The sequence below is a fragment of the Streptomyces sp. NPDC002446 genome (genome assembly GCF_053595675.1).
The window spans coordinates 1-55,751 of record NZ_JBSFYC010000049.1 but is presented as its reverse complement, the minus strand read 5'-3'; the positions used below and the strand labels follow the sequence as shown (position 1 = coordinate 55,751).

The following is a 55,751-nucleotide window of genomic DNA, read 5'->3' as shown; positions in this document are numbered from 1 at the left end:
ACCCGGCGGCCTGGCCGAGCAGGTCGCCGACCGCGCTCAGTACGGCATCCGGGCGCTCCTCGTGCAGATAGCCGTGTCCGGCGTCGTCGAGGATCCGGTGCTCGCCGCGGGGTACCGAACCGGCCAGTTGTGCGTGCAGGGCGCGTTTGGCGTGGTTGATCTCGCGCAGCTCGTGCTCGGACCAGAGACCGGCCTGGGTGGCGTCGTGGCCCAGTGCGGTCAGCACGATCAGCGGCACGTCGGGGAGGGCCGGGCCGTTCCGGAGCTCGTCGGCGACCTCGTCGTAGACATTGCCGCTCTCCTGCCACCCGGTCCGCCACGCGGAGAGGTGGTGTTCGACCAGCGGCTCACGAACGGCACCCGGCCAGCTCGCGAAGAGGGGCGCGAGCCGGGCGCGGGCGAGGCCGAGCTGTTCTTCGGTCAGCTCCGGCAGCTCCTGATCGTTCATCTGCGCCAGCTTGTCCCGCAGCTCCTGGGGTGCGTGGTCGTGAAGGTCCTCGTGGAATGGGTCGAGCAGCAGCAGGCCGGCCACCTCGTCCGGGAAGCGCTGCGCGTAGTGGCGTGCGTAGGCCCCGCCCAGGGAGTGGCCGACCAGCAGGAAGGGGCCGGGCACAGCGGCGGTGCGGAGCAGGTCGTGCAGTTCGCCGACGACCTCGGCGGCGGTCCGGGGGAGCCCGGCCGGAGAGCTCCAGCCGGTGCCCGCGCGGTCGTAGAGCACGCTCGTGGTGAGCTCGGCGACCCGGTCATGGGTGTTCAGGTAGTCCAGGCCGACCATCCCCGCTCCCGGCAGGAACACGACGGCCGGGCCGCCGGTGCCGGAGCGGTGCAGCATCAGTTCCCGCTCCCGCCCGATGCCGTACCGGCGTCCCAGGGGAGGCAGGGGAGGCAGGGGAGCGGGGGCGGCTTCGGTCCGGGCGGTGGGCGAGGGCTGCGGCATGGCCGGCTCCTTGAGGTCGGGTGGGGGTGGCCGGCGCCGGAGGTGATCGGCGCCGGAGAAGATCGGTGAACCATTCTCAGGTTTGAGAACGGTATCCGATGTGAGATCGTACGTCCATGGACACGGTCGACCTGCTGCTGCATCCGGTGCGGCTGCGCATCGTGCACGCCATGTACGGCGGGCGGACGCTGACGACCTCCCAGTTGTGCGCCCTCCTGCCCGACGTCTCGAAGGCCACCGTGTACCGGCACGTCGGCCTGCTCGCCGACGGAAACCTCCTCGAAGTGGTCGGCGAACAGCGGGTGCGCGGCGCCGTCGAACGCCGGTACCGGCTGCACCGGGCGCGCGCGGTGATCGACGCCGACACGGCGGCGTCGGTGTCGCCGGCGGACCACCGCCGGGCGTTCGCCGTGGCCATGGCCACCCTGCTGGCCGAATTCAACGCCTACCTCGACCGGGACGGCGCGGACCCCACCGCCGACGATGTGGGCTACCGCCAGCACGCCGTCTGGCTGACCGAGGACGAGCGGGCCGAGATGATCGGCGAACTGCGCAGCGTGCTCCTGCCCCGGATGGGGAACGAGCCCTCACCGGAGCGCACGCGGCACCTCCTCAGCCCGATCCTGTTCCCCGCCGAGCAAACGCCCCCACAGCCCCCCGGGAAGTAGCCGGGCCGTCGACGATGGGAGGAGGCCCCATGGCGGAGATGCGCCGACTGGTCGTCCTGAGGCATGCGAAGTCCGCCTGGCCACCGGACGTGGCCGACCACGAACGGCCGCTCGCCAAGCGCGGACGGCGCGATGCCCCTGCCGCCGGACGCTGGCTGCGGGACGCCGGCTGCGTACCGGACCTGGTCGTCTGCTCGACCGCCGCACGGGCCCGGCAGACCTGGGAACGCGCCGCCGCCCGCCTCACGGCACCGCCCCCGGTCCGTCACGACCCCCGGCTCTACGCCGCGGAAGCCGACGAGCTGCTGGCCGTCGTCCGCGAAACCCCGGACAGCGTGCGCACCTTGCTGCTGGTCGGCCACAACCCCGCGGCCCAGGACCTCGTACTGCTGCTCGCCGAAGAGGGCCTCGGCGACGCCCTCGAACGGACCCGGGAGAAGTTCCCGACCTGCGCGGTGGCCGTGCTGACCCAGCGTGGCGCCTGGGCCGCGGCCGCTCCGCGGACGGCGCTGCTCACCGACCTGGCGGTGGCGCGCGGGCAGAAGGGCTGAGCGTCACCGGCCCGCCGGTCCCCGTGCGGTGACGCCGCTCGGCGGCCGTACGAAGCCGTCGTTGCCATTGCGTTGCGGCTTCGTTGTCACGAGCGGTGCGTGTCTGCGCGTGCGCGAGAGTACGCCTGTGCCCGGCAGCAGCGCCCACCCGGCAGCCGGTGCCCCGCACCCGCATCCCGCGCTCCGCATCCCGTGAAGGAGTACGCATGACCCCACTCGGAACCCGCCGCGCAGCCCGTTCCACCCGCACCGCCCTGGTGGCACTGGGCTCGGCAGCCCTCCTGGCCGCCGGCGCCGCCGGCCCACCCGCCGTGGCCGCCGCGCCGCAGGGCCGGCCGGCGCGCCCGTCCGCGGTGCTCGACTGGTACGACACGACCGCCGCGACCGTGGCGGCGAGCGGCGTCACCACCCAGGTCACCAACAGCCGTACCTGGGCGGTCAGTTGGCTGGCCGCCGCGCGATCCGTGCGGAAGGTGCCGGCGGGCGTGGGACGGGACGGCCGAAGCGACTTCCAGGACGCGGCCCTCGCGTCCGCCGTGCACGATTCCCTCGTGGTGCTGGTTCCCTCCCGCACGCGGGAACTGGACGCGGCGCTGCGGACGACGCTGGACCGCATCCCGGACGGGCCGGCCGAGTCGGCAGGGGTGGTGGCCGGGGCCCGGGAGGCCCGGTTGGTACTGGTGTCCCGCAGGGGCGACGGCCTCGACCCGGCCTCGGTGAACGCGCCGTTCACCGTGCCGCCGTCGGCGGCCGGCGTATGGCAGCCGACCCCGCCCGAGTACGCGGCCGCCGCCCAGTACGGCAGCCGGCTCGCCCGGCCGTTCCTGCTCGACGGCGCCGACCAGTACCGGCTGCCCGCGCCGCCCGCCCTGGACTCCGCGCGCTACCGTGCCGATCTGGCCGAGGTACGTGCCTACGGGGCGGCGAACAGCGTCGTCCGCAGCGCGCACCAGACCGAGACCGCCACCTTCTGGCTGGGCTCCTCGCTGACGCTGTACACCGAGCCGCTGCGGGTCGCGCTGTCGCGGTCGTCGCAGTCCCCGGCCGCACGGGCCAGGCTCGTGGCGCTCTTCCACGTGGCGCTGGTGGACACGCAGATCGCCACCTCCGACAGCAAGTACACCTATCAGCGGTGGCGTCCGGTCACGGCGATCCGCTCCGGCGGGATCGACCCCGACCCCCGGTGGACGCCGCTGCACGCCACCCCGGCCCATCCGGACTACCCCAGCGGGCACAACACGTACGCGGGTGCGGCACAGACCGTCCTCTCGGCGCTGGTCGGGCCGCGTACGGCACCCTTCAAGCTGACCAGCCCCACGGCTCCCGGGGTGACCCGCACCTACACGGCGTGGCGCCAGCTCTCCGCGGAGAACGCGGACGCCCGGGTCTTCTCCGGGATCCACACCCGCTCCGCCGACGAGGCGGGGATCGTCCTCGGCGAGCGCGTCGCGGCGCACGCCCTCCGCAACGAGGAGCGGCTCTTCGGCGCGGGGCGGCTCTTCGGGGACGGGTGAGCGAGCGGGACGAGAGGGATGAGAGGGGCGCGCGAGCGACGGGGGCCCAAGGCCCGGCACCCCCGGCCTGGCGGTCTCCGTCGCTAGGGCCTGACCCCTCGCACAGGCCCTAGGAGGCCGAGCCGCGTGCCCGGGCGCACTGTTCGAGCAGCGCACGGGCGGCCCGCGTCTGCGGGTGCCCGCCGCCGAAGGCGCGGTCGCAGGCGAGCACCGCCTCCTGTGCCAGCCGGTGCGCATCGTCCCAACCGAGCCTCTCCGGCTTGGTGTTGGTGCCCACCGTACGGTCCAGGAAGCGCACCACCGGTGCCGGAAACATCCCCACACCCCGTGAGCGGCTCGCGCCCTCGTCCCGCAGCGAGCGCACCGCCGCGGCCGTCACCTCCGCATGGGCGAGCCGGACCAGGGCGGTATCCCGTTCGTGGTCGCCGGCGCGTTCGGCCCGGTCCAGGTAGCAGAGGGCGTCGTCGACCAGCGCGAAGGCCTCGTACCACAGGCGCTGGTGCCCCAGCGCCCGTGCGCGATGCATCTGGGCCAGCATGCGCGAGGGATGGGCCGCTCCCAGGACCCGCCAGCGCAGTCCCGCGGCCGCGTGCAGCAGCCGCTCGCACTCCGCGTAGTGCCGCCGCCCGTACAGGGCGTTCGCCAGGGCGTGCTGGACGTCGGCGATCTGTGTCAGGACGTGGCAGTCGGCCGGGGAGAGCCGGCTGAGGAACGGGCCTTCGGCGTTCTCCCGGAACATCTCGGCAAGGCTCGGGCCGGTACGCCCGGCAAGCGAGAGCCCGCGCCCGCCCGCCTCCGTCTCCGCCCGGGCGAGCACCGGCCGCAGCACCGCCTCCGCCTCCCCGAAGTCCCCGCATTCCACATGGAGTTGACCGAGCGCCAGCCCGTCGGCGAGCTCCGCTCCGGCGGTCGACTCCACGATCCGGACCGCGAACGACAGCCCTTCCGCGTACCGTCCGGACCCGGCGTACGCGTCCCGTACCCGGCGGGCGACGGCGGCCGCCCGCGCCGGTGCGTCGCCTAAGCGCCACAACAGCGCCATCGCATGCGGAGCGAGCAGATCGAGGAGGGCCGGCGACGCGCCGTCGGGGGAGCGCAGCAGGGCATGGTCGAGCAGAGCCGCGGCGTAGGTGCACAGCCGGGTGCGCTCCCCGTCCGTCAGCTCGCCTGCCGACTCCGGCTCCGACTCCGACTCCGACGCCGGTTCCGGCCCCGACGGCGACTGCGGCGGTGCGACGGCTGCGGCGCCCGCCGGTACGCAGGGAACCGGCGGCTCACCGTGCGCCCCGCCGCGCGCACCCGTGACGTTCGGCAGCTTGCGCAGCTCGGCCGCCACCTGTTCCACCGGCAACTCCGGCATCCGGACGGCGGCGACGGCCTCGGGGGACAGGACGGACACCGGAAGCGGCGCATCGGCGAAGCAGGACAGCAGACGGACCAGTGAGAGCCGGGCTCCCTCTCTTGCCGGGCGGGCCTCTCCCCGCTCGTGGATGTGCAGGTCACGGGCGGCCTGGTAGATCCGGGCCCGCTCGTGCGCATCGGCCCGGAAGGACGCCCCGTCGCTCATGAACCCTGTACCCGCATATCGCGTCCCGCCTGGTAGATCCGGGCGTTGCCGTCCGCGCGCGCCTGCAACCGCGGGCCGGCCGCGGGGGTTTCGGCGGGCAGGGCGCCCCTGGCCGCCTCCAGCACCCGCCTGAGCTCGTCGGCGGCCGCCGGATCGTCCCGCAGCACACGCAGCAGCCGCCGCTGCCACTCACCGGCCAGTTCCCGCTCCGTCGCCTCGCCGTCGTCCCCGTCGCGGGCCTCGACGAGTTCGCAGCGCGCCTCCTCCAGCTCCCGGCCGACGGCGTCGGCGTCGGCGGGCCGCACCCGCCGCCACAACGTGACCACACCTTCGCGCGCCTGCCCCCAGGCCTCGGTCACCATCAGTCCGACCAGCGCCGTACCCGCACTGGCAAGCATCGGATCCATCGCTCCACCGCCCCCTCAGACCGTCCCTGCGGACCACTGGACGCGTAGTCTGCTACGCCCGGCGAACCGGCTCAACAAGGCTGCGGGCAACCGGCACCGGCCCGAACGGCGGGGTCCTGCCGCGCCGCGGTCCCCTCAGGGCGAGCCGTTCTCCCGCCCGTCCCCCCAGCCGTGTTCCAGCCGGGCGAACACCTCGTGCAGGGCGCGTCCCGGGTCGTCGTGCCCGCGGACGAGGCGCGGGCTCTCCATGACGAAGTGGGCCAGGGCGGCCGCGCCGATGTCGCCCGCGGGGGCTCCCGTCTCCTCGGCGATGGCGGCGGCCAGGGCCGTCTCGTGCCGCAGCCACATGCGGTGCATGTGGTCCTGCAGTGCGGGGGTCGACTCCACCAGTTGCCGCAAGGCGCGGAAGTCCGGGTCGTCGCCGGGGACGGACAGCCGGGTTCGCGCCACGTGGTCGCGCAGCGCGGTCAGGACGGACTGGCCCGGGGCCCGGTCGCGTACGGCGGCGATCAGGGCGGCCTCGTGGTCCTCGTCCTCGTCGAAGACGAGCGCTTCCTTGCTGGGGAAGTGCTTGAACAGCGTGGTCACCGAGACATCCGCCGCCTCCGCCACGTCCCGGACGCCGACGCTGTCGTAGCCGTGCTCCAGGAAGAGCCGCAGCGCGGCGTCCGCCAGGGCCTGGCGCGTCCGGGCCTTCTTGCGCTCGCGGCGCCCCGCCGTCTCGGTCATGCGGTCCACCCTACCCCCTGCGGTTGACCTGATCCGAAAGTGCATCCGTTGCACTTGTTTATTCGCTGTGCTGACGTTTTCGCCCTTTCCCGCCGGGGCCGGACGGTGTGCCGGACCGCGCTGTCGAAATCAGGTCACCGGCGTTCGGTTGCGCGGCGAGGGGACTGCAGACGCAAATCCGCCGCGGTACGGACCGCACGGAATTCGGCGCGGCTGATTCCGCTCGCCGTGACCGGTGTGCCCGGCAGCCGCACCCCCGGCGACAGGCGCGATGGCACGGACAAATGGCCGGTTTCCCGGTGTGAGCGGACCCGCCGATACGGCTTGGGTGGAGAGGTCCGCAAGCAGGCTGGATGAGGGGGACGGGTGTACGACTACATCATCGTGGGGGCCGGTTCGGCCGGCTGTGTGCTGGCGTCCCGGCTCACTGAGGACGACGACGTCCGCGTTCTGCTCGTCGAGGCGGGACCGGTGGACGATGCCCCGGAAATCCATATTCCGGCGGCGATGGGCAAGCTGTTCCAGACGAAGTACGACTGGCGCTATCTGAGCGAGTGCGAACCGGGACTCGACGGACGCCGTCGCTTTCTGCCGCGGGGCCGGATGCTGGGCGGCTCCTCGTCGATGAACGCGATGGTCTACATCCGCGGCAACCGGCACGACTACGACGCCTGGGCCGCCGCCGGCGCCGAGGAGTGGAGCTGGGACGACGTTCTGCCCTACTTCCTGCGCGCCGAGGACTTCCAGGGGCGCAGATCGCCCTGGCACGGGACCGGCGGACCGCTCACGGTCAGCGAGGGCCGCTCTCGGAACCCCCTGATGGCCGCCTATGTGGCGGCAGCTCAGGAGGCCGGCCACCCCTACACCCCCGACTTCAACGGTCCCGAACAGGACGGCGTCGGCTACTACCACCTCACGCAGCGCGACGGCATGCGCTGCAGCACCGCGGACGCCTACCTGCGGCCGGCCCTGGAGAGGCCGAATCTGGAGGTGCTCACCGGGGCCCAGTGCACCCGCGTCCTGTTCGAGGGCGCTCGCGCGGCCGGTGTGGAGCTGGAGCGGGGCGGCGAGCTGCGCCGGCTGCGCGCCGGACGGGAAGTGGTGCTCTCGGCCGGTGCGTACAACTCCCCGCAGCTGCTCATGCTGTCGGGCATCGGCGTGGCGGACGAACTGGCGGCCCGCGGCATCACGCCCCGGGTGGACCTCCCGGTGGGGGAGAACCTGCAGGACCACCCGCACGTCGGCCTCTCCTACCTGACCGACACCGAAACCCTGCTGACCGCCGAGTCACCGGACAACATGCGCCTGCTGCAGGACGAGGCCCGCGGCCCGCTCACCTCCAACGTGGGGGAGGCCGGGGGGTTCCACCGGAGCCGCGAGGGCCTCGATGCCCCCGACATCCAGGTGCACGCCACCCCCGTGATGTTCCACGAGGAGGGCATCGGCCCCGTCTTCGACCACGCCTTCATGGTCGGCGCGGCCCTGCTCACCCCCACCAGCCGGGGCAAGGTCTCCCTGCGGTCCACCATGCCCAGCGCCCAACCGCACATCCTGCACAACTATCTGGCCACCGAGGAGGACCGCACCACGATGGTGCGGGCGCTGCGGATGCTGCTGGACATCGCCGACCGGCCGAGCCTGCGCAAGCACCGCAGGGCGGACTTCCGCGTCCCCGAATCCCTGACGGACGCCGGCCTGCTGGACTTCGCACGGTGCGAGCTGCAGACCCTGTACCACCCGGCGGGGACCTGTGCCATCGGCCCGGTCGTCGACTCCCGGCTCAGGGTGCACGGGGTGAGCGGGCTGCGGGTGGTGGACGCCTCCGTGATGCCCACCGTGGTGCGGGGCAACACCAACGCGCCCACCATCATGATCGCCGAGAAGGCGGCCGACCTGATGCGCGAGCTGCCGGCACCGGCCTGATCCGTACGGCGGGGACCGACTGTCCGGCGGTGCAACGGAGTTTGACGTGCCGTCGGCGAAATCGCCCTAAGTGGGGCGGAAATACCTTGAGTGCCCTTGCTCAATTCATTACGGCAAGAAACGTACGCAGCTGTGCGGTAAGAGATTCAATTATCCGCTTCCGCCGCCGGACGCCGTGAGTTACTTCACAGTACGAATCCGTCGGCGGGAGTGCGATAAGGGCTTCGTGTGCCTGATCTTTCCTATTCTCCTTCGCGGTATCTGGTTACACTCACGGCCCATGCGAACCGCTACCCCCCACAGCATTCGCACCCGTAAGCAACGCAATCGTCCCGTATTTGTCGACACGTCAGGCAGGCGTCGACGTTTACTGGGACACGCGGCGTTGACCGTAGGGTGCATGTGCACCGGATATCTCGTGATCCTCGCCGTCGTGTTCGGCGGCCTCCAGCAACCGGACGCAAAGCCCGCGCCGGGAAAGGCCGATCCGCTCCCGCGGCACACCGCTCGCCATGAGCCCGGTGTTCCGGCCGGCGCCCATCCCTCGGCGTCGCCCGACCACACCTCCGGACCGGCCGTACCCGTCGGGCACCACACGCCCCGGCCCCCCGTCGACACCAGACCTGCTCCGTGAGAACCCCTCGCACGTGGCATGTCCCCTCGACAGAAAGGGCCCGTTGTGGCGTTGTCAGGGCAGGCGCGGCACGCGCTGCGCCACCCCCCACGCTGGCACTGGATACTCCTGCTGCTGATCCTTCCCATCGTCGCCACCTCACTGCTCTTCGAAGGCTGGACCACCCACGAGGTCGACGGCGCCCGGACGCGGCACGCGTGTACCAGCCCCATACCGAAGTCCGCCGACAACGGGGCCCCCGTACTGCGGGTCACCCCCGGCGGCGCCGAGACCGCGCAGATGCCGCACCGGACCGCCGCGCTCACCTTCGACGGCGGACCCGACCCGGTGTGGACACCCCGGCTGCTCGACCTGCTGCGCACCCAGCACGCGCACGCGACGTTCTTCCTCTACGGAACCCAGGCGGCCCGCCATCCCGAACTGGTGCGCCGCATCCGCGACGAGGGTCACGAGATCGGCTCGTACACCTACACCGGCGGCGACCTGGGCAGCGCCTCGCCGCTCCGCGCCCAGCTGGAACTCTCGCTCACCCAGACCGCCCTGGCGGGAGCCGCGGACGTCAACACCCGGCTGCTGCGGCTGCCGCACACCACCACCGCCGACACCATGTGCGGTGCGGAATGGACCGCGGCGCGACGCGCCTCCGCGCAGGGGTACCTCCTCGTCGCCGCCACGCACCGTTCCCGGAAGCCTCCGCAGGGCGTGGTACGGCAGTTCAGCCACACCGCCCTCGGGTACCAGGAGGCGAAGAACCTGCTGGCCGACCCGGACGTGGGACGGTTCACCACCGTCACCCGCGGGCTCGGCCGGCCCTCGCTCACCACCGCGGCCTCGCTGCCCGAGCACGCCCAGGGCAAGGCGCTGATCTGGACGCAGTCCATCGGGCACGCCTTCGCGCGCTCGATGACCTGGGCGCTGGGGATCGCCGGCGGGCTCGGCGTGCTCCGGCTGGTGCTGCTCGCCTTCCTCGCCCGGGTGCACGTACGACGCCGGCGCAGACACCGGTCCGGCGCGCCCTGGCTGCGCGAGGTGACCGAGCCGGTGACGGTGCTGGTCCCCGCGCACAACGAGGAAGCGGGCATCGAGGCCACGGTGCGCTCACTGCTGGCCTCCACGCACCGGGACCTGCAGATCATCGTCATCGACGACGGGTCGACGGACCGTACCGCGGAGCTCGCCCGGGGTATCGCCGATCCGCGGGTGACGGTGGTCCAGCAGCCCAACTCCGGTAAGCCCGGGGCGCTCAGCACCGGCTTGAGCTACGCGCGTTGCGACATCATCGTCATGATCGACGCCGATACGGTCTTCGAACCGGACGCCCTCCACCGGCTGATCCAGCCGCTCGCCGACCCGACGATCGGCGCGGTCAGCGGAAACACCAAGGTCGGCAACCGGCGCAGCCTGCTCGGCAGATGGCAACACCTCGAGTACGTCCTCGGGTTCAACCTGGACCGGCGGATGTTCGAGGTGCTGGAGTGCATGCCGACGGTGCCCGGCGCCATCGGCGCCTTCCGCCGGGACGCACTGACCGCCATCGGCGGCATCAGCGACGACACCCTCGCCGAGGACACCGACCTCACGATGGCGCTGTGGCGGGTGGGCCGGCGGGTGGTGTACGAGGAGACGGCCATCGCCTGGACCGAAGTGCCCAGCACCTTCAGCCAGTTGTGGCGTCAGCGCTACCGCTGGTGCTACGGCACCCTGCAGTCCATGTGGAAGCACCGCCACGCCGTCCTGGAGTTCGGCCCCGCCGGTCGCTTCGGCCGTCGCGGACTGACGTATCTCGCCCTGTTCCAGATCGTCCTGCCGCTGTTCGCGCCGGTCGTCGACGTCTTCGCCCTGTACGGGGTGTGCTTCGGCGACACCGCGCAGGCGATCGCGGTCTGGCTCGGCTTCCTCGTCGTCCAGCTGATCACCGCCGGGTACGCGCTGCGCCTGGACCGCGAACCGCTCAGTGCCCTGTGGGCGTTGCCGCTGCAGCTGTTCTTCTACCGGCAGCTGCTGTACCTCGTCGTGATCCAGTCCGTGGTCACCGCCCTGCTCGGGACCCGGCTCAAGTGGCACCGCATGCAGCGCACCGGCACCGCCAACCAGCACCTGCTCGACGAGCCCGTGCCGCGCCTGACCGGCCTGTCGTCGAAGTGACCGAGGAGAGTGAGAAATGAGCGACCCGCTGGGCCGGTGGGCCGGCAGCGACCTGGCCGACGCAGGCGGCGCCCCGCCCCCGGGCGAGCCCGGAGCGCCACCCCCCGGGCGCCGGTCCCACCGCTCCCGCCGACGGCGGCCACTGCGGCGGACGGTCATCGCGCTGCTCGTCATGCTGCTGGCCGTACCCGCCGGGACCCTGGCCTGGGCCGACAGCCAGCTCAACAGCGGTGTCGACCTCGGCGCACCGGAAGCGCGCGGGCGGACCGGCAAGGGCACCACCTACCTCCTCGTCGGATCCGACAGCCGCACCGGCCTCACCGACCGGGAGAAGAAGGACCTGCACACCGGATCGGCCGGCGGGCGGCGGACGGACTCGATGATCCTGCTGCACACCGGCTCGGCCGGCACCACGATGGTGAGCCTGCCGCGCGACTCGTGGGTGACCGTCCCGGCCTACACCAGCCCGATGACCGGCAAGCGCCATGGACCCGCGAAGAACAAGCTCAACGCGGCGTTCGCGCTCGGCGGCCCCCGCATGCTGGTCCGCACCATCGAGCACAACACCGGACTGACCATCGACCACTACGTGGAGGTCGGATTCGCGGGCTTCGTCAACCTCGTCGACGCGGTCGGCGGCGTCCCGATGTGCCTCGACCGGGATCTGAAGGACGAGAAGTCCGGCGCCGACCTGAGGAAGGGCTGTCAGACGCTGGACGGCACGACGGCGCTCGCCTTCGTGCGGCAGCGCCACCAGGAGGCCCAGGGCGACCTGGGCCGCACCCGCAACCAGCAGAAGTTCCTGTCCGCCCTCGCCCACCGGGCCGGGACACCGGGCACCCTGCTCAACCCGTTCGCCCTCTTTCCCGCCGTGAACGCGGGCCTGGACACGCTCGTCGTCGACCGCAACACCGGCCTGCTGGACCTCACCTCGCTGTTCCAGGCCCTCCGCGGGGTCACGGCCGGGCGCGGCAAGCAGGTCAACGTACCCGTGGCCGCCGTCGGCATCCCCACCCCCAAGGGCAGCGCCGTGCTCTGGGACGCGGTGCGGGCGGGACGGCTCTTCAGCGAGCTGGGCGACGACCGGCCGGTCAGCCTCAAGGACGGGACGACCCGGTGAGGGGCCCGCTCACGCCTGGGTGAGGGCCTGCCGGAAGCCGAACACCTTGTCCGGGTCGTAGTCGCGCGCGATGGAGCGCAGCCGGTCGACGTTCGGGCCGTAGTAGGCCTGCGGCCAGTCGGGGAGGGCCGGGTCGATGTAGTTCACATAACCGCCGCCCATGCCCTGGGCGCCGAGTCCGGCCACGACCTCGCCGACGCTGCGGGTCGTCTGGGCCTCGGCCGCCGCCGTCGTGGTCGCGTAGATCTGTGCCGTGGCGAAGGCCTTGCGGTGCGGGAAGGCGGTCTGCTGGGCGCCCACATCGGCCACCGCACCACCGAGGGAGTCGATGATCAGCGACATGCCCGTACGGCCGGTCATCACGGCGGTCACAGCGCCCGGGTTCTTGGTGGGCTCGCTGATGATCCGCGACGAGGCGACGAACCTCTCCCGTTCGGAGCTGCCCGAGAAGAAGCGCATGGCCTTGAAGTAGTCGCGCTCCTCGACCGTTCGCCGGATGGGCACGACGGGGTCGCAGCGTGCGAGCAGGTCGTCCAGCAAGGGCTGGCAGGCAGCTCTCGGACCGACGAAGCAGCCGGCCACCCGGCAGCCCGGCGGTTTTCCACCGGAGATGTTGAGGTTCGCCCACAACTCCCGGGGCGCGGCAGTGATCCACGGCTGCCATGCGGTCATCACCCCGGTCACGTTCCCCGAGGGGAAGACGAGCGAGAACACCGTCAGCGTCGCCGGAGCCGGGTCGGTCGCGAAGGTGAACTGCGTGACGACCCCGAAGTTGCCCCCGCCGCCACCGCGCAGGGCCCAGAACAGGTCCGGGGTCTGCGAGGCCGAGACCGTCAGCGTCCTCCCGTCCGCGGTGACCATCTCGGCGGCCACGAGGTGGTCGCAGGTGAGCCCGAACTTGCGTTGCAGTACGCCGATTCCGCCGCCCAGGGTCACTCCGGCGATGCCGACGGTGAAGCAGGAGCCGGCGGGCAGAGCGCGGTTCGCCTGGCCGAGTGCGCTGTAGACGTCGCGCAGTGCGGCGCCGGCGCCGACGGTCGCGGTGCCGTCCGGCTGGACGTCCACGGCTGACATGCGGCGCAGATCGAGGGTGAGTCCGCCGTGCGGTGCGGAGTAGCCGACGTAGGAGTGCCCGCCGCTGCGGGCGGCGAGGGGAACCCGGTGTGCGGCCGCCAGCACTGCCTCGCGGACATCGGCCGTCGACTCGCACTGTGCGACCGCGGCCGGCACCTGGTCGTCATTGAGTGGGTTGAAGAGCTTCCTGGCGTCGTCGAACCCGGGATCCCCGGGGCGCAGCAGCGCTCCCTGCATCCGCTGGGCGAGGCTGGCCCAGTCCACATCGGCCCGGGCACCGTCCGTTCGTGCGGCGGTCCAGGTGGAGGTCTTCTCGTCCGTCCGGGCGTGCGTGCCGACCCGGGGCGCGTGGAAGAGACGGTCCCGCGCCATGATCACCATCTCCCTCTGGGAAGTTCGAGGAAACGGGTGAAGGCCAGTGCGCGCACGTCCGTTGGATACGGACATCTTCACGCTAACACGGTGTGATCACCCCCGCCGCTCCAGCCGAGGCCCTCACGCTCCGTACGCCTCCTGGGGGCAGATCCACAGACACGCCGACTCGAAGGAGTGAATCCGTGCACCCATTGTGACGCCTTCGAATCGCCGGACGGATTGGGCCGAACCTACGGTCGAGTCCTTCGGGGATTTATGTGCATCCACCCAAGGAAAGGCTCCTCGATGGGCTCGAAGGACCAGATAGTCCAGGTGAAGATTCATCCCGCGATCGGCATCGCCCGGGTCGGCAACAGTGACAAGCCGCCCTTCATCGGCCCGGAGTCACCGGACCAACCGCCGCTGCCGCCCGGCTCCTACAAGGACGGCTCGGGGAAGATCATCAAGCAGGCCGCCCGCTTCCGGCTCTACGGCTACAACCAGGAGGGGAAGGTCGTCAGGGAACTCACCCTGGACGACCCGGACGTGACCGAGATCAAGTGGTCGGTGCACCTGGCCAACAAGAAACCCGCCTGGTACGACTTCCACATCCCGCTCGACATTCCCGAGGCCGTCAACCTGAAGCCGGAGCAGCGCGGTCGGCGCAACCCCAAGGTCAAGGGAGCGGCGCGCAAGGACCTCGTCAACGACCCCGGCCGCAAGACCATCCGCGCCTCCCAGCACGAGACCGCCTCGTTCGACGGGAAGGTGATGAAGAAGCCGGTCTCCCTGGGCTCGATCTCCACCCAGAGCGACGGCCGTCTGATGGTCGTCGGCGGAATCGGGAAGTCGGCCTCCTGGGCCGACAAGGAGGAGCCGATCACCGGCGTCGCCAACAACGCCACCTGGTACGACGACGTCTCCGACGGCCCGGTCACGGCGGAGGTCACCATCGACGGCGTCGCGAAGACGGCGTCCCCGGCCTGGGTCGTGGTCGCCCCGCCGCACTACGCACCCGGCGTCAAGACCGTCCGTACCCTCTACGACCTGCTCTACGACGTCTACGTCACCGAACGGACGCTGGACCGCGTCCCGAAGCCTTCGTACCCCGACGACATCGAACCGCTGCTGACGCGCTTCAGTGACCTGCAGTGGGTCAACCACGGCTTCGCCACGCAGTTCGGCTGGAAGGGCCCGCACGACTTCCGCGACCCGGCCATGCGCGACCGGCTCGCCGACCCGGGCGAGTCCAGCCGCGAGCTGCGCCGCCAGGTCTACATCCACATGCGCGACTACGACCGCGACGGGATGTCCCCGCTGCCCTGGCCGTGGCTCTACGGCGACGCCATGTCCAGCAAGCCCAACTCCGTGCGGCAGCACATCATGCTCTCGCCCACCCAGGACCACATGCTGGCCCAGTGGGCCGAAGGCCACTTCACCACCGGCCCGACCCGCAAGGGTTACCCGGACGTGGACAAGGCACCCATCGCCGAACGGCCGCGCCTGCTGGACCGGGGCGCGCTGGAGAACTGCGCCGCCGACGCCTTCCACCCGGGCTGCGAGGTCACCTGGCCGATGCGGCACAAGACCATGTACTCCGAGCCCTTCCGCATCCTGCACCGCGCGCAGGGAAGCACGGAACCCGACTACGGCGACGTCTTCAACCTCCAGGAGATGCTGGGCAAGAACGGCCCCTTGCACGCGCAGGGACCGGGCGACCTCACCCGCTGGATGGCCGCCCCCTGGCAGTGCGACACGGCGAGCTGCCGCTCCGGCTATGAGGTGCTCGCCAACCTCGGCCCCCGCTACAGCCCGTATCTGCCGACGTTCTGGCCCGCCCAGATGCCCAACCACGTGCTCAAGAAGTCCGACTTCACGACCGTCAACACCAAGCCGAAGGGCAAGGACGACAGCGCCAGGCAGAAGGCGTTCGAGAACCGGGCGGTGTGGCTGCGCGGCCTGACCGGCACCACCTTCAACGACCAGCGCCGGCAGATGATCGACAAGTGGTTCCAGTTCGGCATCGTCGAGACGCACGAATACACCGTGGGCGACGGGAAGTTCCCCAAGTACATCCAGGTGGAGTCGGAGCCCGGATACAAGAAGGCCCCCGACCACGCCAACCTCATCAACATCCAGGTACCCGAGGCGGGCGTGCCCCAACTGGCCGCCGTGGCCGGCACCTGGATGGGGAGCATCCCGGCCGAATCCGTCGAGGCGGATCTCGTGCAGCAGGCCGTCCAGGAAGTCATGGCCGCGACCGGCCAGAAGGAGTCGGCGATCGCCGCCGGGTACCTGGAGAAGCTCGACCCCTTCCACGGAGCCCAGTGAGCCCCCTGCCCGCCTACGACGTCGTGGTCGCAGGCGGGGGCCCGGCCGGCTGTGCCGCCGCGCTCGCCCTCGTACGGGCCGGGCGTACGGTCCTGCTCGCGGACGCCGGCACCGGGCCGCCCAAGGCCGGCGAGGCACTGGTGTCCGTGGGCCGGCTGCTCCTGGCCGACCTCGGCGTCGACCGACCGGTCCTCAGCACCGGACACCTGCCCTGCCACGGCAACCTGTCCGCCTGGGGATCGGCCGAACTGCAGGCCGTGGACTCCCTCCACGACCCCTACGGCCACGGCTGGCACCTCGACCGTCCGCTCTTCGACCGCCGGCTGCGTGCCGCGGCCCGCGCGGCGGGCGCCGACGTCGCCGAGCACACCGCCGTACGGCACCCGTGCCGGCAGCCGGACGGCACCTGGCGGCTCGCCCTGCGCGACCGCTGCGGCGACCGGGAGCGTACGGTCCGCTGCCGCTGGATGGTGGACGCCACCGGGCGGGGCGCCGCGATCGCCGTCCGCTCCGGCGCCCGCCGGCGGACGGGCGACCGGCTGACCGCCCGCCACCTCACCCTCGACCCGGCCCCGGAGGCCGGGGAGGACAGCCGTTCCCTGGTCGAGTCCGACCAGGACGGCTGGTGGTACACCGCCCTGCTGCCCTCCCGGCACCGGCTGGTCGCCTACTTCACCGACCCCGACCTGCCCGGCGCCACCTGCGGCACCGAGCGGTTCCGCGAACGGCTGCTGGCCACCCGGCACATCTCCCGCCGGGCCCGCCCGCACGGCCTCGCCACGCTGCGGCCGCCCCGCCGCGCCGCCGCCCACAGCGCCCATCTGGACCGGGTGCACGGCGACGGCTGGACGGCCGCCGGAGACGCGGCGGCCGCCTTCGACCCGCTCAGCTCGCAGGGCATCGTCACCGCCCTCTACACCGGGCTGAGCGCCGGCGAGGCGGTGGACGCCCGGCTCCGCGGCGACCGGGCGGCGCTGGCCGACTACGCGGCGAAGGTCACCACCGCCCGTACCTCCTACCAGCACGGCCACCGTGTCGTGCACGCCCAAGAGACCCGCTGGGCCGACCGACCCTTCTGGGCGCGGCGCCGGCGCGACACCCAACCGATCTCCACCCGATGAAAGGCAAGAACGCACCATGAGCCCAACCGAATCCGGCCACCAGCACATCCACCGCTTCCTGCTGCTGGGCAAGAAGAAGCTCTTCTTCTACCACCTGGCGCTGTACAACCCGCAGTCCGGCCACGACTACCAGGCGGTCTTCAGCTTCAGCATCAAGGACGGCGGCGAGCTGAAGAAGATGTACCTGGACGACCTGGCCAAGCACGAGAGCGAGCGGGTCTTCTACTCGCTGCGCTGTCCGCACCACTTCGAGCTCCCGGAGCTGCAGCAGGGCAAGGAGTTCAGCGTCCACCTGGAGCGGGTGGTGGTGAAGTCGGACGGCAGCCGCGACTTCCAGCAGATGACGACGGCCGAGACCAAGGTGGAGTGCAAGAAGGAAGACGTCCTCTCCTTCCGCAGGCTGGGCAATCTGCCCTACCCCGAGTACCTCACCTACCTGGTGTTCGGCGAGGGCGACGAGGTCCACCTCGCGCACCAGCTCGCGGAGCGCCCGAACTGGGACGAGGCCGTCACCATCTCCCCCTCGAAGCCCATCGACCCGGCGATGCTGAAGAAGGTCCCGACGCTCGTCATCGACTCGATCCAGGACGCCCACGACAAGCTGATCGAGAGCCCGCTGAAGAAGGGGCAGCAGTACCAGGGCAAGCTCAACGGGAACGGCCCGACGGTCGACTTCACCGTCGGCCGCCAGGGCTGGTGGAACCACACCAGCCTCAACAACTGACCCGCTGACCTGCCGGTACGACCGCCGGCCCGGTTCCGCGACGACGGTCGCGGCCCGGGCCGGCGGGAGCCTGCCGGGAGCTCAGGACTCCGCGGCCGCCCGGTGCAGGAGCCGTGCCAGCTCATGCGGCTGGGAGAACATCGGCCAGTGCCCGGTGTCCATCTCCACCAGCCGCCACCGCTCGCTCTTCAGCAGCTCGGTCACGTCGTCGGTGGGCTCGGGACCGTCGAGCAGGCACTTGATGTACGTCGCCGGGAGCTCGCCGAGCGGGCGCGCCAGCACGGCCGGCTCGGTCAGTGTGGCGCCGGGGTGCGGCGTCGCGCCGCGCACGATCCGTGCCACCTGATCGTCGGCAAGGCCCTGGCCTGCGAAGTCCGCCGCGGTCAGGGGTGGCCAGCGGTCCTCGTTGGCGGCCAGCGCCGCCTCCACCCCGGCCCGGCCGTCCGGCCAGCCGGAGACAAACGACTCACCGTCGGACGGGACGGGGGAGTCGACGAACACCACGCGGGCCAGCCGGTCGCCGATCCGCTCGGCGGCCTGACCGACCGGGATGCCCGCGTAGCTGTGCCCCACCAGGACGACATCGCGCAGATCGAGGCGTTCGACCTCGGCGACGATGTCCCGCACATGGGTCTGCTGCCCGGCCGGCACGCTCTGTCTGTCGGCGAGTCCGGAGAGCGTCAAAGGGTGCGTTTCGTGCCCGGACGCACGCAACTCCGGCACCACCTCGTCCCACGCCCACGACCCCAGCCATGCGCCCGCCACCAGCACGAATTCAGCCATGGCCAAAACCTAGCGCAGCGTTCTGGCCGCGCGCAGCCCCAGGGCCCGACCTCAGCGCCTCCGCTCGTACACCGTCACGCGGCGACCCCCGGTCTCGACGGAGCTGACGGCGGTGAAGTGCCGGGCGAGGACCGCGCGTTTGACCGGATCGCCGGGCGACTGCGGAACCCGGGAGGAGCCGGCGCCGCCCGCACTGTCGCTGTCACTGACGACGACGATGCGCCGGTGGGCGAGCATCGCGGCCCGTATGCGCTCCGGTGCGGCCTCGATCCCGTACAGGGTGCCGGAGTCGACCGGGCTCTTCGCCAGCGCGAGGTCGTCGAGTCCGCTGAACGCGCCGGGCGTGACGAGCGCGGCGTCCCGCCGCTGGTGGGGCAGGAACACGACGCCGTCTCCCGGGCGGGCGACCGCCGCGACCCTCTGCGCCGCCACTCGCACGTCGTCCGTCCGGCTCGTCGGGGCGCGCAGCCCCAGCTCCAGGGGCAGCAGCGCCACGAACGCGACCGCCACGACCCCGGCGAGCAGCGTCCCGCGGCGCGCCCGCCCCCAGTTGCGGCCCCGGGCCCGGCCGTACGCCGGTACCGCCCAGGCGACGGCGGTACCGACGAGCAGCGACAGCCCGGTGTAGCTGAAGAGCACATAGCGGTCGACATAGAGCGGCTCGACGAGCCAGGAGGCCAGCAGCAGCCCGAGTTGCGGGACGGCGAGCAGCGGCAGCCCCACCGCGACCGGCGACAGCTCCGCACCCGCGCGGCGCGGTACCCGGGCGCACACCACGCCGACCACCAGCATCGCGGTCACCCCCAGCAGGCTGGCGGCGGACGCGGGCTGTATCCACGACACCTGCACCGCCTGCGGACGGCTGGCGAGTATGAGCGGCAGCGTGCCCGCCACTATCACCACGACGGCCGTCAACCAGCGTGCCGCTAGCGGGCGTTGGCCGCGACGCCAGGCGATGAGCACCGTCCAGCCGTGGGCCGCCACCGCGAACAGCGACAGCCAGTTGAGCAGTCCGGTGACCAGCATGACCGCCGTGTAGGCGCCCCAGCGCCACGCCCAGGCGGCGCGCCACGGGCGGCCGGAGCGCGCGTCCCTCCCGCCGTCCGGGCACACCGCGCCCACCAGGAGCCAGGTCGCCACCGCGACCCCCGCCGTCACCAGCGCGAAGGAACGTCCCTCCTGCGCGTACCGCTGCATCACCGGCAGCAGGGCCAGCACCAGCCCGGCCGAGAGACCGGCCAGCGGCCCGGCGAGCCGGCGACCGGTCGCCGCGGTGGCCGCCACGGCGACGATCAGGCCCAGCACGGAAGGCAGCCGCAGGGCCGCCAGACTCGCTCCGAAGACCTCGAACACGGTATGTATCAGCAGGTAGTAGAGCCAGTGGACGACATCCACCTGCCCGGCCAGGTGCCAGATCTCCGGTATGGACCGCTGGGCCACCTCCCACGTCGCGGCCTCGTCCCGCCAGATCGCGCCCTGACGGGACAGCCCCCACAGACCCAGGGCCAGTGCCAGCAGCGCGGGCGCCCCGACGGCCACCCGGCCCGCGGTCCGGTGTGTGCCGGTGGGGGAGCGGGCGGCCTTCCGCGCGAGGGCGGCGGCGGGTCCGTGATCAAGGTCAAGAGACATGCCCGGACTATACAGTCGATGTATACATGAGAGGCCTGCCCTGCGCGGGTGCGCTCTGCGGCGATGCCCGGACCACGGTGTCCGCTCACCTAGACTCGGCGAATGGCGAAGTACTTCGACGTGCACCCGGTAAATCCTCAGCGGCGCACCATCAGCACCGTGGCCGACAACATCCGCTCCGGCGGCCTCGTCGTCTATCCGACGGACTCCTGTTTCGCGCTGGGATGCCAGCTGGGCAGTCGCGACGGCATCGACCGCATCCGGTCCATCCGCAACCTCGACGACCGTCACCACTTCACCCTCGTGTGCCAGAACTTCGCGCAGCTGGGGCAGTTCGTACAGATCGACAACGACGTGTTCCGCACGATCAAGGCCGCAACGCCGGGCAGCTACACCTTCATCCTCCCGGCGACACGGGAGGTGCCGCGCCAGCTGCTGCATCCGAAGAAGAAGACCGTCGGAGTCCGGATCCCCGACCATGTCGTCGCGCAGGCCCTGCTGGCCGAGCTCGGCGAGCCGCTGCTCTCCAGCACCCTGCTGCTGCCCGACGAGGACGAGCCGATGACCCAGGGCTGGGACATCAAGGAACGGCTCGACCATGTCGTGGACGCGGTGGTCGACTCGGGCCCCTGCGGCACCGAACCGACCACGGTCATCGACTTCTCCGGTGGCGAGCTCGAAATCGTACGCCGGGGTGCCGGCGACACCGCGCGGTTCGAGTAGCCGCACCCACGGCACCCGCTCGCGGCAGGCCCACGCCCTCGCTCCCGCGTTCCCCGAGCGGTCGGCACGCCCTGCGCCTAGCGTGAGAAGTCGGAGAGGAGTGAGTCACCATGAACGATTTCCCGCAAGGCGCGCCGTGCTGGGCGGACGCCATGTTCAAGGACCTCGAAGGCGCCAAGACCTTCTACGGCGAGGTGCTCGGCTGGACCTTCGGCGAGGCCGCCAGCGAATTCGGCAACTACACCCAGGCCTACTCCGGCGGCAAGGCCGTGGCCGCGGTCGTCCCGCCGATGCCGGGCGGCGACGACATGCCGTCCGCCTGGTGTCTGTACTTCGCCTCCCACGACGTGAACGCGACCGCCGAGAAGATCAAGGGCGCGGGCGGCACCCTGCTCATGGAGCCGATGCAGGTCGGCCCCTTCGGCTCGATGGCGCTCGCCAAGGAGCCCAGCGGTGCCGTCTTCGGCGTCTGGCAGGCCGGAGAGCACACCGGCTTCGAGAAGACCGCCGAACCCGGCGCGTACTGCTGGGCCGAGGTCTTCACCCGCGGTCCCGACAAGGCCGACGCCTTTCTGAAGAAGGTCTTCCCGTACTCGGCGCAGAAGATGGAGCCGGGCGACGAGTGCGCGGGCCAGGACATCGACTTCAAGGTCTTCAGCCTCGGCGGCACCGGCAACCCGGTGCTGGGCCGTATGAAGATGGGCGAGGAGTTCCCGCCGGAGGTCCCCTCCTACATCCAGATCTACTTCGGCGTCGCGAACTGCGACGACGCCGTCGCCAAGGCCCAGAAGCTCGGCGGCCGGCTGTACTTCGGCCCGATGGACAGCCCGTTCGGCCGCTTCGCCGCGCTCAGCGACCAGCAGGGCGCCGCCTTCGCGGTGATCGACATGAGCACGACGACCGGCGAGATGCCGCGGATGAGCGACGCCTGAGCGGCGGCTCGTGTCCCCCAGCGCGCCGCGGACGTCAGCCCGTGCGCACGGCGTAGGTGAGCGCGCGTTCGCCCAGCATCTCCTCGACGAGGTCGAGGAGTTCCAGCACGGCCCCGGCGATCTCGTCGGGAGTCTCGCCCGCCATGATGCGCCGGCCGATCTCTCCGTAGACCAGCGAGTGGATCCAGCCGATCTGGCTGGCCATCAGGCGCGGCGTCTGGTCGTCCGGAGCGGCCCCGGTCTCCTCGGCGAGGACGGTGCCGAGCGCCTCGGTCATCTGCCGGCCGAGCTCCTCCAGGCGGGCGGTGAGGGTGGGGGCGGCTCGCATCATCATGAAGACGCGGCCGAAGCCCGCGGTCAGGCCCACCTTGCGGTCACGGCGCCGCAGTTCGTCCCGCAGGTGGTCGAGCACGGCCCGCACGGCGGACTCGCCCGGCCGCCGGGCGCGCACGATGTCGGCGAGCCGCTGCGGGGAGGCCTGGTCCGGCGGCAGGACGAGATCTTCCTTGGCGTCGTAGTAGTTATAGAGGGTGTTGACCGAGACCTCCGCCGCCGCGGCGACCTCGGCGATGGTGACGTGGTCGAAGCCCCGCTCCACGAACAGGCCGATGGCCACCTCGGAGATACGCTGCCGCGTCTGCCGCTTCTTGCGTTCCCGCAGCCCTTCGCCCTTGGTGCCATCGATCATGACCGCAGCTTAGCCGGGTGCGCGGGCAGCCCCTGGGCGGAGTCGCGACGGCGGTCAGCACCGGATCGCCTACCCAGCCCGGCAGCGCTCGGGGGCAGGGCGTCGGGGCCCAGGTCGTGAAAGAGGGCCGTTGGGCCGCACCGTGTTGTCCGTTCGTGCACTCGTGCTGCGGTCCGCGTAGCCTGGTTTCTGGCACCAACCTGATCTCGGCCAACGAGGGAAGGCCACGATGAGTCAGATCATCCGGCACCCTGAGGGGAAGTATCGGCCGCCGAACGAGTCACACCTGCTACGCGGCAGACGACTCTTTTCCCGCATGAGCACTTGCTGGCTGCAGAGATCGCGAATGTTTCGAATTCGCCGGGAGGTGAAACGTCGGGTTCCCCTCGCCCGGCGATGGCACCTGCGGAAGACGCCCGCAACCTTCCTTCGGATATTCGCATTCGTCGGCGCGGCGGCATTCTTATCCTGGCTAGGACTGGCCATCTCTGCCATTGTCGGCCCCGATCCTGGATTTGTCGAGGACATCTGCAAGGATAGGGCTCGGTCATGCGGTGCGCTCATCAGTTTCACCACGCCATTTCTCGCCCTGGCGTTGAGTGCCGCAACATTTCTCACTTTGCGCTATTTCAAGACAATTCGGCGGGTACGTCGGACCGCCGAGAGGAACCCGCGCGATTTGGTTCCCACGGCGGGGACGATAATCGATGAGGTGGTCGGCCGGGAAGAGCTGTGCTCGGTAATAGCGCAGGCCCTTCGCGACCGCCGCAGTCGCCGGCCGTATGTGCTCGTGGGTGGCGTCGGCAGTGGAAAGACGGCGGTGCTCGTGCAGTTGACGCAGGTACTGGCCGAAAAGGGAGCACTTCCCGTCCCCATCCATCTTCGGAGAGCAGACCTGGACAGCAGAGAGCTCAACTTCAGCGAGTTGGCCAAGAAACGGTTCTGCGATCTGGTGGACCCAGGCGTTATATCCAGAGCGCAGGCCGAACGTGTGTGGCGACAACTCTGCATGGACGACAAGGCCGTCATCCTCGCCGACGGACTGGAGGAGGCGTTCTGCGACGACGAGCGGCAGGCGGAACGCGACGGTTTGATTCGCCGGGCCATCGAACGGGCCGAGCAGCAGCGGATTCCGCTGGTGATCGCCTCGCGTCCGCACGCTGCACTCCAAGGCACCCGGGCAGCCGTGATCGATCTCGAACCGCTCAGCGACGAGGCGGCGCTCACTTACCTGGCACAGCAGGACCCCGATGCGGACAACCGGCGACTCGACTGGATCGTGGAGACGGCCGCGGTCGCGGAGTCGCCTCTCTATCTGCAGATCGCACGTCAGCTTCGACAGCACCAGCTCCTGGAACATTTCGAGAGCGCCAAGGAGCGGGACCAGATAGATACCCGGGGCAGTGACCGTTCGGGAATCCGGGTGAGACTCCTGAAAACTTGGGTCAAGGCCCTCGTCGACGGCCATCTGCGCGCCCAGTTCGATATCCCAAAGGAGCAGCGTGAGAGAACCGTAGAGGTGATTTCGGCCATGGCCTGTATTGGCCTGCTCCAGGATAGCCAGGAGGTTAGTTTTGACGAACTGATCAAATGGCGCGTCGACAAGAAAGGGCCTGGGGATCCAGAGATTCGCTACCCGAAGATCCTCGATGAATTGAGGGAACGCGTCAGAGGGCTACCGGAGGGCGGCGCCTCGGAAGCCTGCTGGCGAACCACGCTGTCGCAGTTTGCGGAGCACGGGGAGCAACTCGGTCTGGTTGAGGCATACAGCCGCAAGGTGAGGTTTCCGCACAGCATCCTCCAGGCTTATCTTGGCTCCAGTTTTCTCGACGCCGTTCAGCAGGGTCCCCAACCCGTCCTTGAAACAGCGCTGGCCAACCCGGGTCGTGAACTCCTTATTGCCTTGATCATGCGCTCGCGGCGCAACCCGGACAAACCTCAGCGAGCCACAGTCAACCTGCTCACCAAGGCTGCTGCGGATCGCCAGGACGACAAAGCATTCGATCTGTACGCCGCGGCGCTGGAGATCGATACCGGCACGATCGATGATTCGGCTCATCTGGATATTGCCAAGACGCTCCTGCAGCGCTGGCCGGACCTCAAGAACGGCGACGCGAGAACACTCGGCGAAGCGAAACTGCGGCTCGTGCAGTGCTTCGGCGAGGCGGCCCGCCGTCTGGACGGACCACACAAGGGTGCGGATACCAAAAAATGCGTGAGACCCGCCTACACGGAGTTGATGCGGATCAGCTGGAAAGAGACCGGCTATCCCGTCAGAGTGGCCATAGCCCAGGAGATCGGCTCGGGAGGAGATAGCGCGTTCGATGCGCTGCGGCAGCTTTTCCCTTGGCCGAACAAGAGGGAGGAGCCGGGCCCTGACAATTACGATCCCTGGGAACAGTACAAGAAGGCCATGGCTGACCAGAAGTACGAGGAGAACTTGGAACGCGAGAAGAAGTTGTCCACTTTCGCTGCATCCCAGCCCCAGACCTGCCAACACACGGGGAAACGGACCGCAGTCGAAATATGGCGCGAGTTCGTCACAAGGGCTTGGCTGGTTCCCATGGTTGTGGGTTCTGTAGGAACCGACCGGAGGAGTGTGGCCCGGGAAAGGTTGGATCTCTGGCTGCAGCATTTGGTCCCGGACGCCGCGAATGGAAAGGCCGATCTCCCCATCTCCCTGGAGATCGCTCTCGCCCAAGGATTCAAGGGTGCCGCGAACCGCCGAAGGCGGCACCCCGCGACCTCCAACGAGACCCGCGAGTTCCTCATCGAGCAGGCGGAACGCATGCTCACGCACGCGCGCTACTGGTACTCACAGCTCACGCTCATCCACGCGTTGTGTCTGTGGGAGCTGCCGGACAGCGGCGACGAACTGGCGGGCGCGGAAGGCGGGAGGCGGGCTGGTGCCGAGCCGCTGCAGGCCGTGGAGCGTTGGCTGAGTATGGCCGGCAGCGAACAGGCTCCCGGTGATCGACCCGCGGACGAGTTGACGGCCGAGGGACGAAGGCGCCTGCACCCCTTCGTGGCCGAGGCCGGGGACCTCGCGGCGCTCGCGCTGCAGACCGGGCATCCGGAGCGGTTCATCTGGATCGACGAGACGGGGGCCACTCTCAAGATCGGTTCAAGTCCCGCCGATCCGACCGTCTATCGCAAACACAACCTGTGGATCCCCCCGTCAGGGGGCTGGAGCACACTGCACCCGCGGGCCCAGCAGCTTCTCGCCGACGTCCTCCTGCTGCTCAACCTTACGGAACGGGACGGGCTCCTGATCGATGAGCGGCTGCAGCGGACCAGCCGGACGGAATTGCCGCCCTGCCTGAAGACGGACCGGACGGTTCTCCATCCCGAGCGAACGGTCGGCATGCCGGGTAGGGCCGAGCCCGGAACGTGCTGCCTTCGCGGCTGCAAGTTCGAGCTGTGTCCCTACCCCGCGAAGGGCGAACACCCAGCCGGTGAGCTGCGTGAGCCCTTCTGCAGGCAGCAACAGGCACTGGCGAGGAGTCGTCGGAATGCAGGTTGGCAGGGCATGACCAATCGTGAACTCGGCCGGTTCTGGGGAGCAATGGCGGAGAGAACCCGCACGCCTTCGAAGGCAGAGGCAATAGGTACGGGGCTCCGCATGCGGCCCGGCCACCGCCGCAGGCTCAGACGCCGGTAAATGCAGCGCCACCCCTAGGCTCACCGGCGTCGGCTCACCGGTGAAGCAGATGATCAATGAGGCGCAGGGTTTTGCTGACCACGCGGAACGGCAGCCGCAAATACTTTCCTCCCACGGTCCCGGCTTCGACGGCGTTCACAGCCACGGCGGCGCTTCTGACAATGGTGCGGGTGAGCAGCTTGGTGCCGCGTTCCTCGGCGAAGGTCTCTTGCGAGATTCGGCAGGCGGCGAGCAGTTCCTCGATGTCGTCCGGCTGAAGCGGTGCAGCGCTGTCCGGACCCTGGGCCGCGGCCTTCCTGTGATACGCGGCGAGGAATTCCTTGGCGGTGTCCGCGGTGCCCTCCTTCCTGTCGAGTTCGGCCTGCTGTGCGACGCAGCTCAGCTCCTCCGCGGCGATGAGCCGCTGCAGTCCGCTCGCCACCCACAGGGAGGTGGTGGGAAAGCTGGGGGGCAGGTCGTAGGGGGCTCCGGGTGCTCTGAGGAAGGCCAGCTCGCCCGGCCTACCGTCGGGGAACGGGTCGAATACCCCAGGAGGGGGCTCCTCGGTTCCGGCGATGTCACACAGCCCCGTGCGGAGTTCCTGCTCAAATGGCTCGCCCAGATTGCTGGCCAGCCGCGCCAGCAGACGGGGGGACAGCAGTACGTGAACGAGCCATCCGGCCCCGTCCAGACGTCCCCACATCCAGTCGTTGGCGCGCCATGACCTCTTGTAGAAGGCCCCGAAGTGATGGAGCTGAAGCCCAGTGAGCTTCTCCTCGGCAAGGGTGCGAGGGTCGAGGTTCGTCCTGGTGTTGGCGCTCATCTGGGCGAGCTTCACCACCTGCTGCGCGGCCGGCTCATCCGGGTAGAGGACTCGTTCCGCTGCCTGTAGGTAGAACAGCCGTCGCGCCACGACCGGGGCGGGCTCGTCCGGCGGGTGCGTTTCCAGGGCCGTGTCGGTGAGGTGGTGCAAGATCGCGGTGAGGTCGGCGGCGAGCGCGACGTCAGCCGGCTGAGGTGGGAGGAGGATGTCACGCGCCCGCAGGACGACGTCTGCGAGAGCTCGCCACGCGTCTGCCAGGTCCGACCGTTCGGCGGTCGGAAGCTGGCTGCGTACGGCTGCGAGCCAAGCGGGCGAACTCGCCAGCTCAGAGACTCCGTCCGGCGGCAGAGGCACGTCGGACGTGAGGACCTCCCGGATCTTGGCGGAGAGGTCGGCCGCAGAGCGAGCAGGCATCGCATGGTGCACCTCGCTGACGAGCTGATCCAGAGCCTCGCGGTTCGCGGAGGGCATGTCGAAACCGCCCTTCACCAACCTCAGCACGGTGGCCTTGGCGCCGTCGAGCACTGACCGGCCGAACCATGCCAACTGGTCGAACAGGTTGTCGTCCGTCGCCGCGAGGTCCGCCGGCAGGGCCTCACGGATCGTGGCGGCGGCCGCAGTGGTGAGCGTGTCGAGGTCGGCACCGAAGCCGACGGGGCGGTCGTCCGCCGCTCGGGCGCCGTCGGAGGTGAGTTGACGCAGTGTCTCGTTCGCGGCGGCGCGAGCCAAGGACTGGGCCTGGATGGCCCGGAACTCGGTGTGCAGTTGCCCTACGGCGAGATTTCCCTTGGGCCCGGCGAGTAGAGCCAGGCGGCTCTCGGCGCGCTGCCGGGTACGGGCACGTTCGTTGTGTGTGGCGAGGGCGGTGAGTTCAGCGGTGATGGACTGCGACTGGAGGGCATTGAGGTCCGCGATCAGCGCCGGGCCCACGGCCGGGATGTCGCCCTGGAGGGGAGCGGCGGCCGCCGAAGGAGCAGGTAGCCCGGGGGAGGGGACGACATACGCCAGGATCCTGTGGACTTCCCGCTCCGCGGGCCGGTCGAACACAGCCTGCAGTGCGGGACCGAGCGGGCGGTTCGCCAGCAGCCCGCCGTCCGCGCAGAACTGGGTGCGAGTGTCGTCGCGTACGTAGGGAGCCATGTCCACATGGCCGTCGTCCGTGCCTGCCGTGCCGACGGGAACGAACGATGGCTCGAAGGCGCCGGGGAATGACGCGCTGCTGCGGGCTGCGAGGGCGAGAGGGGCCACCACGGCGTCGTCACTGAGCTGTTGTCCGTTGAACGTGAACAAGCCCTGATGGATGGTGTCTCGAATCGGGCTGCCGTAGTCGTCACCGAAGGTGCGCTCCAGGCCGGCGAGGAGCGTGGTGGTGATGAAGACACGTGTGGGGTCGTCCGCAACGCCCCGGGCATCCGGAGCATCGCTGACAAGTTCCTGCAGCGCTTGGCGAAGACCCCTGAGCAGGACCTCGTCGCCTTGCAGTAGCGAGGGCGGGGCGTGCTCGGAGGGATTGCGCAGCAGAGCGCCGAGCGAGCCCTCGTCGAGCCAGAGGTCGCGCAGGATGCCGATATCGCAGCCCCGGACGGTCGCCAGGCCCAGGACGGCCGCGTTGATGCCGCCGGCGCTGGTACCCGACAGCACATCGACGCTGACGTCCAGCCGCAGAAGGCGGAGAAGCTGCTGATACTTCGCTCTTACCCGCTGGTCTTTATGTGCGGCCGGTGCGTTCACTCCCGGCCGGTCCGCGCCGGTCAGCAGGTTCATCTCGCGAGCGACCCCGCCCATCCACACCGCCAGGCTCACCCCGCCGGTAAACGTGGCGGCCAGGCGCAGCTCGGACCGAAGGTGGCTGGTCTCGGTCTGCCCGTCTGCCTCGTCCATGCTCATGTCCACATTGGATCTCTCGCGAGGGGAGACGGCACCCAGCGTTCGGCCAGATGGGCGTGCGGCGGACTCAGCAGCAGGGCGGCGCGCTCCGGGCCGCCGGTGGTGGGCAGGGTGCGGGCGATGAAGCCGTGGTGGGTGAGGTGCCGCCGCCCGCCGGTCGCCAGCTGTCACGCAGTTCCGTCCCAGAACCTCAAGGCGCCGACCAGGATCCTTCCCTGATGATTCATCAGTTCTTTGTTTTGCTTGCAGCCCCCTTTCACTGCCATGTGAAGTGTGAAATTGTACGGTCACACTTTTCGCGGGCATGACAGCTGCGAAAGTGCGCAACCCCCGTGCCATCACGGTCCGCACCCCACTGCCGTGCCCCTCGCACGGCCGCCGACCGGCCTGGAGGCCATCGCTATGCGTAGACCCCCCACTTTCAAGAAAATCGCCCAACTGCTGATACCCACCGTGGCCGCCGCCGGCCTGGGGCTCACCATGCTCGCCCCCAACGGCGGGGCGGCAACGGCCGGCGCCAAGGCGCCCAAGGCCACACCGAGGTCAGCGGCCCCCGCCCCACAGCCCGCCGCCGCCACCGTGCTCGCCGCCGATCTCGCACCCGGCCACGCCGCCGAACCCAAACGATCGGCCACGAACACCGAGACCTCCGCGCAACGCCCCCCGCTCCCCGCGGCCCAGAACGCCGCAGAGCGCAAGAAGGCCCGCTCCGCGGCGAAGGCCGCGGCGGACTGCAACGTCAGCGACTTCACCTCGAAGACCGGTGCGGAACTGGTCGAGCAGATCAAGAAGTCGGAAACCACCTGCATCAACACGCTGTTCAACGTGGCCGGTGAGGACTCCAAGGCCCTCTTCCGCGAGGAACAGATGGTCACGGTGGCGAACGCGTTCAAGGACGTCGCGACCAACTACCCGGGCGACAACAGCACTTCCACAGCCCAGGTGGTGCTGTACCTGCGCGCCGGCTACTACATCCAGTACAACCAGCCGGAGAACGTCGGCGAATACGGCCCGACGCTGAAGAGCGCCATTCAGGGCGCCCTGGACGGCTTCTTCGGCTCGTCCCACGCCTTCGACGTCACCGAGGCCAACGGAGAGACCCTGGCCGAGACGGTCACCCTGATCGACAGCTCCGAGGAGAACGCCCGCTACCTCGACGTGGTCAAGCGTCTGCAGAAGGACTACAACGCGTCCTACGACGAGTTCTACGGGATGGTCGCGGCGGTCAACAACACCTACACCGTGCTGTTCCGCGGCCACCAGCTGCCGGAGTTCGTGGCAGCCGTGAAGGCCGACCCGAGCGTCCTCACCGGAATGCGTGACTTCGCCGTCGCTCACGACGATCTGCTCGGCACCGACAAGTCCTACCTGGCCAGCAACGCCGGACGCGAACTCGGCCGCTTTCTGCAGCACGCCGACCTCAAGGACACCGTCAAGCCGCTGGTCAAGGAGTTGCTCGGCCGCAGCGAGATCACTGGGCGCACCGCCCCGCTCTGGGTCGGCCTCGCCGAGATGACGAATGAGTTCGACAAGGAGAACTGCGCCGACTACGACACCTGCGACCTGCAGAACCGCGTGCGCGACGCCGTACTGACGATCAAGCACGAATGCGGTCCGAGCGCGAAGATCCTCGCGCAGGAGCTGACCGCGTCCGAACTCTCGGCCACCTGCGACAGCATCCTCAAGCAGGACCCGGTCTTCCACGGCATCGTCAAGGACGACGGCCCGGTCAAGGACGACAAGAACACCAACATCGAGATCGTCGCCTTCAACTCCAGCACCGACTACAAGACCTACGCCGGTGTCGTCTTCGGCATCGACACCAACAACGGCGGCATGTACCTGGAGGGCGACCCGGCCGCCGAGGGCAACCAGCCGCGCTTCATCGCCTACGAGCAGCCGGCCCAGGACGGCGCCTTCCAGATCTGGAACCTCAACCACGAGTACACCCACTACCTCGACGGCCGCTTCGACATGTACGGCGACTTCGCGGCAGGGCAGACGACACCGACCGTGATGTGGGTCGAGGGTTTCGCCGAGTACGTCTCCTACTCGTACCGCGGCGTCACCTACGACAGGGCGATCGAGGAGGCGGGCAAGAACACCTACAAGCTCAGCCAGCTCTTCGGGACCACCTACGACAACGCCGACACCACCCGTATCTACCAGTGGGGCTACCTGGGCGTCCGTTACATGCTCCAGTCGCACCCCGAGGACGTGACCACCCTGCTCGGCCACTACCGCGCAGGCGACTACGAGGCGGCCCAGAGCCTGCTCCGCGACACCATCGGCACCAAGTACGACGCCGACTTCGCCGACTGGCTGGGCAAGTGCGCCGACGGCGAATGCGGCCAACTGCCGGCCCGGAACGGCCGCTAACCAGAGCCACGGCCACGGCCAAGGCCACCGGCAGGAACTGAGCCAGGAGAGCCTGGTGTCCCGTGCATCGTTCGTGCGCGGGACACCAGGCTTCCAGCGAAGTGGTGGGCGTTCACCGCCGTGCTAGCGCGCCACGCGGTAGCGGAGGTAGACGACTTTCGAGCTGAATGTGCGGGTCTCGACGAGTTCGAGATCCACCCGGCGCTCGCGCTGGGGAAAGAACGGGATGCCACCGCCGACCAGCACCGGGTGGACCATGGCCCGGTACTCGTCGATCAGACCCAACGCGGCCGCCTCGGCGGCGAGAGTCGCGCCGCCGATCGCGATGTCGCCCTCCCCCGGCTCGGCTCGCCACCGCTCGATCTCCTCCGCCAGGCCGCCGGAGGCCAGGCGGGCATTGCCCTGGACCGCCGACAGAGTGTTGGAGAACACCACCTTGGGGAGCGGATTCCAGAGCGCGGCCCACTCGAGCTCTGCGTCGTCGAGCGATGGATCCTGGTCGGCGGTCTCCCAGTACAGCATCGTCTCGTACAGCCGTCGTCCCAGCAGGTGGACGCCGACCTCTCGGATCTCGTCGATCCAGAAGCGAAAGACCTCCTCGTCGGGCGCCGTCCAGTCGAAGCCGCCGTCCGGCCCGACGATGTAGCCGTCAAGTGAGACGCCCATCGAATAGGTCACGCTGCGCATCGGAAGTCCTCCTCGGTGACATTCCGGCGGTGCGCCCTCCGGGTGCCACGGCACCTCAGCCGGATCGGGCGAACTGCAGCGCCTACGGGGCATCGCCCGCCGCCGCAGGCCAAACGCGGGCCCCGGTGTCGGCCTGAGGCTTTGGCCTGTGGCTTGGACACCGGGGCCCGTTTCGGCTACTTGCCGTCGTGCCCGCCGACGATGTTGTTGCAGCCCATGGACGAGCCGATCTTGGTTTCCTGCGCACCCGCGGGGCCCTCGCCGTTGAGCGCGTTGCCCAGGAGGCCGTTGAGGATGCCCACTTCGCCGAGTACGTCGACGTTCAGGTCGTGCGACCGGCACGAGCTGCCCGACTTGATGTCCCAGGAGTCGCCCTTCCCGTGGGCTTGTGCGGTGCCGGCGCCGAGGAAGCCGACAGTGCCGAGGGCCGCGATCGCAACGGCAGCCTTGCAAACCTTGTGCATGTCATCTCCGGTGGATTGTGCGGGTGTGATCCGAAATGGATCGACTTCGTATGGTTATGGGAGGTTAATAGGAAATACTGCGCAGCCCGTCAGCGACGCGCCGCGTTCGCATCGCCGCCGCGAAGAATCGGCGCCGTCCCGTGGAACCTCACTCTCCGAGCGGGCCGGGGCTCCGATGGGCCGCAAGGCGTCGGCCGCTCCGCTCCAACGGCTCTACCAGTGGCCAGTGAAAGCTGCTAGTGCAGAACCGCAGACTCACCGGGTCGGCAGAGGCGGTCTGCTGCCGAATTCCGGCCTCAGCGGGGCGCCGCGACCGCAGTGCCCAGGGCCCGCTCGATTTCGGCGGTCGGAAATGGCGTCCGCTTGCTCTCGGTGAGCCACCGGCCCTGGAATTCGCCCATGACCACGGCCGTGCGGGCATACCGGTCGATGATTGCGGCGATCTCGCGCGGGACGTCGTCGGGCTGGTGGCCGGCGAGCCACTCGCGCAGAAACGCCTCGTGTTCCCTACCGCCGCGCAGGCCGTCGGCCAGGTGGTGGCGGAGCAGATGGCTCACGGTCTGGCAGCGGTCATACGCGAGGTGGTCGGAGAGGAACTTCGCCTCGGTTGCTGACAGTTCGAAGCCGGAGTTCAGCGAGAGTCCGAAATCCGCGAAGTACAGCAGCCGGCCGTCGGTCAGGACATTGGCGAAGTGGGCGTCGAAGTGGACGAGTCCGTGTGAGCTCATAAAAGCGGTGCCGTGCGCCAGGGCTTCCTCCACCCACCGGTACGCCGAGCCCGGCCCGCCCTCAGACCCGCCCTCCGGCGCGGCGGTCCGGTAGTCGTGCAGCCACTCGGCGAGTGTCTGCGGGACGTGTTCCAAGAACAGCACCAGGCTGAACGAGGAGCCGCCGATGGCCTCCAGCCGCTCACGTACGGCCGATGAGCCCTCCCAGTGTGCGACCGCACCGTCGATGCCCCCGAATTCGTCGGCGAACCCCTGGGGAGCGGAGTCGGGCAGGATGCGCCAGTGGTACATCAGCGGAAAGCCCTCGTACTCGTTCCTGAGGACCCAGTTGGTGGTCATGATGTGCACGGCCAGCTCTCGCCAGGCCCCGAAACCGGTCGAGCCCGCCCCGTACTGGTAGAACATCGGCAGTCCGAAGAGGTTCGCCGTCGACCGCGCGTTCTCCGGCCGCAGTTCGGTGTCCGTCAGGGGGATCCGCTTGACGAACACCCGCGTGCCGTCGATGTCCAGCTCCGCTGACCTGCCGCCGATGCCGGACCCGAGCGGGTCGGCGGCGGCCACGACCTCGCCGAGCCGACGGTCGCTCAGCAGGGACAGTCGCGTGGCCACGGTCCCGTACGTGGCGAGCCGCGCGGCATACCACGGGTCCGAATGGTGCATCGACGACTCCTCGGTGCCGCAACCAGGGCATCGGTGATCTCACGAAGGGTCGAGCCTATCCGCCACGGTGACAGACAGGTCTTCACCTGGGCGGCCGGTCATCACCAGGTTGCCGTCCGGGGTGCGCCGCGCGAGGTCGCCGGTGCGGAGGTAGCCGTCGGTGGTGAAGGAGCGTGCGTTGTGGTCGGGCGCCCGGTAGTAGCCTCGCGGGGTATACGGACCGCGGGCGAGGAGTTCGCCGGTCTCGCCGTCGGGCACGTCCTTGCCGTCGACGTCGACGATGCGGATCTCATCGTCGGGCGAGAGCGGGCGGCCCTGTGTGGTGAGCACGGTCTCGTCCGGATCGGCGGGCCGGGTGAGAGTCAGCAGCCCCTCGGCCATGCCGAAGACCTGCTGCAGGCGACAGCCCAGTTCGGGGCCTATCCGTTCAGCGGTCGCCCGGTGCAAGGGCGCACCGCCGATCTGCACCAGACGCAGGCTGCTCACGTCGGCCTGGACCGTGGGGAGTACGTCGAGCCAGGACTGGGCGGCGGCGGACTCCAGCGACGTGATGGTGACCCGCTCCCGTTCGATGGCCGGAAGGCATTCGGTGGGTCCCGGGTTCGCGGCCAGGACGACCGTGCCGCCGACGGACAAGGTGCCGACGATGCCGGGGCAGCCGAAGGCGAAGTTGGACTCGGCGGGCAGCGCGGCGAGATACACGTCGTTCTCGGTGAGCGACACCAGCTCGGCGGCGGCCCGCGCCTGGTAGGCGTAGTCGTTGTGGGTACGCGGAATGAGCTTGGGCGCCGCGGTGGAACCACCGGCGAGAAGGAAGAACGCCACCTGGTCGGCGCTCTGCGCCAGCGCCGGCTGGGGCGGGGCGTCGATGGAGCCCAGCGGGGCGTACTGGCAGCCTGCCGGGTCGGTCGTCATGCCACCGTACGGGGACGAGGTGCCTGGCGCCTCATGGGTGAACACCCGCCGCAGGAAGGGCCATCGGGTCGCGATGTCCGCGGCCATCGCCGTGTGGTCGAAGCCCTCATACGTCGAGGGACCGACGTAGCCGACGGCCTGGGTGACCCGCGCGAGGTGGGACACCTCGGACGCGCGGTACGAGACCGGGCAGAGCACGGGGACCGTACCGGCGCGCATCAGCGCGAACGCGGTGATGACGAACTCGGGAACGTTCGGCAGCTGGACGACGGCCCGTTGCCCGGGCCGGAGGCCGCGCAGCCGGAACCCGGCGGCCACGCGGTCCACGCGCCGGTTCAGGTCCGCGTACGTGATGCGGTTGCCGCCGTGCACGAGCGCGGTCCGCGGTCCGTACTGCAGGGCCCAGCCGCGCAGCAGGTTGTCCAGCGTGTTGCCACGCCAGTGCCCGGCCGCCCAGTAGCGGTCGACGAATTCCTCGGGCCAGGGCGTGCAGCCGTCGAGCATGGATGTCATGAACTTCCTTCTGTACGTACCAGTTTCTGACCCGGAAGGCCGGAAGGCCGGAAGGCCGGAAGGATCGTCCCCCCTTTCTCAACGCCGGAAAACAACCCCGCCGCCTGGACCTTGACAATCCAAACTGTCAACGCCCCTATGCACTGCACAATGTGCTTTACCAACCATGGACGCTGCATTCCATCAGCAGAAAGTCCAATGAGCGCCGCTGACCAGGAGGAATCGTCGAGGTTCGCTGGCTTCCGGCGGTCCGGCGGTCCGGCCGTCCGGCGGTTGGCTCGGGCGTGGAAGGCTCCGCTGACCTTCGTGATACTTTCGGGGCCGCCGTGCGCTGCTGTGAACTGAGGAGGTGAGACCGATCAACGCTGTGACAGGTCGGGCCTCCCTCTCCCGCATGGCCTAGGGAGTGCCCGCAGAAGGCATCCCGAAAGGCTTGAAACGCTATGCGCTTCATCTCTGAGACGTCGTCCGACGGCGTGTCCGAACAACTCTTTACCCTTGGTGAGATTCCCGGTGTGCTGTGGACCCCTGAAGGTGCTGCCGGTACTCGGCCCCTGATCTTGATGGGGCACGGTGGCGGCCAGCACAAGAAGGCCCCCGGCATCCTGGCCCGCGCGCGCCGCTTCGTGGCCGAGTGCGGTTTCGCGGTGGTGGCGGTCGACGTGCCCGGCCATGGGGACCGCCCCAAGGACGAGGAGTTCCAGCGGATCGCGGCCGAGAACCAGGCTCGCGTGGAGGCCGGAGAGGAGCTGGCTCCGCTGATCGCCGGCTTCCAGGCGCTCGTAGCCCGCCAGACCGTTCCGGAATGGCAGGCGGTCCTGGACTCGGTCCAGCAGCTCCCACATGTCGGCGTCGGCCCGGTGGGCTACTGGGGAGTGTCGCTGGGGTGCGGACTCGGCGTTCCGTTCGTTGCCGCCGAACCGCGGGTGCGTGCGGCGGTGTTGGGTCTGGGCGGTGCCCTGGCCTCGGCTGAGGACGCCGCGCGGATCACCGTCCCGGTGGAGTTCCTGGTGCAGTGGGACGATGAACGGGTGCCGCGGGCCCAGAGCTTGGCGCTGTTCGACGCCTTGGCCTCAGCAGAGAAGACGCTGCACGCCAACCCCGGCAAGCACGGGGAGATCCCGGCCTTCGAGTTGGACAGCATGCTGCGGTTCTTCTCCCGGCACCTCGCCTGATCCGCCGCCTGTAGCCCGCGACGCGTCGATCGGCCTCCGTTCCGATGGGCGCGTTCGCCGCCCACCCCGATCGTGGTTGCGAGAGTCCAGTTGAGGACGGCCGCCTGCCGTCCCCGAGTTCCCCGTGCGTGGTGGCGCTTGCCACAGGAAGCCTTCCAGGCCTGCCTATACGGGGCCGTATAGAAGCGGTTAGACTCCTTCTATACGGCCCCGTATAGGAAAGGGGATGTCCCTTGTGAGCCGACTTCCTGACGCATTCCACACCCGCCACCCGTGGCGAATTCACGAACTCACCCGCGACTTTGAGCTGGAGGACGTCTGGTCAGCCCGCCTACCTGACGCCGGGCCGGACGACTTCCCCGCCATGCTCGCCGCGATGCAGGCATCCGCCGGACGTGCGAGGGAACCCTTGCTGTCCCGGTTGTTGTTCGCGGTGCGCTGGAAGCTCGGTGCTCTCTTCGGGTGGGACAGGCCTGGGGCGGGCACCTCGGCACGGGTTCAGTCGCTGCGCGATCGCCTGCCCAGTGACCTTGGTGAGGCCCCACGTGGCTCAGACGCCGGGCTTTCGCCACTCACCTCGGTGTATCAGCTCGACAACGAGTGCGCCCTTGAGCTGGCGACCAGGACCGTCCATGCGGTCCTGCACCTGGCGTGGGCGCCGGCCGCCAGCGGCGGACACGAGCTCCGACTGGCGGTCCTCGTGAAGCCCAACGGCCTGTTCGGACGGCTGTATATGGCCGCCATCACGCCGTTCCGACGCCTCATCGTCTTCCCTGCGCTCATGCGGCAGTGGGAACACGCGTGGCGGGACCGTGGCCGACCGAGTCCGGAAGGCGGCAGCGCCGCCACCGTTGACGGTGCCGTGGGGGTGCACAACATTCCCGAGTCCGTCCGCGCTCTCAGCTCGTTGTCTCGCGTCGACTACGTCGACGTGTTCACCCTCCGCTTGGACGCGGACGCGGACGCGGACGCAGGTGGAGGCGCTACACCGGAGCGGTGGGCTCGTGCGATGTTCGGCGATGTCCCCAGCGTCGCGGCGAAGTTGATCTGGCGGGGGCTGCTCGGACTCCGACTCAGGCGAGGGCGGTCACCCGAGACCGTGGCCGGATGGCAGATCGCCGAACGCGGCGAGGACTGGATCCGACTTGAGGCCGCTTCCTGGTTTCTGACCGGCAACCTCCTCGTACAGGCAACCGAGGGGCGGGTGTCGTTGGGGACCTTCCTGCGCTACGACCGGCGCCTTGGCCGCGCCGTGTGGCCCGTGCTGTCCGCTGTCCACCGGCGACTGGCACCCGGGCTGCTCCGCGACGCCGCGTCAACCGTTCGAGCGGCCTGACGCGGAGGCGGATGGCCGCGTTCCCGCAGCCCTTCGCGCCTAGCCGGTGGACGGCCCGTGTGGTGACGGGAATTCCGTCGGGAGCCAATGGGCGGAGTCCCGGGCCCGGGCCGTGAGATGGGCGACATAGGCGTCGCGGACCTCCGCCGCGGTGGCGAAGCCGGGTTCGTCGGTGAGCCAGGCGTCGGGAACGGCGGAGACCACCTCGTGCAGCAGCCCCGTGGTGATGCGGGGGGCGAACTCGGCGTTGGCGGCGGCCATGTCGGGCTGTCGGGTGCCGAGCGCGTGGTGCCGGAAGTCGTACGCCTTCACCGTGGCGTCGGCCGCGGTGTCCCAGCGGTGGTGGAAGACGAGGGCGGCACCGTGGTCGATGAGCCACAGGCGGGGGCGCTGGTGGCCGGAGCACGGCCAGGTCATGAGGTTGGTGCTGTGTGTCGTGCGGTCGACGTTCGCGGTGAATGCGTCCAGCCAGATGATCCTGGCCGCCTCCGCCGAATCGACCTCGAATGCGTCCGCGGCGTTGGGGGTGAAGTCGGCTGCTCCCGGCAGATAGTCCATGCCGAGGTTGAGCCCGGCACTGGCGTGCAGCAGGTCCTGGACCTCCTGGTGCGGCTCCTCGTCGGCGACCGAGGGGTCGAAGTCCACCAGGACCAACTCCGGTACCCGCAGCCCGAGTCGCCGGGCCAGCTCGCCCACGATGACCTCGGCGACGAGCGCCTTGCGCCCCTGTGCCGAGCCGGTGAACTTGACGACGTACGTCCCCAGGTCGTCGGCCTCGACGACGCCGGGGACGGAGCCGCCGCTCCTCAGCGGGGTCACATAGCGGATGGCCGTCACCCTGCGCAGCGCGGCCGTTGTCGGTGCCATGCGTTCCCGCCCCTGTCTCCGTGCCCTTCGAGGGCGCTCCTGAAGCCTAAGTCTACTGCAAAATTGAAGTCCATTATAGTTTTTTGCGGCGGCGGCGGCGGCGTCGGGGTCGGGCCGTCATGGGGAAGTGGTCGCTTTGACGGGAACGGGAGATGTGGGCATGACGACGTCGGATGTGCACGACGCGGCGGTGCGGCGCGCCAATGAGGCCTTGCAGGCGTACGCGCTCTCGGCCGAGGGCTGGCGCCGTGGCCCCAGTGAGACGCTGGAGCGCGTGCTGGCCGACCTGCTCCACTGGTGCGCCGACACTCAGCGCGACTTCGACGCCGCCCTGGAGCGGGCGCGCACCCGGCACGCCCGCGACGACGGCGCTCTAGAGGCTCGGGCTCGGCGGGACGGGTGAGAGCCGGTAGGAACCGCTCGGGGGCTGGGATGCGGGCTGGGATGTGGGCTGGGGCGTGGGCTGGGAGGTCACTCGTCCGCCCGTAGGTGCGGGGAAGTGGGTGCCGAGGATCAGGGCGTCGGTGTCGGCCAGGGAGGCGAGCAGACGGCGTCGGGTGGCGGTCGCCTGGCGGGGGTCGGTGTCCACGCAGCTGGTGATGCCGGGGTGGGCCATCTGTGCCGGGTGATGGATCGCGTCGCCGGTGATCAGTGCGGCGGCGGGGCCGCTGTGCAGCCGTACGGCGAGGTGGCCGGGGGTGTGTCCGGGCGTGGGGAGCAGCTGGATGCCGGGGGCGATGTCGGTCCCCTCGTCCGGGACGTCGACGAGATCCAGCAGGCCGGCGTCCCGGATGGGGTGGACGGAGTCCTGGAACATCTGCCGTCGGGCGTCGTCCATGTCCACCGTCGCCCAGTAGTCCCACTCCGTCCGGGAGGTGAGGTAGCGGGCGTGGGGGAAGGTGGGCTGCCAAGTCGAGCCGTCCGCCCGGGTGTTCCAGCCGACGTGGTCGGTGTGGAGGTGGGTGAGGATCACCAGGTCGACGGTCTCCGGGGCGAAGCCCGCATCGCTGAGGCGGGTGAGGTAGTCGCTGTCGAGGTCGTTCCAGGCGGGATTGGCGCGCTTCTTGCCGTTGCCGATCCCGGTGTCGACCACGACGCGCAGGCCATCAACGGAGCAGGCGAAGCTGTGGCTGGCCAGTCGTAGGACTCCGGCCTCGTCGGCGAAGTCCGGTTTCAGCCAAGGTACTTGGGACACCAGCTCGGGCGTGGCGGCCGGGAGCAGCCAGGGGCCGGTCTGCGGGGGCAGGGGCACCTCGTCGATGCGGTGGACGGTGAGGTCGCCCACGGTCCAGGCCGGGGCCGGTGTGGTGGACGAGGGGGTCGAAGGGGTCGAGGGGCTGGGCATCCGGTGGTTCCTCTCGGTAAAAGCTATTCATTTGCGTTAAGTGAGGGTAGCCCGTACTCTCTACTAACGCAAAGATTTCGCGTTTGAACCGTCTCGTCTATGCATCCGCCCGTACGCCCACGTCATGTCAAGGACAGGTATGAGTGCCGTTGAACTCACCGCCCAGGAAGCCGCCCGATGGGCGCTCCGCGCCGGGCTGCCTCTGGAAGCCGCACGCCACGCCGATGTGGCCGCGACCGCGCACCACATCCATGCCGTCATCGGCACCTTGCGCGAACTGGACTTCCAGGAGACGCCGCCGGCTGCCGGCTACGCCGCCGCAGGGGAGGCGTCGGATGCGTCCCTTTGAGCTGACCCTCGCCCAGACGGCCGCGGCGATAGCGGAGGGGAGCCTGTCGCCGGTCGAGCTGACCGAGTCCGTGCTCGAACGGATCGGCGCCGTCGAAGGGCGACTTGGGGCCTATGTCACCGTCGCGAGCGAGGCGGCGCGCGGCTCGGCACTGCGCGCGGAACGCGAGATCGCGGCCGGCCGGTACCGCGGCCCGCTGCACGGCATCCCCTTCGCGTTGAAGGACATGATCGACGCTGCCGGTATGCCGACCACGGCCAGTTCCCGGGTCCGGGCGGACCACCGCGCCGCTGCGGACAGCGCGGTGGCCGGTCGCCTGGCCGCAGCCGGCGCGGTCCTGCTGGGCAAGGCGCACACCCATGAATTCGCCTACGGGCTGACGACGCCCCAGACGCGCAACGCCTGGGACCAGAGCCGTGTCGCCGGTGGTTCCAGCGGCGGGTCGGCGGTCGCCGTGGCCGCCGGCGCGGCGACCTTCGCCCTGGGCACGGACACCGGCGGCTCCATCCGGGTACCCGCGGCGCTGAACGGACTGGTCGGCCTGAAACCGACCTACGACCTCGTCCCTCGGCACGGCGTCACCGCGCTGTCCTGGTCCCTGGACCACGTCGGCCCCCTCACCCGTACGGTGCAGGACGCGGCACTGGTCCTGTCCGTACTGGCGGCGAAGGACGGCTACGAGCCCCACGAGGGCCAGGACCTGACGGGGCTGCGGATCGGGGTGCCGGTCAACCACTACTTCGACCGGGTCGCTCCCGAGGTCGAGGCGGCGGTGCGCCGCGCCCTCGCCCGGCTGGCGGACATCGGGGCCGAACTCGTCGACGTCGAGATCCCCATGACGCGCTACCTCCAGGCGACGCACTGGGGACTGATGGTCCCCGAGGCCACCGCGTACCACGAGCGCACGCTGCGGTCGGTCCCCGAGCTGTACGGGCCGGACGTGCGGGTCCTCCTGAAGGCCGGTGAGCTGGTGTCGGCGGGCGACTATCTGCGGGCCCAGCGCTCGCGGGCGCTCATGCGGCAGGCCTGGAGCGACATGTTCGACCGGATCGATGTGCTCGCGGCGCCCACGGTGCCGATGACGGCCGCGAGGAGCGACCAGGAGACCGTCGTCTGGCCGGACGGCGCCACCGAGAGCGTCTCCGACGCCTATGTCCGCCTCTGTGCCCCGGCGAACATCACCGGTATGCCGTCCCTGAGCCTCCCGGTCGGGCGGGGCCAAGCGGAGCTGCCCATCGGTATGCAGCTGATCGGGCGGCCGCTGGACGAAGCGACGGTGCTGCGGGTCGGCCACGCGTACGAGACCGCTCGCGGCCAGGTCGGCGAAGTGGCGCCGGCAGGCCTCCCGGGCACCTCCCCCTCACCCTAGACGCAATAAATTCGCGTTAAGGTGGCGCTATGAGTCCCAAGCCCATGGCCCGTCCCGGCGGACGCAGTGCCCGCGTCCAGGCCTCCGTGCACGCCGCCGTGCGGGAACTCGAAGCCGAGCAGGGCCGTGCGGCGCTGACCGTGCCGGCGGTCGCGGCCCGTGCGGGGGTCACCCCGTCCACGATCTACCGTCGCTGGGGCGACCTCCAGGAGCTGCTGTCGGACGTGGCGGTCGAACGCCTGCGGCCCGAGGAGCCGCCGGCCGACCACGGGGACCTCCGGGCCGATCTGACCTCCTGGGCCCGGCAGTTCCTCGAAGAGATGGCCTCGCAGCCGGGGCGCGCGTACATCCGCGATGCGCTGCTCGGAGACCCGGACGGCAGCAACGCCGGGCGGTGCTCGGCCTATGCCGCCGACCAGATCGAGGTCATCCTGGCCCGCGCGACCGCACGCGGCGAAACCGCTCCCGCCGTCGACGAGGTCATCGACCACGTGGTGGCGCCGATGATGTACCGCATCCTGTTCCGTCCGGGCCAGCTGCCTGCCGCGTACGCGGAGGAGCTCGCCCGGGCCGTCCTGTCCGCGCCCCGGCCGCCCGCCTGACGGCTCGGCGCCCGGCCGCGGCCGAACGGCGCGGCCGGGTCCGCGGCGCCTTACGCCCCCTCGGTGAGCAGACGGCTCGGCACTGCCCGCTCGCGGGTTCCGCTCGGCCCGTCCGGCTCCACCCGGTACAGGCGGACCCCCGGAACGCGGGTGACCGTCTCCGTCAGGCCGCCGTCCGAGAACAGGGCTCCGACGCCGTCCTCCAGCGCCCACCCGGCCGGAAGCGCGCCGCTCGCCACGGCCTCCTGGTAGGAGGCGCGGCGGCCCGGCTCGCTGTCGTAGTGCGGGCAGACGGAGCCGGGAAGCAGACCCAGCCCGTCCGGCAGAAACGTCAGCGGCCCGAAGGAGTCGGTATGGGAGCCCGCCGCCCAGCAGTTGGCGCCGGCGCTGATCCCGCACAACAGGGTTCCGCGGTCGTAGGCCTCGCACAGCAGCCGGTCCACGCCGTGTGTGCGCCAGACCGCCAGCAGGTTCGCGGTGTTGCCGCCACCGACGTAGACGACGTCCTGGGAGAGCAGGAACGTGCGCAGGGCGTCGTCGTCCAGCTCCCGCCGGAACAAGGGCAGGACGGAGGGCACACAGTCGCGCGACCGGAACGCGGCGAGAAACCGCTCGACATAGCCGGGGGCGTCTCCGCTGGCGGTGGGCACAAAGCACACCCTGGGCCGGGACGTGCGCGCCTGGCCGAGCATCCAGTCGTCCAGCAGGCCGTCCTCGTCGGTGGAGAAGCCACCTCCGAGAAGAGCCAGACGACGCGGGGGAACAACGGCCACGGGGGCGCCTCCTCGGAACGAGCCGTCGATAACGGAGCTGGAGGATATCCGTTTCGGAAAGAGCCTGGCCGAAAAGGCATTCCGCACAGCGAGCGGACGTGAAGGCGTTCACCCGGCTCTGGACGGACGTCGAGGTCCGGCGGTTCCTCGGGGGTCCGGTGGCCGAACATGAGCTCTCCGCCTATCAGCAGCATTTCGCGGGCCGCCGCAACCTGTTCGCCGTGACGGCACGAGAGGACGCGACCGTCCTGGGCTTCGTGCTGATCGATCAGACTTCTCGCTTCGACGGCCGACGGGAGGTGTCCTATGGATTCCTTCCCGAACACTGGGGCCGGGGATATGCCCGTGAGGCCGTGACCGCCGTCGTCGACTGGGCTTGGGAGAACGTGCGGCACAGCTAATGCGGCACCGCCGATGCCCCGGCCGACCGCACTCGATCGTGGCCGGTGAGGGGCTGGTCACGCCCGATGTTTCTGCTCCGGCCGACGGCGGGCTCTGATCACTTGGGGCGTTCGGGCGGGGTTTCTGCCGTACGGACACAACAATGTGCCTATGGCTGATGACGGGAAGCAACAGATCGAGCGGTTCCACGACGGTTCGGTGCGTCGAGGCCATCCGGCCGAAAGGGCCAGCGAGGCCGGCGCTCACCGCTATCCGCAACTCACTCTGCGAGGCCCGGCCTTCGGCCTCGCCGCGCAGGGCCCCGGAACGGCAGCGCCGTGGAGACTGGAAAGACCCTTAACGAGTGACACACCCCAAGAAGTCCGCGACGGTCTGAATTCCCTGCTGTGGTGCAAAGCGAAGGACGATACGGACGACCCCGGTGTGCGGCGTGAATTGCTGGCCGCGGTGGCGGTGCTCGAACGCGAACCGGTCAATGAGCTGACGGTCCTCGGGGTGCGCTACCGGATCGTACGCGGGGACGAGTTCGCGCGCAGGTGCGAGAACGGACTGGAGCCGCCGCGGCCCACGGATCCGGAACCGGCCGACAGGTCGTGGGACGGCCGGTGCGAAACGCCCTCACCGGACCTGGACTTTGTCCTTGACCCCGGCCACGAACACAGCGCGACGGCCGACGCCATGAAGCCGGCATTGCGGGGCTTCGCCTACTCCGGCTCGCACTTTCCCGCCGATGTCCGCGAGGATTCCGAACGGGCGCGCACGACCCATCCGGACGTGGTGCTCCTTCCCGTCGGTTTCGGTGTGGTGGAACGAAACGGCCGAGGGTGGCGGCCGCGAGGGGCGCTGATGCCGACACCGCACGATGCGCGGCGGCTGCTCTTCGACGGTATGACGGAATTCCGGCCCCTCCTGCACGATGCGCACGACCGTGCGCGAGCGCAATTCGCGCGGGCGGCCGAGGAGTTCAGGGCCACCGGGCACTGCGACGAAGTGCAGGTGGGTGACAGGCTGTTCCGGATCTGCCGTGTGGAGCGGATGGTCCGTTACGGTCCTGATGGTCCCGAGCCGCCGCGGCCCTCGGACCGGGACGACTACGGCCCGTCGAAGATCCACCCGGCGATGGCCGAGGACGGGACCATCCGCCAGGACGGCTGACTTCGGCCGCAGGCGGCGCTGCCGCTGAGCAACTCGACCACGTCCTGCCGGCCGTGGTGTGCCGGAACACGGTGCCGGACCCACACTGGAGTGAGGAGAGGGGGCACGCGCATGGCTCACATGGACCACGCCTCTTGGGGCACGGCGGCGCGGGCCACGGCGCACTGCCTGACCGGCTGCGCGATCGGTGAGATCCTGGGCATGGTCATCGGCACCGCGCTGGTCTGGGACAACGTCCCCACCATGCTTCTGGCGATCGCGCTGGCATTCCTCTTCGGCTACTCGTTCACCCTGTACTCGGTGCGCAGGGCCGGGCTGGGCCTGAAAGCCGCCGTCAGCGTCGCCCTCGCCGCGGACACCGTGTCCATCGCGGTCATGGAGCTGGTGGACAACGGCATCATCGCGCTCGTCCCCGGAGCCATGGACGCCCATCTCTCGGACGGCCTGTTCTGGGCGGCTCTCCTCGGCGGGTTCGGGATCGCGTTCCTGATCACCACTCCCCTCAACAAATGGATGATCGGCCGCGGCAAGGGCCACGCCGTGGTCCACGCCTACCACTGACGGAGGCGGGCGGGCCGGTCAGACGGCGGCGCGTACCGCGACCCCTTACCGAACCCCTTCTCCGATGAGCAGCGCGACCAGCCGCTCGGCCTGCCCGCGGGGATCCGGAGTGCCGGCCCAGCCGGTCATCAGGAGGTGGTGGAGGGTGCCGACGAGTGCGAGCGCGACGGTCGTGGTGTCGGTGCCGTCCGCGAGGCGCCCCAGTCGCCGTTCGGCGTCCAGGTACTCGGCGATCGCGTCCTGCATCGCCGTGAAGCCCGGCGCGCCGGCCTCCAGCGCCTGACGCACCCGGAGGGAGGCGCCGGGGCGCGTCATGGCCAGGCCGATGACGGTGGGTTCCAGGGAGTTCAGCAGCGCGAGCGCGACCGTGACGAGGTTGTCGGCCACGGTGGCGCTGCCGGCTCGCCCGGGGAGCTCCGCCGCCTCTTGCGCGGTCCGCGCGAAGCGGTCCAGGACCAGCTCGGCGACGAACTCGTCCAGCCCGTCGAAGTGGGCGTGCAGCAGGCCCTTGGCGCAGCCCGCCTCACCGGTGATCGCCCTGCTGGTCAGCGCGGCCGGTCCCTCGCGCGCCAGGACCCGCTCCGCGGCGGCGAACAGCCGCTCGCGAAGGTCGGGGATCGCTACTCCACGTGGTGACATAGGGCCTCTCCGATGGCGCTGGACATGGGGCGTACGGGCATAGGGGCATTGCCAGTATGGGCGCTTGCCCATACTGTTTGGGCGAGCGCCCATTCTAAGCGCGCAACCACCGTGACGGCAGGAGGCACCTGATGCAACACCTCGTCAACACCGAACAGGCTCAGGCGTGGAACGGCTACGAGGGCACCCACTGGGCCCGGAACCAGGACCGCTGGGACGCCGTGAACGAGGGCTTCAACGCACCCCTGCTCGCCGCGGCCGCGATCACGGAGCACGACCGCGTACTGGACATCGGCTGCGGGGCCGGGTGCACGACCCGGCTGGCCGCCCGCCGGGCCGGCCGCGGCCGGGCCCTGGGCCTGGACCTCTCCGCCCCGATGCTGGCGCGCGCCCGCGAGACCGCACGGCGCGAAGACGTGGGCAACGCGACCTTCGAGCAGGGCGACGCACAGGTCCACCCCTTCGAGCCGGGCGCCTTCGACGTGATGATCAGCCGCTTCGGAGTGATGTTCTTCGCCGACCCCGTCGCCGCCTTCGCCAACATCGGACGGGCCCTGCGCCCCGGTGGCCGGCTGGCGTTCGTCTGCGCCACGCGGGCCGAGCGCAACGAGTGGCTGCAGGCCATCGCCGCCTTGCGCGACCTCCTGCCCATGGGCGGCTTCGGTGCGCCCGGGGGCCCGGGCATGTTCTCCCTGGCGGACCCGGACACCGCCCACGAGCTGCTGGCCGCCGCCGGGTACACGGACATCGCGTCGGCGGACGTGGAGGCGTACGGGACGTGGGGGCAGGACGCCGCCGACGCGGCCGCCCTGCTGCTGGACTCCGGCCCCGGACGTCACCTGGCCGCCCAGGTCGGACCGGACGTCCAGGACCGTGCCCGCCGCACGCTCATCGACGTCCTGCGCGCTCACGAAGCGGACGGAGCGGTGCGACTGCGCAGCACCGCCAGGCTGGTCACCGCCAGCCGCCCGGGGTAGCCCGGCAGGACGCCGCCGGTGTCACCCGTACACCAGCGACCTCGCGTCGGCGTAGGCCTCACGGATGCGGCGGCCGGTCGAACCGTCCGCGGGCGCGGGAATCTGCCGGGCGGCGGCGAGTGGCCAGTGCGGTGGCTCGGGTGTGCCCGCCAGGGCCCAGGCGGCCTGCCGGGCGGCGCCCAGGGCGACGTACTCCTCGGGTGCGGGCACGGTGACCGGGGTGCCGAAGATCTCGGCGGCGATCTCGCCGACCACGGGAGCCTTGGCGGCGCCTCCGATGATCAGGACGCGGCGGGCGCTGACGTCCTGGGCGCGCAGCCGGTCGAGGGCGTCGGCCATGTTGCACAGCATGCCTTCGACGGCCGCACGGGCGAGGTTCGGCGGGTGCATGTTCGCCTTGCGCATGCCCATCAGACTGCCCGCGGCCTCGGGGAGGTTGGGGGTGCGCTCGCCCCCGAGGTAGGGGAGCAGGACCAGGCCGCCGGCGCCGGGCTCGGCACCGCGGGCCAGCGGGTCGAGGTCGTCGAGGGTGATGCCGAGCATGCGGGCGGTGGAGCTGAGGACCCGGGCGGCGTTGAGGGTGCAGACCAGCGGCAGGAAGCGGCCGGTGGCGTCCGCGAAGCCGGCGACGGCACCGCTCGGGTCGCCGACCGGGTGCTCGGAGAGGGCGAAGGCGGTGCCGCTGGTGCCCAGCGAGATCACCACATCGCCCGGTTGGATGCCCAGTCCCAGGGCCGCGCCCATGTTGTCGCCGGTGCCCGCCGCCACCAGGGCGCCGTGCGGCGTACGGCCCGCCGCCTCGTACGGGCCGAGCACCCGCGGCAGTTCGGGAGCGCGGTCGCCGAAGGCGAGGGCGAGCAGATCGTGGCGGTAGGTGCCCTCGGCCGGTGACCAGTAGCCCGTACCCGAGGCGTCGCCCCGGTCGGTGACGGGCTCGGCGCGGGTGCCGGGGCCGCCGCACAGCTGCCAGGTCAGCCAGTCGTGCGGCAGCAGCACCCGCTCGGTACGGTCGGCGAGGCGCGGTTCGTGCTCGGCCAGCCAGCGCAGTTTGGCGACGGTGATGGCCGCGACCGGTACGGTGCCGACCGCCTGGGCCCATTTGTCCGGCCCGCCGAGTTCGTCGACGAGATCGGCGGCGGCCTGTGCGGAGCGGGTGTCGTTCCACAGCAGCGCATCGCGTACCGGCCGGCCGGCCGCGTCCAGGGCCACCAGACCGTGCTGCTGGCCCGCGACCGCGAGGGCGTCCACCTTCTCCAGCAGGCCGTTGCCCGCTTCGAGGAGCGCCCGCCACCAGGCCTCGGGGGCGACCTCGGTGCCGTCGGGATGGGTGGCGCGGTCCCGGTGCAGGACCTCTCCGGTGGTGGCGTCGCAGACGACGACCTTGCAGGACTGGGTAGAGGAGTCCACCCCGGCAACTGTGGGCATGACGATGTCGCTTCCGTGCAACGGGACGAGAGGGGAAGGGAGTTCAGGCCTGCGGGCGGAGCTGGATCTTGCGGCCGGAGCCGTCGCGGAACGTCTGCAGGGCGGCGGAGAAGTCGTCCAGCCCGAAGCTGTGGGTGATCATCGTGTCGGCGTCGATGACCCCCTTCGCCATCAGGTCCACCGCGCGGCCGAAGCTGTGCAGGACGGCCATCGATCCGACGATGGTGATCTCGTCGTTGTACACGCCGAACGGGGAGAAGGACGCCTTGGCGGCGGAGGGTGCGACGCCGAACTGCTGGAAGGTGCCACCGCGGCGCACCCGGCTGAGGCCGTCCTCGATGACGGGGATGACGCCGGTGCAGTCGATGACGGTCTCCCAGCCCTGCGGCCGGTCCAGATCCGCGGCGCTCGCCGCGGTGGCGTCCGCGCCGAGCCGTTCGGCGACCGCCAGCCGGTCCTTGTTGATGTCCACGACCGAGAGGGACGCCGCACCGGCGGCCTTGGCCAGCTGAAGCATCATCAGGCCCATGGTGCCCGCGCCGTAGATGAGGTAGTGGTCGCCCAGTCGCCGCGGCAGGACGTCGAAGCCGCGTACCGCGCAGGACAGCGGCTCGATCAGGGTTCCCTGTGTGACGTCGACGCTCTCGGGCAGCCGGTAGCAGTTGGCGGCCGGCACCTTGACGTACTCGGCCATCGCGCCGTCCACGGTGTCGCCGATCGCGCCCCAGTTCTCGCACAGGTTGCCGCGCCCGATCGAGCAGTAGTGACAGGCGCCGCAGAACAGCGACGGGTCGACGGCGACCTGCTCCCCGGTGCGCAGCCCGGTCACTCCGGCCCCCAGGGCGACGATCTCGCCGGTGAACTCATGGCCGGGAATGATCGGGTACGGGGTGGGCGCGAACTCCCCCTGGACGATGTGCACATCGGTGCCGCAGATGCCCACCGCGGCGGGTGCGACGATGACCTCGCCGGGGCCCGGGGTGGGGTCGTCGACGGTGGTGACCTCGTAGTTCCCGGGGGTGTGGATGACGACAGCACGCATGGGCGGGGGCCTTTCTCGGGGGTGCGCTCGGGGTGCGGGGGAGCCTCGGTCCGGCTCGGGGCGGCTCAGCCGTGGGGATCGACGGTGCGGACCTCGACGCCGAGGTCCCGCACGGGCTTCAGTTCGCTCTCCGGGGTGTCGGCGTCGGTGACCAGCAGGTCGTAGCCGCCGACATCGCCGTACGGATAGGTGGCGGTGCGGCCGAACTTGCTGTGGTCGACGGCGAGTACGGCGCGGTCGGCGGCCTGCAGATAGGCCTGCTTGTTGTCCGCGTACTCGCGCACCGGGTGGAAGAGGCGGCCACCGCTTATCGATGTGGCGGTGACGAAGGCGACGGTGGCGCGGATGTCCTGCAGCTGCCGCCGGGTCTGCGGACCGGCGCAGGACTCGAAGTCCTCGTAGAAGCGGTCACCGAGCAGCGTCACCTCGGCCGGTGAGGCAGCCAGGAGGTAGGTGACGCGCAGCGAGTTGGTGATCACGCGGATCCCGTCGACGGCGGCGAGCCGGCGGGCCAGCGGGAAGAGCGTGGAGCCGCAGTCGATCAGCACCGTGTCGCCGGGGGAGACCTCCTCCACGAGCGCGTCCGCGATGGCGGTCTTGACCGCGACATTGGCGTTCTCCCGGAAGCGCAGCGCGCTCTCCATGGCGACGTTGGAGAAGGCCGTCGCCACTCCGCGTCCCTTGCGCAGCAACTGGCGCTCATGGAGGTTGTCCAGGTCCCGGTGCATGGTCATCACGCTGACGTGCATGCGCCCGGCGAGGTCGGCGATCCGGATCTCGCCTTCCTGGGCGACATGGCGCAGCACCGCTTGGCGGCGCTCCTCGACCTCGGCCTCGGAGCCGCGACTCGCTCGCATCGTGGGCACCCCCGCTCGTTTCCACGGCGGACCTCCGCCGTGCTCTCACCCTAGAACATCACACACTTTATGTGAAGCTCTTGAAATTCTCTGTGAGGTTGTTCAGTCTGATGCACGTCTCCCGGGCGATCGCCCGGCCCCTCAGGAGGTTCCCGCCGTGCTGCGCACACCCCAACAGCGCGATCCGTCGCTGCCCCGCCCCGTCGTCCTCGGGATGCCCCGGGCCCTCATATGGGGCTATATCGGCGTTCTGCTCTTCATGATCGGCGACGGAGTGGAGACCAGCTACCTGCCCGCGTACTTCAAGACCGACCTGGGCTTCGCGGAGGCGGGCGTCGGCGTCATCTTCACCGTGTACGGCGTCACCGCCGCGGTGGGCGCCTTCCTGGCGGGCGGCCTCTGCGACCTGTGGGGGCCGCGCCGGGTGATGATGACCGGCGCCGCCTGCTGGGTGGTCTGCCACGCCCTGATGCTCGCGGTCGCCGTACCCGCCCACTCCTACGCGCTGATCCTCCTCACCTACGGCCTGCGCGGCTTCGGATATCCGCTCTTCGCCTACGGATTCATGGTCTGGATCATGGCGGGCGCCCCGGAACGGCAGCTCGGCAAGGCGCTCGGCTGGTTCTGGTTCTGCTTCACCATGGGCTACCCGGTTCTCGGCTCGGCCCTGGTCTCGCTCCTCAAGCCCGCGATCGGCTTCTACGCCACGCTGTGGGTGTCGCTCGCGATGATCGTGGCCGGAGCCCTGGTCGTCCTGCTCCTGCTGCGGGAACGCACCGGATTCCAGGGCCTGTCCAGGGGACCGGAGCGGGTCGGTCTGACGCGCACCTTCATGGGCTGCTTCACCGTCATGTTCGCCAAGCCGCGCGTCGGCATGGGCGCGGTCGTCCGGCTCATCAACACCACCTCGCAGTTCGGCGTGTGGGTCTTCCTCCCGCTCTACCTCGTCGACCAGGTCGGCTTCAGCGCACAGGAGTGGGCCTCGCTGCTGATCGTCATGATGGTCAGCAACCTCGCCTGCGTGGTGCTCTTCGGCGCGCTCGGCGACCGCTGGAGCCGGCGCAAGACCGTCGCCTGGCTCGGCGGGGCGGTCTCGGCCGTCGCCTGTCTGGCGCTGTACTACGTACCCGAGGCCGCGGGCCACGACTTCCTGTTCGTCGCCATCGCCGCGGGCGCACTGGGCGTGGGCATGGCCGGATACGTCCCGCTGCCTCCGCTGATGACCTCGCAGGCCCCCGAGCGCAAGGGCCAGATCATGTCGGCCTACACGCTGGGCGCCGGCGCCAGCATGGCCTTCGGCCCGCTGATCGGCACGCTCTTCATCGGGTCGATCGGCATCGGGGGAGTCATGTGGATCTACGCCGCCCTGCATCTGCTCAGCACCGTCCTCGTGCTGTGCATGAAGACGTCCGGGGCGCGCGGGGGACCGGGTGCGGACGTCGTCGCGCGCCCTGAGGAGCGGCAGCCGGCGGGGGCGTTGACAGCGACCTCCGGGAAGCTTTAATGGGAAAAAGGCGCATATGAGACGTACTAGCTCATTCGAGCACTAGCGCGCAGCGCCCAGAACGCGTCCAGAGAGGGCGGGCTGCCATGCGTACACACCACACCGGCCCGGAGTACCTGGTGCGGACCGCCGCGATGGCCCGGAGGTTCTACCTGGAGGGCAAATCCAAGATGGAGATCGCGGAGGAGTTCGGCATCAGCCGGTTCAAGGTGGCCAGGACGCTGGAGTCGGCCCTCCGCGACGGCCTGATCCGGCTGGAGATACGCCTGCCCGCCGAACTCGACGCCTCCCTCTCCGACGCCCTGCGCACGCGGTACGGCCTGCGGCACGCCATCGTCATCGACTCCCGCCAGGAGGTCCCGGACGACACGGTCCAGGCCACCCGCCGACTCGGCGCGGTCGCCGCCGACCTGCTGGCCGAGATCGTCACCGAGGACGACGTCCTGGGCCTCGTCTGGGGTCCCGAGATCGAGGCCGTCGGCCTCGGCCTGACCACCCTCGCCCACTGCACGGTCGTCCAGCTGTGCGGGGTGACCCCGCTGCGTCCGGTGAACGCGACGGCGGTGGAGGCGGTGCGCCGGGCCGCCACCATTTCGCGGGGCGTCGTCTACCCCATCTACGCGCCTCTGCTGCTGCCCGATGCGACCGCGGCCCGCATGCTGCGCGAACAGCCCGGCGTCGTCGATGCGGTCAGCCGCTTCAGCCAGGTCACCAAGGCCGTCGTCACCGTAGGAGGCTGGGGGCCGGGGCTCTCCACCATCTACGACGCGCTCGGCGACGCCGAACGCGAGGACTACCGGCGACGGGGAGTCCGCGCCGAGGTCGCCGGCCATCTGCTCGACGCGGAAGGGCAGATCATCGTCCCCGAACTCACCGAACGGGTGATCGCCATCAGCTTCGACGAACTGCGCAAGGTGCCCGAGGTGCTTCTCCTGGCCGACGGCATCGCACGGGCGACCGCCACCTCGGCGGCGCTGAAGACCGGTCTCTTCCACGGCGTCGTCACCGATGCCAAGGTGGCCGAGAGCCTCCTCTGAGACCGCGAACAGGCGCGCCGCTGACCGTGGGGCGGGCTCTTTCCTGGAAAGGTGCCAGTCGTGAGAGCACGACGCCGCGGAACAGCCGACCGAGGACGCCCCGGCCGCGCCGGACGGCACACCGCCGTGGCCCTGGCGGTGGTCCTGGCGGCGGGCGGCTGCTACCGGGGCGCGGGGGATGTCGGCAATACCGGCAAGGACACCCTCAACGTCCTGATGGTCAACAACCCGCAGATGGTGGATCTGCAGAAGCTCACCGCCGAGCACTTCACCAAGGAGACCGGCATCAAGGTGAACTACACCGTGCTGCCGGAGGACGACCTGCGCGACAAGATGAGCCAGGACTTCTCCAGCCAGGCCGGGCAGTACGACGTGGCCAGCCTCAGCAACTACGAGACGCCGATGTACGCCCTCAACGGATGGCTCGCCCCGCTCGGCGAACAGGCCTCCAAGGACCCCAAGTTCGACCAGAAGGACATCCTCGCGCCGCTCCGCAAGTCCCTCACCGCCGTCGACGGCAAGATGTACGCGCAGCCCTTCTACGGCGAGTCGTCGTTCCTGATGTACCGCAAGGACCTGTTCAAGGCCGCCGGGCTGGCCATGCCCAAGCGGCCGACCTGGCAGCAGGTCGCCTCCATGGCCGCCAAGCTGGACGGCTTCCGCAAGGACATGAAGGGCATCTGCCTGCGCGGCCAGCCCGGCTGGGGCCAGGTGATCGCCCCGTTGTCCACGGTCGTCAACACCTTCGGCGGCACCTGGTTCACCGAGGACTGGAAGGCGCGGCTCGACAGCCCGGAGTTCACCGAGGCCACCCGGTTCTACGTCGATCTGGTCCGCAAGCACGGTGAGGCGGGCGCCCCCCAGGCCGGCTACACCGAGTGCCTCAACGACATGCAGCAGGGCAAGGTCGCCATGTGGTACGACGCGACCGCCGGCGCCGGCTCCCTGGAGGGCGCCGACTCCAAGGTCGCCGGGAAGGTCGGCTACGCGCCGGCGCCGGTCGTCAAGACGCCCAGCTCCGGCTGGCTGTACACCTGGGCCTGGGGCGTGCAGAAGGCCAGTAAGAACCAGGACGCGGCCTGGAAGTTCATCAGCTGGGCCTCCAGCAAGGAGTACGAGCAGCTGGTGGGCCGCAAGCTGGGCTGGGCCAGCGTGCCCGCGGGCAAGCGGGCGTCCACCTACCAGAACCCGCAGTACCTCCGGGAGTCCGGAGCGTTCGCCCAGGCGACCAAGGACGCGATCAGCTCGGCCCGGCCCGACGACCCGGGTGTGCAGCCGCGTCCGGCCCCCGGTATCCAGTTCGTCGGTGTCCCCGAGTTCGCCGACCTGGGCACCAAGGTCTCCCAGGAAGTGAGCTCGGCGATCGCCGGCAAGCAGAGCGTTTCCGAGGCCCTGGAGAAGAGCCAGCGGCTGGCGCAGGAGGTGTCGGATGCCTACCACAGCCGCTGAGCCGACCCGGCGCGTCCCCCACGGCCAGGGCACCGTCCCGGCCTCCGGCAGGCAGCCGGCCCGCGCCCGGCGGGCGCAGCGGGCCAGGGACTGGGCCCGGCGGGCTCCGCTGCTGCCCGCGCTGGTCTTCCTGATCGTCGTGACCCAACTGCCGTTCGTGGCCACCGTGGTGATCTCCTTCACCCGGTGGAACGCGCTGGCGCCCGACAACCGCGGCTTCGCCGCCTTCGACAACTACGTGGCCGTCTTCACGGACCCCGCGATGCGCTCCTCGGTCCTCACGACGGTGGTGCTGACGGTGACCGTGGTGCTGGTCAGCCTGCTGCTGGGGCTGGGCCTCGCGCTGCTGCTCGACCGCGGCTTCCGCGGCCGCGGCATCGTCCGCACCCTGCTCATCACCCCGTTCCTGGTGGTGCCCGTCGCGTCCGCGCTGCTGTGGAAGCACGCCCTGTACAACGCCTCGTACGGGCTGCTCAACGGCGCGCTGACGTGGATATGGGGCCTGTTCGGCAGCGACCACCCGCCGCAGCCGGACTGGATGACCGACTCGCCGCTGGCCGCGGTGGAGGTGTCGCTGATCTGGCAGTGGACGCCGTTCATGATGCTGATCCTGCTGGCCGGGCTGCAGAGCCGGGCGACGGACGCGATCGAGGCGGCCCGGATGGACGGCGCCTGTGCCTTCGACATCTTCCGCTATCTGACGCTGCCGCATCTGCGCCGCTACCTCGAACTGGCCGCGCTGCTGGGCACCGTCTACGTCGTCCAGAACTTCGACGCGGTGTTCACCATCACCTCCGGCGGCCTCGGCACCGCCAACCTCCCCTACACCATCTACCAGACCTTCTACCAGGCCCACGACTACGGACGGGCGTCCGCACAGGGCGTCGTCGTGGTGCTGTGTTCGCTGGTCGTGGCCACCTTCGCGCTGCGCACCGTCTCGTCCCTGCTGCGCGAGGAGGTCACCCGATGAGCAGCGCACCCCCGACCCCGCGCCGGCGGCGCGCCGGCAGCCTGCTGGGCCTGGTGGCCTGGCTGTGCGGCATCGCCTTCTTCCTGCCCGTCGCCTGGATGGCGCTGACGTCGTTCCACAGCGAGACGGACGCGGCGAGCAATCCGCCGAGCGTGGGTGCCTCCCTCACCCTGGACGGCTACCGCGAGTTCTTCGGCGCGGGCACCGGCGTCAGCCCCTGGCCGCCGCTGATCAACTCGCTGACCGCCTCGGTCGTCTCCACGCTGCTGGTACTGGCGCTGGCCGTACCCGCCGCGTACGCGCTGTCGATCAAGCCGGTGCGCAAGTGGAGCGATGTGATGTTCTTCTTCCTCTCCACGAAGATGCTGCCGCTGGTGGCCGGGCTGCTGCCGATCTACCTCGTCGCGCAGAACACCGGGATGCTCGACAACATCTGGCTGCTGGTCATCCTCTACACCTCGATGAACCTGCCGATCGCGGTGTGGATGATGCGGTCGTTCCTCAACGAGGTCCCGGTCGAGATGCTGGAGGCCGCGTCGATCGACGGGGCGGGGCTGCACACCACCCTGCTCCGTATCGTCGCCCCGGTCGCCATGCCGGGCATCGCCGCAACCGCCCTGATCTCCTTCATCTTCAGCTGGAACGAGCTGCTCTTCGCCCGGGTCCT

General features: G+C 70.2%; 49 protein-coding genes (1 of these 49 running past the window's edge). 29 read left to right on the top strand and 20 right to left on the bottom strand.

The genetic code is table 11. From position 1 onward, the window contains the following. Nucleotides 1–937, bottom strand: partial view of an alpha/beta fold hydrolase gene (locus ACWD6P_RS25175; RefSeq protein WP_451446432.1) — the 5' portion only. Its footprint begins 2 nt before the window's first position; only the first 937 of its 939 coding nucleotides appear in the window; the start codon lies at nucleotides 935–937; the stop codon is cut by the window's left edge — 1 of its three bases falls inside, at nucleotide 1. Between the two features lie 116 nt (nucleotides 938–1,053). On the opposite strand from ACWD6P_RS25175, the gene ACWD6P_RS25170 reads away from it, so the two are divergent. The 3 genes from ACWD6P_RS25170 (at nucleotide 1,054) to ACWD6P_RS25160 (ending at nucleotide 3,670) form a co-directional block, all read left to right on the top strand. Beyond that, entirely contained in the window at nucleotides 1,054–1,605 is a 552-nt protein-coding gene (locus ACWD6P_RS25170; RefSeq protein WP_451446431.1) for a helix-turn-helix domain-containing protein, read from the top strand. 29 nt (nucleotides 1,606–1,634) lie between these two features. Further along, nucleotides 1,635–2,156, top strand: coding sequence for a SixA phosphatase family protein (locus ACWD6P_RS25165; RefSeq protein WP_451446430.1), 522 nt, complete (start codon nucleotides 1,635–1,637; stop codon nucleotides 2,154–2,156). Nucleotides 2,157–2,362: 206 nt separating this feature from the next. Then, complete coding sequence (locus tag ACWD6P_RS25160; RefSeq protein WP_451446429.1) at nucleotides 2,363–3,670, top strand: vanadium-dependent haloperoxidase; 1,308 nt, start codon at nucleotides 2,363–2,365, stop codon at nucleotides 3,668–3,670. A gap of 109 nt (nucleotides 3,671–3,779) precedes the next feature. Here ACWD6P_RS25160 and ACWD6P_RS25155 read toward each other — a convergent pair whose 3' ends face one another. The 3 genes from ACWD6P_RS25155 to ACWD6P_RS25145 all read right to left on the bottom strand — a co-directional run bounded on the left by ACWD6P_RS25155 (nucleotide 3,780) and on the right by ACWD6P_RS25145 (nucleotide 6,373). Next, the gene (locus tag ACWD6P_RS25155) at nucleotides 3,780–5,237 is read right to left on the bottom strand and encodes a hypothetical protein (protein ID WP_451446428.1); all 1,458 of its coding nucleotides are present in this window, start codon (nucleotides 5,235–5,237) and stop codon (nucleotides 3,780–3,782) included. Continuing rightward, the gene (locus ACWD6P_RS25150) at nucleotides 5,234–5,644 is read right to left on the bottom strand and encodes a hypothetical protein (RefSeq protein WP_451446427.1); all 411 of its coding nucleotides are present in this window, start codon (nucleotides 5,642–5,644) and stop codon (nucleotides 5,234–5,236) included. Before ACWD6P_RS25150 ends, ACWD6P_RS25155 begins: the two co-directional genes overlap by 4 nt. Before the next feature lie 135 nt (nucleotides 5,645–5,779). Next, a complete protein-coding gene (locus ACWD6P_RS25145; RefSeq protein WP_451446426.1) occupies nucleotides 5,780–6,373 on the bottom strand; it encodes a TetR/AcrR family transcriptional regulator in 594 nt (197 codons plus the stop codon). A gap of 366 nt (nucleotides 6,374–6,739) precedes the next feature. On the opposite strand from ACWD6P_RS25145, the gene ACWD6P_RS25140 reads away from it, so the two are divergent. From ACWD6P_RS25140 to ACWD6P_RS25125, 4 genes are all read left to right on the top strand, one after another. Then, complete coding sequence (locus ACWD6P_RS25140) at nucleotides 6,740–8,296, top strand: GMC family oxidoreductase (protein WP_451446425.1); 1,557 nt, start codon at nucleotides 6,740–6,742, stop codon at nucleotides 8,294–8,296. Between the two features lie 400 nt (nucleotides 8,297–8,696). Further along, nucleotides 8,697–8,930, top strand: coding sequence for a hypothetical protein (locus ACWD6P_RS25135; protein WP_451446424.1), 234 nt, complete (start codon nucleotides 8,697–8,699; stop codon nucleotides 8,928–8,930). An 18-nt stretch (nucleotides 8,931–8,948) separates the two neighbouring features. Further along, nucleotides 8,949–11,075: a bifunctional polysaccharide deacetylase/glycosyltransferase family 2 protein gene (locus tag ACWD6P_RS25130; RefSeq protein ID WP_451446423.1), complete on the top strand. Its 2,127-nt coding sequence runs from the start codon at nucleotides 8,949–8,951 to the stop codon at nucleotides 11,073–11,075. A 16-nt stretch (nucleotides 11,076–11,091) separates the two neighbouring features. Continuing rightward, a complete protein-coding gene (locus ACWD6P_RS25125) occupies nucleotides 11,092–12,195 on the top strand; it encodes an LCP family protein (protein ID WP_451446422.1) in 1,104 nt (367 codons plus the stop codon). A gap of 9 nt (nucleotides 12,196–12,204) precedes the next feature. Here ACWD6P_RS25125 and ACWD6P_RS25120 read toward each other — a convergent pair whose 3' ends face one another. Further along, nucleotides 12,205–13,641: an FAD-binding oxidoreductase gene (locus ACWD6P_RS25120; protein WP_451446421.1), complete on the bottom strand. Its 1,437-nt coding sequence runs from the start codon at nucleotides 13,639–13,641 to the stop codon at nucleotides 12,205–12,207. A gap of 288 nt (nucleotides 13,642–13,929) precedes the next feature. Here ACWD6P_RS25120 and ACWD6P_RS25115 point away from each other — a divergent pair, with 288 nt between their 5' ends. From ACWD6P_RS25115 to ACWD6P_RS25105, 3 genes are read left to right on the top strand one after another with little or no spacing between them, the layout of a single operon-like run. Continuing rightward, entirely contained in the window at nucleotides 13,930–15,954 is a 2,025-nt protein-coding gene (locus tag ACWD6P_RS25115; RefSeq protein ID WP_451446420.1) for a LodA/GoxA family CTQ-dependent oxidase, read from the top strand. After that, nucleotides 15,951–17,075 (top strand): NAD(P)/FAD-dependent oxidoreductase, encoded by a 1,125-nt coding sequence (locus ACWD6P_RS25110; RefSeq protein ID WP_451446419.1) that lies wholly within the window; start codon nucleotides 15,951–15,953, stop codon nucleotides 17,073–17,075. The genes ACWD6P_RS25115 and ACWD6P_RS25110 overlap by 4 nt, the downstream gene beginning before the upstream one ends. Nucleotides 17,076–17,091: 16 nt before the next feature. After that, nucleotides 17,092–17,799 (top strand): hypothetical protein, encoded by a 708-nt coding sequence (locus tag ACWD6P_RS25105; RefSeq protein WP_451446418.1) that lies wholly within the window; start codon nucleotides 17,092–17,094, stop codon nucleotides 17,797–17,799. 81 nt (nucleotides 17,800–17,880) lie between these two features. On the opposite strand, the gene ACWD6P_RS25100 is transcribed toward ACWD6P_RS25105, so the two are convergent. Continuing rightward, nucleotides 17,881–18,582, bottom strand: coding sequence for an alpha/beta fold hydrolase (locus ACWD6P_RS25100; protein WP_451446417.1), 702 nt, complete (start codon nucleotides 18,580–18,582; stop codon nucleotides 17,881–17,883). A 51-nt stretch (nucleotides 18,583–18,633) separates the two neighbouring features. Beyond that, on the bottom strand, nucleotides 18,634–20,211 hold the full coding sequence (locus ACWD6P_RS25095) for a glycosyltransferase family 39 protein (RefSeq protein ID WP_451446416.1): 1,578 nt from the start codon (nucleotides 20,209–20,211) through the stop codon (nucleotides 18,634–18,636). Nucleotides 20,212–20,313: 102 nt separating this feature from the next. Here ACWD6P_RS25095 and ACWD6P_RS25090 point away from each other — a divergent pair, with 102 nt between their 5' ends. Together ACWD6P_RS25090 and ACWD6P_RS25085 are read left to right on the top strand one after the other, a co-directional pair. Next, nucleotides 20,314–20,934, top strand: coding sequence for an L-threonylcarbamoyladenylate synthase (locus ACWD6P_RS25090; protein WP_451446415.1), 621 nt, complete (start codon nucleotides 20,314–20,316; stop codon nucleotides 20,932–20,934). 110 nt (nucleotides 20,935–21,044) lie between these two features. Beyond that, nucleotides 21,045–21,866, top strand: coding sequence for a VOC family protein (locus tag ACWD6P_RS25085; RefSeq protein ID WP_451446414.1), 822 nt, complete (start codon nucleotides 21,045–21,047; stop codon nucleotides 21,864–21,866). Nucleotides 21,867–21,900: 34 nt separating this feature from the next. Here ACWD6P_RS25085 and ACWD6P_RS25080 read toward each other — a convergent pair whose 3' ends face one another. Then, the gene (locus ACWD6P_RS25080) at nucleotides 21,901–22,554 is read right to left on the bottom strand and encodes a TetR/AcrR family transcriptional regulator (RefSeq protein ID WP_451446413.1); all 654 of its coding nucleotides are present in this window, start codon (nucleotides 22,552–22,554) and stop codon (nucleotides 21,901–21,903) included. A gap of 346 nt (nucleotides 22,555–22,900) precedes the next feature. Between ACWD6P_RS25080 and ACWD6P_RS25075 the strand changes: the two genes are divergently transcribed. Next, the gene (locus ACWD6P_RS25075) at nucleotides 22,901–26,215 is read left to right on the top strand and encodes an NACHT domain-containing protein (RefSeq protein WP_451446412.1); all 3,315 of its coding nucleotides are present in this window, start codon (nucleotides 22,901–22,903) and stop codon (nucleotides 26,213–26,215) included. 34 nt (nucleotides 26,216–26,249) lie between these two features. On the opposite strand, the gene ACWD6P_RS25070 is transcribed toward ACWD6P_RS25075, so the two are convergent. Beyond that, nucleotides 26,250–28,904, bottom strand: a complete 2,655-nt coding sequence (locus ACWD6P_RS25070; protein WP_451446411.1) for a patatin-like protein — start codon at nucleotides 28,902–28,904, stop codon at nucleotides 26,250–26,252. A gap of 402 nt (nucleotides 28,905–29,306) precedes the next feature. Here ACWD6P_RS25070 and ACWD6P_RS25065 point away from each other — a divergent pair, with 402 nt between their 5' ends. Further along, nucleotides 29,307–31,283: a collagenase gene (locus ACWD6P_RS25065; RefSeq protein WP_451446410.1), complete on the top strand. Its 1,977-nt coding sequence runs from the start codon at nucleotides 29,307–29,309 to the stop codon at nucleotides 31,281–31,283. Between the two features lie 123 nt (nucleotides 31,284–31,406). Here ACWD6P_RS25065 and ACWD6P_RS25060 read toward each other — a convergent pair whose 3' ends face one another. The 4 genes from ACWD6P_RS25060 to ACWD6P_RS25045 form a co-directional block, all read right to left on the bottom strand. After that, a complete protein-coding gene (locus tag ACWD6P_RS25060; protein WP_451446409.1) occupies nucleotides 31,407–31,970 on the bottom strand; it encodes a dihydrofolate reductase family protein in 564 nt (187 codons plus the stop codon). Between the two features lie 176 nt (nucleotides 31,971–32,146). Continuing rightward, nucleotides 32,147–32,434, bottom strand: a complete 288-nt coding sequence (locus ACWD6P_RS25055) for a hypothetical protein (RefSeq protein ID WP_451446408.1) — start codon at nucleotides 32,432–32,434, stop codon at nucleotides 32,147–32,149. A gap of 296 nt (nucleotides 32,435–32,730) precedes the next feature. After that, nucleotides 32,731–33,822 (bottom strand): protein kinase family protein, encoded by a 1,092-nt coding sequence (locus tag ACWD6P_RS25050; protein WP_451446407.1) that lies wholly within the window; start codon nucleotides 33,820–33,822, stop codon nucleotides 32,731–32,733. 39 nt (nucleotides 33,823–33,861) lie between these two features. Then, a complete protein-coding gene (locus tag ACWD6P_RS25045; RefSeq protein ID WP_451446406.1) occupies nucleotides 33,862–35,250 on the bottom strand; it encodes a (2,3-dihydroxybenzoyl)adenylate synthase in 1,389 nt (462 codons plus the stop codon). Between the two features lie 443 nt (nucleotides 35,251–35,693). Here ACWD6P_RS25045 and ACWD6P_RS25040 point away from each other — a divergent pair, with 443 nt between their 5' ends. After that, the gene (locus ACWD6P_RS25040; RefSeq protein WP_451446405.1) at nucleotides 35,694–36,425 is read left to right on the top strand and encodes a dienelactone hydrolase family protein; all 732 of its coding nucleotides are present in this window, start codon (nucleotides 35,694–35,696) and stop codon (nucleotides 36,423–36,425) included. Between the two features lie 226 nt (nucleotides 36,426–36,651). Further along, on the top strand, nucleotides 36,652–37,761 hold the full coding sequence (locus ACWD6P_RS25035) for a DUF2867 domain-containing protein (protein ID WP_451446404.1): 1,110 nt from the start codon (nucleotides 36,652–36,654) through the stop codon (nucleotides 37,759–37,761). 39 nt (nucleotides 37,762–37,800) lie between these two features. On the opposite strand, the gene ACWD6P_RS25030 is transcribed toward ACWD6P_RS25035, so the two are convergent. Further along, nucleotides 37,801–38,628: a HipA family kinase gene (locus ACWD6P_RS25030; protein ID WP_451446403.1), complete on the bottom strand. Its 828-nt coding sequence runs from the start codon at nucleotides 38,626–38,628 to the stop codon at nucleotides 37,801–37,803. Between the two features lie 160 nt (nucleotides 38,629–38,788). Between ACWD6P_RS25030 and ACWD6P_RS25025 the strand changes: the two genes are divergently transcribed. After that, a complete protein-coding gene (locus ACWD6P_RS25025; RefSeq protein ID WP_451446402.1) occupies nucleotides 38,789–39,031 on the top strand; it encodes a hypothetical protein in 243 nt (80 codons plus the stop codon). Here ACWD6P_RS25025 and ACWD6P_RS25020 read toward each other — a convergent pair. Then, nucleotides 39,002–39,973 (bottom strand): MBL fold metallo-hydrolase, encoded by a 972-nt coding sequence (locus ACWD6P_RS25020; RefSeq protein WP_451446401.1) that lies wholly within the window; start codon nucleotides 39,971–39,973, stop codon nucleotides 39,002–39,004. The genes ACWD6P_RS25025 and ACWD6P_RS25020 overlap by 30 nt on opposite strands. 139 nt (nucleotides 39,974–40,112) lie before the next feature. Between ACWD6P_RS25020 and ACWD6P_RS25015 the strand changes: the two genes are divergently transcribed. The 3 genes from ACWD6P_RS25015 to ACWD6P_RS25005 are packed head-to-tail and all read left to right on the top strand — an operon-like array spanning nucleotide 40,113 to nucleotide 42,293. Further along, nucleotides 40,113–40,322, top strand: coding sequence for a hypothetical protein (locus ACWD6P_RS25015; RefSeq protein ID WP_451446400.1), 210 nt, complete (start codon nucleotides 40,113–40,115; stop codon nucleotides 40,320–40,322). Continuing rightward, a complete protein-coding gene (locus ACWD6P_RS25010) occupies nucleotides 40,309–41,691 on the top strand; it encodes an amidase (protein WP_451446399.1) in 1,383 nt (460 codons plus the stop codon). Before ACWD6P_RS25015 ends, ACWD6P_RS25010 begins: the two co-directional genes overlap by 14 nt. A 29-nt stretch (nucleotides 41,692–41,720) precedes the next feature. Continuing rightward, nucleotides 41,721–42,293, top strand: coding sequence for a TetR/AcrR family transcriptional regulator (locus ACWD6P_RS25005; RefSeq protein WP_451446398.1), 573 nt, complete (start codon nucleotides 41,721–41,723; stop codon nucleotides 42,291–42,293). A 50-nt stretch (nucleotides 42,294–42,343) separates the two neighbouring features. On the opposite strand, the gene ACWD6P_RS25000 is transcribed toward ACWD6P_RS25005, so the two are convergent. Then, entirely contained in the window at nucleotides 42,344–43,066 is a 723-nt protein-coding gene (locus ACWD6P_RS25000) for a Type 1 glutamine amidotransferase-like domain-containing protein (protein ID WP_451446397.1), read from the bottom strand. 98 nt (nucleotides 43,067–43,164) lie between these two features. Between ACWD6P_RS25000 and ACWD6P_RS24995 the strand changes: the two genes are divergently transcribed. The 3 genes from ACWD6P_RS24995 to ACWD6P_RS24985 all read left to right on the top strand — a co-directional run bounded on the left by ACWD6P_RS24995 (nucleotide 43,165) and on the right by ACWD6P_RS24985 (nucleotide 45,184). Beyond that, nucleotides 43,165–43,467 carry a GNAT family N-acetyltransferase gene (locus ACWD6P_RS24995; protein WP_451446396.1) on the top strand — a complete coding sequence of 101 codons (303 nt, stop codon included), beginning with the start codon at nucleotides 43,165–43,167 and terminating at the stop codon, nucleotides 43,465–43,467. 151 nt (nucleotides 43,468–43,618) lie between these two features. Continuing rightward, nucleotides 43,619–44,623, top strand: a complete 1,005-nt coding sequence (locus ACWD6P_RS24990; RefSeq protein WP_451446395.1) for a DUF5954 family protein — start codon at nucleotides 43,619–43,621, stop codon at nucleotides 44,621–44,623. A gap of 111 nt (nucleotides 44,624–44,734) precedes the next feature. Continuing rightward, nucleotides 44,735–45,184, top strand: a complete 450-nt coding sequence (locus ACWD6P_RS24985; RefSeq protein ID WP_451446394.1) for a DUF4396 domain-containing protein — start codon at nucleotides 44,735–44,737, stop codon at nucleotides 45,182–45,184. A 45-nt stretch (nucleotides 45,185–45,229) separates the two neighbouring features. Here the strand turns inward: ACWD6P_RS24985 and ACWD6P_RS24980 are convergent, their stop codons facing one another. Continuing rightward, complete coding sequence (locus tag ACWD6P_RS24980) at nucleotides 45,230–45,823, bottom strand: TetR family transcriptional regulator (protein ID WP_451446393.1); 594 nt, start codon at nucleotides 45,821–45,823, stop codon at nucleotides 45,230–45,232. Nucleotides 45,824–45,954: 131 nt separating this feature from the next. Here ACWD6P_RS24980 and ACWD6P_RS24975 point away from each other — a divergent pair, with 131 nt between their 5' ends. After that, nucleotides 45,955–46,800, top strand: a complete 846-nt coding sequence (locus ACWD6P_RS24975; RefSeq protein ID WP_451446392.1) for a class I SAM-dependent methyltransferase — start codon at nucleotides 45,955–45,957, stop codon at nucleotides 46,798–46,800. 21 nt (nucleotides 46,801–46,821) lie between these two features. Here the strand turns inward: ACWD6P_RS24975 and xylB are convergent, their stop codons facing one another. The 3 genes from xylB to ACWD6P_RS24960 form a co-directional block, all read right to left on the bottom strand. Beyond that, the gene (xylB, locus tag ACWD6P_RS24970) at nucleotides 46,822–48,225 is read right to left on the bottom strand and encodes a xylulokinase (RefSeq protein WP_451446391.1); all 1,404 of its coding nucleotides are present in this window, start codon (nucleotides 48,223–48,225) and stop codon (nucleotides 46,822–46,824) included. Nucleotides 48,226–48,268: 43 nt separating this feature from the next. Continuing rightward, on the bottom strand, nucleotides 48,269–49,267 hold the full coding sequence (locus tag ACWD6P_RS24965) for a zinc-dependent alcohol dehydrogenase family protein (protein WP_451446390.1): 999 nt from the start codon (nucleotides 49,265–49,267) through the stop codon (nucleotides 48,269–48,271). 65 nt (nucleotides 49,268–49,332) lie between these two features. Next, nucleotides 49,333–50,124 (bottom strand): DeoR/GlpR family DNA-binding transcription regulator, encoded by a 792-nt coding sequence (locus tag ACWD6P_RS24960; RefSeq protein WP_451446389.1) that lies wholly within the window; start codon nucleotides 50,122–50,124, stop codon nucleotides 49,333–49,335. A 157-nt stretch (nucleotides 50,125–50,281) separates the two neighbouring features. On the opposite strand from ACWD6P_RS24960, the gene ACWD6P_RS24955 reads away from it, so the two are divergent. The 5 genes from ACWD6P_RS24955 to ACWD6P_RS24935 form a co-directional block, all read left to right on the top strand. Continuing rightward, nucleotides 50,282–51,628 (top strand): MFS transporter, encoded by a 1,347-nt coding sequence (locus ACWD6P_RS24955; protein WP_451446388.1) that lies wholly within the window; start codon nucleotides 50,282–50,284, stop codon nucleotides 51,626–51,628. Nucleotides 51,629–51,714: 86 nt separating this feature from the next. Next, a complete protein-coding gene (locus tag ACWD6P_RS24950; RefSeq protein ID WP_451446387.1) occupies nucleotides 51,715–52,665 on the top strand; it encodes a sugar-binding transcriptional regulator in 951 nt (316 codons plus the stop codon). 60 nt (nucleotides 52,666–52,725) lie between these two features. Continuing rightward, nucleotides 52,726–54,114 (top strand): ABC transporter substrate-binding protein, encoded by a 1,389-nt coding sequence (locus tag ACWD6P_RS24945; protein ID WP_451446386.1) that lies wholly within the window; start codon nucleotides 52,726–52,728, stop codon nucleotides 54,112–54,114. After that, nucleotides 54,095–55,084 carry a carbohydrate ABC transporter permease gene (locus ACWD6P_RS24940; RefSeq protein WP_451446385.1) on the top strand — a complete coding sequence of 330 codons (990 nt, stop codon included), beginning with the start codon at nucleotides 54,095–54,097 and terminating at the stop codon, nucleotides 55,082–55,084. Before ACWD6P_RS24945 ends, ACWD6P_RS24940 begins: the two co-directional genes overlap by 20 nt. Then, on the top strand, nucleotides 55,081–55,751 hold a 671-nt coding region (locus ACWD6P_RS24935), incomplete at its 3' end, for a carbohydrate ABC transporter permease (RefSeq protein WP_451446384.1). The genes ACWD6P_RS24940 and ACWD6P_RS24935, both read left to right, overlap by 4 nt.

Bases quoted from the DNA above. Each gene is read 5' to 3' on its own strand.
- ACWD6P_RS25170 (WP_451446431.1), top strand. From the start codon at position 1,054: ATGGACACGGTCGACCTGCTGCTGCATCCGGTGCGGCTGCGCATCGTG.
- ACWD6P_RS25165 (WP_451446430.1), top strand. From the start codon at position 1,635: ATGGCGGAGATGCGCCGACTGGTCGTCCTGAGGCATGCGAAGTCCGCC.
- ACWD6P_RS25160 (WP_451446429.1), top strand. From the start codon at position 2,363: ATGACCCCACTCGGAACCCGCCGCGCAGCCCGTTCCACCCGCACCGCC.
- ACWD6P_RS25155 (WP_451446428.1), bottom strand. From the start codon at position 5,237: ATGAGCGACGGGGCGTCCTTCCGGGCCGATGCGCACGAGCGGGCCCGG.
- ACWD6P_RS25150 (WP_451446427.1), bottom strand. From the start codon at position 5,644: ATGGATCCGATGCTTGCCAGTGCGGGTACGGCGCTGGTCGGACTGATG.
- ACWD6P_RS25145 (WP_451446426.1), bottom strand. From the start codon at position 6,373: ATGACCGAGACGGCGGGGCGCCGCGAGCGCAAGAAGGCCCGGACGCGC.
- ACWD6P_RS25135 (WP_451446424.1), top strand. From the start codon at position 8,697: ATGTGCACCGGATATCTCGTGATCCTCGCCGTCGTGTTCGGCGGCCTC.
- ACWD6P_RS25130 (WP_451446423.1), top strand. From the start codon at position 8,949: ATGTCCCCTCGACAGAAAGGGCCCGTTGTGGCGTTGTCAGGGCAGGCG.
- ACWD6P_RS25125 (WP_451446422.1), top strand. From the start codon at position 11,092: ATGAGCGACCCGCTGGGCCGGTGGGCCGGCAGCGACCTGGCCGACGCA.
- ACWD6P_RS25120 (WP_451446421.1), bottom strand. From the start codon at position 13,641: ATGGCGCGGGACCGTCTCTTCCACGCGCCCCGGGTCGGCACGCACGCC.
- ACWD6P_RS25115 (WP_451446420.1), top strand. From the start codon at position 13,930: ATGGGCTCGAAGGACCAGATAGTCCAGGTGAAGATTCATCCCGCGATC.
- ACWD6P_RS25105 (WP_451446418.1), top strand. From the start codon at position 17,092: ATGAGCCCAACCGAATCCGGCCACCAGCACATCCACCGCTTCCTGCTG.
- ACWD6P_RS25100 (WP_451446417.1), bottom strand. From the start codon at position 18,582: ATGGCTGAATTCGTGCTGGTGGCGGGCGCATGGCTGGGGTCGTGGGCG.
- ACWD6P_RS25095 (WP_451446416.1), bottom strand. From the start codon at position 20,211: ATGTCTCTTGACCTTGATCACGGACCCGCCGCCGCCCTCGCGCGGAAG.
- ACWD6P_RS25090 (WP_451446415.1), top strand. From the start codon at position 20,314: ATGGCGAAGTACTTCGACGTGCACCCGGTAAATCCTCAGCGGCGCACC.
- ACWD6P_RS25085 (WP_451446414.1), top strand. From the start codon at position 21,045: ATGAACGATTTCCCGCAAGGCGCGCCGTGCTGGGCGGACGCCATGTTC.
- ACWD6P_RS25080 (WP_451446413.1), bottom strand. From the start codon at position 22,554: ATGATCGATGGCACCAAGGGCGAAGGGCTGCGGGAACGCAAGAAGCGG.
- ACWD6P_RS25075 (WP_451446412.1), top strand. From the start codon at position 22,901: ATGTTTCGAATTCGCCGGGAGGTGAAACGTCGGGTTCCCCTCGCCCGG.
- ACWD6P_RS25070 (WP_451446411.1), bottom strand. From the start codon at position 28,904: ATGAGCATGGACGAGGCAGACGGGCAGACCGAGACCAGCCACCTTCGG.
- ACWD6P_RS25065 (WP_451446410.1), top strand. From the start codon at position 29,307: ATGCGTAGACCCCCCACTTTCAAGAAAATCGCCCAACTGCTGATACCC.
- ACWD6P_RS25060 (WP_451446409.1), bottom strand. From the start codon at position 31,970: ATGCGCAGCGTGACCTATTCGATGGGCGTCTCACTTGACGGCTACATC.
- ACWD6P_RS25055 (WP_451446408.1), bottom strand. From the start codon at position 32,434: ATGCACAAGGTTTGCAAGGCTGCCGTTGCGATCGCGGCCCTCGGCACT.
- ACWD6P_RS25050 (WP_451446407.1), bottom strand. From the start codon at position 33,822: ATGCACCATTCGGACCCGTGGTATGCCGCGCGGCTCGCCACGTACGGG.
- ACWD6P_RS25045 (WP_451446406.1), bottom strand. From the start codon at position 35,250: ATGACATCCATGCTCGACGGCTGCACGCCCTGGCCCGAGGAATTCGTC.
- ACWD6P_RS25040 (WP_451446405.1), top strand. From the start codon at position 35,694: ATGCGCTTCATCTCTGAGACGTCGTCCGACGGCGTGTCCGAACAACTC.
- ACWD6P_RS25035 (WP_451446404.1), top strand. From the start codon at position 36,652: ATGTCCCTTGTGAGCCGACTTCCTGACGCATTCCACACCCGCCACCCG.
- ACWD6P_RS25030 (WP_451446403.1), bottom strand. From the start codon at position 38,628: ATGGCACCGACAACGGCCGCGCTGCGCAGGGTGACGGCCATCCGCTAT.
- ACWD6P_RS25025 (WP_451446402.1), top strand. From the start codon at position 38,789: ATGACGACGTCGGATGTGCACGACGCGGCGGTGCGGCGCGCCAATGAG.
- ACWD6P_RS25020 (WP_451446401.1), bottom strand. From the start codon at position 39,973: ATGCCCAGCCCCTCGACCCCTTCGACCCCCTCGTCCACCACACCGGCC.
- ACWD6P_RS25015 (WP_451446400.1), top strand. From the start codon at position 40,113: ATGAGTGCCGTTGAACTCACCGCCCAGGAAGCCGCCCGATGGGCGCTC.
- ACWD6P_RS25010 (WP_451446399.1), top strand. From the start codon at position 40,309: ATGCGTCCCTTTGAGCTGACCCTCGCCCAGACGGCCGCGGCGATAGCG.
- ACWD6P_RS25005 (WP_451446398.1), top strand. From the start codon at position 41,721: ATGAGTCCCAAGCCCATGGCCCGTCCCGGCGGACGCAGTGCCCGCGTC.
- ACWD6P_RS24990 (WP_451446395.1), top strand. From the start codon at position 43,619: ATGGCTGATGACGGGAAGCAACAGATCGAGCGGTTCCACGACGGTTCG.
- ACWD6P_RS24985 (WP_451446394.1), top strand. From the start codon at position 44,735: ATGGCTCACATGGACCACGCCTCTTGGGGCACGGCGGCGCGGGCCACG.
- ACWD6P_RS24980 (WP_451446393.1), bottom strand. From the start codon at position 45,823: ATGTCACCACGTGGAGTAGCGATCCCCGACCTTCGCGAGCGGCTGTTC.
- ACWD6P_RS24975 (WP_451446392.1), top strand. From the start codon at position 45,955: ATGCAACACCTCGTCAACACCGAACAGGCTCAGGCGTGGAACGGCTAC.
- xylB (WP_451446391.1), bottom strand. From the start codon at position 48,225: ATGCCCACAGTTGCCGGGGTGGACTCCTCTACCCAGTCCTGCAAGGTC.
- ACWD6P_RS24965 (WP_451446390.1), bottom strand. From the start codon at position 49,267: ATGCGTGCTGTCGTCATCCACACCCCCGGGAACTACGAGGTCACCACC.
- ACWD6P_RS24960 (WP_451446389.1), bottom strand. From the start codon at position 50,124: ATGCGAGCGAGTCGCGGCTCCGAGGCCGAGGTCGAGGAGCGCCGCCAA.
- ACWD6P_RS24950 (WP_451446387.1), top strand. From the start codon at position 51,715: ATGCGTACACACCACACCGGCCCGGAGTACCTGGTGCGGACCGCCGCG.
- ACWD6P_RS24940 (WP_451446385.1), top strand. From the start codon at position 54,095: ATGCCTACCACAGCCGCTGAGCCGACCCGGCGCGTCCCCCACGGCCAG.